Here is a 54,079-nt window from a genome sequence, read left to right on the forward strand (position 1 = left end):
AGCGGTGGCGGGGGAGGCGGCGCGGGGGTCAGGAGACCCAGGCGAGGATGAGGATCATCGTGGCGAGGAAGCCGGCGATGTAGTTCAGCGCGATGAACCGGCGCCAGGCGCGGTTCGTGCCGGCCGAGGTCTCGTCGGTGACGTTCCACCACGGCGCGGCGTTGACGATGTAGGGAAGCGCCAGCACGGCGGCGAGCGGTCCGGGCCAGGGGGTCAGCAGCATCGCGGCGCCGGCGATCGTCCAGAGCACGAGGGAGAGCCGGACGGTGGCCCTGGCGCCGATCACGGTCGCGATGGACGAGATGCCGCCCTCGCGATCGGGTCCGATGTCCTGCACGGCGCCGAAGGCATGGGCCGCCATGCCCCAGAGGAAGAAGGCGACGAGGACGAGGACGGTGGTCGTGGTGACGGGGGCTCCGGCGAGGGAGAGGCCCACGAGGGCGGGGCTGACGAAGTGGGTGCTCGAGGTCACGGAGTCCAGGAAGGGCCGCTCCTTGAAGCGCAGCACCGGTGCCGAGTAGGCGAGGACGGCGAAGACGCTGACGGCGAGCCACAGCCAGGATGCCGGAGTGCCGACCGCGAACAGGTAGACGAGGAAGGGCACGTTCGTGACCGCCGCTGCCCACAGCGTCGCACGGTGGATCCGCGGGGACAGCAGCGCGCCCTCGATCCCACCCTTGCGGGGGTTGGCCAGATCGGAGGCGTAGTCGAAGACGTCGTTGATGCCGTACATCGCGAGGTTGTACGGGATGAGGAAGTACAGCGTCCCGATCACGAACGTCGCGTCGATCTCCCTGGTGCTCAACAGGTAGGCGGCGGCGAAGGGGAAGGCGGTGTTGATCCAGCTGATCGGTCGGGAGGAGAGGACGACCTGGGCGATGTCGCGGCCGAGGCCCCCGGTGCGGGACGTCTGATCGGTCATGCCTGCTCCTCCGTCCGGGCGGCGGCGCGTGTCCGGGAGCGGCGCCCGCGGAGCGCGGTCCACAGCGCGGGGAGCAGCAGCACCCCGGCCAGCGGGTAGGCGAAGTCCTCGATCGGGGCGAGCCCGATGTGCAGGCCGGCGAGCGGGCCGGGCGCGTAGTGGAAGAGTCCGGTGGCGATCATGACGGTGTCGAACACGGCGGTCAGCACGAGGAGGGCGAGGGCGGTCAGCGCGAGGGCGCCGAGGTGCGGGATGCGGCGCGCGGCGACGCCGAGCGCGACCGCGGCGAGGACGGCGACGGCGAGGAACACGGCGGACAGCTGCAGGTAGGTCATCGCGCCGCTCCTTCCGCCTCGGAAGTGCCGCGGCGGCGCTCCAGGACGCGCACGGCGCCGCCGTAGAGCACCATCGTGCACACGACGAGGAAGACGAGGAAGATCGGCTCTTCGAGAGGGAGTTCGGGAGCCAGGACGATGCCCGTGGCGATCGCCGCCTCACCGCGGAAGAAGATCCCCGCCGCGATACCGGCCACATCCCACACGAGGAAGAAGGCGAGGCCGACGGCGGTGACGACGGCCGCCGCCACGGCATCGCGCCAGAAGAACAGGCGGAACCGCCAGTCCAGCAGCAGCATGCAGCCGAGGGAGACGAGCAGGGCGGCCAGGTAGATCGCGCCCATCATGCCCGCTCCGCGCTCGTCGGGCGTGGGGCCGGCTCCGGCAGCGGACCGGGGGAGTGGTCGCCCCGGATGCGCTTGAGCACGATCTCGGCGCTGATAAGGCACATCGGCACGCCCACACCGGGGGCGGTGGTCGCTCCGGCGTAGTACAGCCCCTGCACGCGCCGGGACGCGTTCTGCGCGCGGAACATCGCGCTCTGCGACAGGATGTGCGCGGGCCCGAGCATCCCGCCCCGCCAGGAGTGGTAGTCGTCGCGGAAGTCGGCCGGCCCCACGGTCTCCCGGACGACGATGCGCTCCCGCAGGTCGGGGATCCCCGCCCACGTCTCGATCAGGTCGATCGCGGCGTCCGCAGCCTTCTCGACAGCCGCGGAGCCGGCGCCGTCGCTTCCCCCGTGCCCGAGATCGACGTCGGCCGGCACCGGCACCAGCACGAAGAGGTTCTCGTACCCGTCCGGCGCGACCTCGGCGTCGGTGGCGCTGGGGCGGCAGACGTAGGTGGACGCCGGGCTGGGGACGGCAGGGGTGCGACCGAAGATCGCGTCGAAGTTCGCATCCCAGTCGTCGGTGAAGAAGAGCGAGTGATGGGGGAGCTCGGGCAGGGCGCCGCGGACGCCGAGCATCACGAGCACGCCGCCGGGCCCGCTCGTGCGCCGCGCCCACCAGGACTCCGGATAGGACTGCAGCGTCGGGGGCAGCAGCGCCGTCTCCGTGTGGTGCAGATCGGCGCCGGAGACCACGATGTCCGCGTCCTCCACGTGCTGGTGGCCGTCGCGGTCCGTCCAGCCGACCCCGGTCGCATGGGTCGCGCCGTCGGCATCCTGGGTGCGGATCCAGGTGACCTCCGCGCCGGTGACGATCCGGGCGCCGGCATCCTGGGCCAGCGCCGCCAATCGCTCGACGACGCGCCAGAAGCCGCCCTGCGGATACAGCACGCCCTGGTCGAGGTCGAGCGCGCTCATCAGGTGGTACATCGCCGGGGCCGTCCGGGGATCGGTGCCGAGGAAGACCGCGGGGTAGCCCAGGATCTGGCGCAGCACCGGGGTCCGGAAGCGGCGGGCGGCGAAGGCCTGGAGGCGCGTGCCGAGCAGCGAGAAGAGCCGAGGGAGCGCGCGCACCACCTCAGGCGCGGCCAGCGTCCTGGTCCGGGTGAACGGGTTGTAGAGGAAGTAGCTCCTTGCCATGGCGCCGGCGTCGTGGGCGGAGGTGAGGTAGGTGTCGAGCGCGGCGGCGGAGCCGGGTTCCATCGACTCGAACAGCGCCGAGACGGCGTCCCGTCCGGCGGGCACCGTCACCGGAGCGTCGCCGGACTCGGGGGAGCGGAAGACGCGGTACCCCGGGTCGAGCAGGGTCAGGTCGAGCTGCTCCTCGGTGCTCGTGCCCATCATCGCGAAGTAGTGGTCGAACACCTCGGGCATCAGGTACCACGAGGGGCCGGAGTCGAATCGGAAGCCGTCGCGCTCGATGGTGCCCGCCCGTCCGCCGACGCGGTCGTTCTTCTCCAGGACCACGACGTCGTGGCCGTCGCGCGCGAGCAGCCCGGCCGTGGCCAGGCCGGCCACGCCCGCGCCGATGATGACGATGCGGCTCATCGGTCCCGCTCCATGCTCGTGACGACGACGGCCCGCGCGGCGAGCAGCGCCTTGATCGGATCCGGCACGCGGACCCGCCGGCGGTACAGCTCCGCGGCCGGCGTCCGCGCGACCTTCCGGGTCAGGGCCGCGAAGAGGGCGAGGGCGCTGCGCACCGCGGCACGGGCGTCCTTCGGGAGCAGCGGGATCGCAGCTCTCGCGTCGGCGAGCTGACGGTGGACGGTGTCGACCCAGGCGTCGCGGTCGGCATCGGTGAGACGAGCTGAGCCGCCGAGGTAGCCGCGCTGCAGGCGGTCGGTGTCGTCGGCCAGATCGCGGAGGAAGTTCACGTTCTGGAACGCGGCTCCCAGCCGCCGAGCCCCGCGCTCGAGGATCTCGAGCTCGGCCGGCGTCCGCGTGGCGTCGCGGAGGAAGACCCGCAGGCACATGAGTCCCACGACCTCCGCCGACCCGTAGACGTACGCGGCATGCGCGTCGGCGTCGTAGGCCGTGAAGCCGGAGTCGCCGGCGATGTCGGCGCGCATCGAGTCGAAGAACGGCCGGGTGAGGTCCTCGCCGATCCCGCACTCTCGCGCCGTCCGCGCGAACGCGTGCAGGATGAGGTCGCTGCTGTAGCCGGTCCGCATCGACCGATGGGTCTCCGCGATGTACGAGTCCAGGGCGGCCGCCTGGGCGCCCGCGTCGAGCCCGGCCTCGGCGGCGACGCCGTCGACGATCTCGTCCGCGATGCGCACCATGGCGTAGATGTTCCGGACGTGCTGACGATGACGTCGCCCGAGGAGGCGGGTGGCCAGGCCGAACGATGTCGAATAGGTGCGGATCACGTCGGAGGTCGCGATCTCGGCGGTGCGGCTGAAGCGGCGCAGCGCCGCGTCGTCGCGATGCTCGGCGGGGGTCGCGGTCATCGGCTGCGGCCCTCGATCCGGTCGGCGAGCGCGAGGACCACGCGTCCTGCATCGGCGGAGAGCGTGCCCGCCTCCTCCGCTTCCGCGAGCACCGTCGAGACGGCGGCGAGCTGCTCCTCCACGAGACCGCGGACGAAGCCCTCCGCGCCGCATTCGCGGAGGCGGTCGCGCATCTCCGCCGCGTCCTCGACGCTCAGGTCGGTGGCTCCGAACCGCAGCTCGATGCTGGGCCAGTGGCTGGTCATCCGCGCGTAGGCGATGATCGCGGTCTCCTTGCCCTCGCGGAGGTCGGAATAGGGGTCCTTGCCATGCGTCTCCGGATCCCCGAACACGCACAGCAGGTCGTCCTGCAGCTGGTAGGCGAGGCCGAGGTGGCCGCCGATCTCGGTCAGCTGTTCCTCGGCTGCCGTCGACGCCCCCGACAGGATGGCCGCCGCGCGGAGGGGGAGGACGAACGAATAGGCGGCCGTCTTCGACGCGCTCGTGGCGAGGATGGTGCGGAGGTCGGCCGCGATGATGCCGTCGCTGAGGGCGACGTCCGAGTGCTCGCCGGCGACGGTCTCGAACACCGTCGTCTCGAGGAGGGCGAGGAGCCGCTCCCGTCGCGTGGCGGGGATGTCGGCGCGGGCGAACCCGAGCACGGCACTGGACAGGAGGAGGTCTCCGAGGAGGATGGCGCTCGACCGGCCCCAATGCAGCGCCGCCTCGCCACCGGCATCGGGGCGACGGGAGACGAGGGAGCCGATGAGGTTGGGGCGGCGGCGGCGCGTGAGGTCGCCGTCGATCACGTCGTCGTGCAGGAGGAACGCGAAGTGCAGGAGCTCGACATGAGCGGCCACGTCGATCGCCCGGGCGGTGTCCTCCGCCGTGAGGGGAGCCGTGGTGAGCGCGGACAGGAGGTCCATGAGCATCCGCGGACGCAGGAGCTTCCCGCCGAGAGCGTGCTCGGCCGCGGTGTGCCACAGCGCGGCGAACTCCGCCCCGTAGTGCTCGGCGGCGACCGCGCGCTCGGCGAAGCGTCGTCGCAGCACCGCCTCGATGCGGGTGCCGAGGTCTTCCTCTGTCACTGTGACGGCCATGGCTCAGACCTCTCCGTGTCGTCGGAGGAGCGGGAGCTGCTCCGCGAGCCAGGGGCTGAAGGCGAAGGGGGTGCGGATGACCGCGGCGAGCAGGTCGTCCACGTCGACCCATTCCCACTCCGCCACCTCGTCGGGATTCGCGGCGGGCTGCCCGTCGATCACGGCGACGTGCACCGGGCAGATCTCGTTCTCCACGATGCCGCTCGCGTCCACGGCGCGGTAGCGGTAGTCGGGGAGGGCGAGGCGGATCTCGGTCACCTGGATGCCCAGTTCGTCGGAGCCGCGCCGGCGCACCGCGTCGGTCATGTCCTCGCCGGGCTGCGGGTGCCCGCAGAAGCTGTTGGTCCAGACGCCGGGCCACGTGCGCTTGCCGAGGGCGCGACGGGTGACGAGCAGGCGTCCCTCCCGATCCTGCACGTAGCAGGAGAAGGCGAGGTGGAGGGGCGTGTCGGTCGTGTGGACTTCGCTCTTGGGCAGGATGCCGACGGCAGTCCCGTCTTCGGCGAGGAGTGTGACGTTGTCCATGGCGCCCTCTCGTCGTTTAGCTAACCTGGCGAAATATCAACTTAGCATGAAGCTGTTGGTGTGTAACATGATCGCATGCACTCCGAGCCCCGCACCACCCCGGTCGCCGAGGCGCCGGCGACCGCGGGGCCGGACGACCTGACCCATGGCGCGATCTACGACGTCGAGGCCAGCGATCCGCGCAGCACGCTCATCGACCGCTCCGGCGTCGCGCCGGAGGATCTGCGGCAGATCGCTCGCGTCATGGAGGCGCTCGGCGGATTGCGCGACGCCGAGCAGCGGCTGTCGCAGGCGTCGCGCCGGTACATGCAGCTGAACGAGACCGACATGCGGGCGCTGCACTATCTGATCGTGTGCGCGAATCGGTCGCTGGTGGCGACCCCCAGCGGGATCGCCCATCACCTCGGGGTCTCGACCGCAGCGACGACGAAGCTGCTCGACCGGCTCGAGAAGGGCGGGCACATCCGGCGCTCGCCGCATCCCACAGACCGACGGGCCCTCGCGATCACGATCACTCCGGAGACCAGGCACGCCGCGATGGAGACGGTCGGGCGGCAGCAGGCCAAGCGCTTCTACGCGGCCGCGCGGTTGTCGGCGGCGGAGCGCGATGTGGTGATCCGGTTCCTCCAGGACATGACGGAGGAGATCACCCTGCGTGACGAGCCGTGGGCCGCGCAGGGCGCACACGAAGATCCCGCCCGACCGTGAGGTGGGGCGGGACCGGATCAATGAGCGGCGCGGTACGCGTCCAGGATGGGGGCCGGAACTCGTCCCCGCTCCGAGAGCGTGTACCCGTTCTCCTTCGCCCATGCGCGGATCGCCGCGACCTCGGGGTTGCGTGAGGGCCGCTTCCGCGACGAGGAGGAGGACGAGGAGCGCCCTCCGCCGGTGGACGCACCGGATCCCGCCCGACGCCCTGCCGTGATGTACGGCTCGAGGGCCTGGCGCAATTCCTCGGCGTGCGCGGAATTCAGATCGATCTCGTAGGAGGTGCCGTTCAGCGAGAAATGCACGGTCTCGCCCTCTCCGACCTCCAGGACGGTGCCGTCGATATCGTCGACCAGCTGGTGCACAATTCGTCTCGCCATGACGGCGACTTTATCGCGGCGGCGGGAATGCGCACAACAAAAGCCGCTCCTTCATGGCGCCGTATGACGCGGTCGCGGAGAATGCCCGATTCAGGGAAGCAGACCCGCGCGACGTGCTTTGGTCACGGCGGCATGCCGCGTCGACGCGTCCAATTTCGACATCGCGGTGCCGAGATAGGCCTTGACGGTGCCTTCCCGCAGACCGAGATGCGCGGCGATCTCCGCATTCGTCGATCCGAGGGCGGCGCACGCGAGCACGTCGGTCTCGCGCGGGGAGAGGTGGATGACGGGAACGGGGCCGGTCGTCGTCGGGAGGTCGTCGCCGGCGAGGGTCAGCAGTCGGCGCTCGACCTGCGCCAGCCGCGCGCGGATGCCGGCGTCGTCGACGGTGGCGGCGATGCTGCGCAGCTCCGCGAAGCTCTCCCGCAACTCCTCGCGCTGGGCCGGCGCGACGGCGGCGGGCGACGGGGACGCGGCCCGCAGACGGCGCTGCACCTCGTCACGGATGCGCAGCTCATCGGCGACGGATTGGGCGACCTGCATCGCCGGTGCCGTCGTCACGCCGCCGATCCTCTCCTCGGCCCAGGCGCCGGCATAGAGCACGCCGCGGGGGCGGCCCTGGACGACGATCGGCAGGGCGAGCAGTGTCCGCAGGCCTTCGCCGAGCACGAAGACGTCGTAGTCGTGGGTGATCTGGCGGGAGGAGCCGTAGTCGCTCGTCATCCGCGGGCGCAGCTCCATCATGGCGCGGCCGCCGAGACCGCGCTCGGGGCGCACGCGGAGCCCGTCGAGAGCGCGGGTGCGGGCCCCGACGATGCTCGTGACACTCACGACGCCCTCTTCGATCAGCCCGCCGAACGCGACGGGGAAGCGCGTGCGCCGCGCGAGCTCGCGCACCGCGTTGGCGACGAGCTCGGCCTCGGATTCGACGGTGATCGGAGAGCTCACGAATACCTACTTTCGGGGGTGACGGCACCGTTCCCCGTTTCGTAGCGTCGACCCTACCACTCGGGCGGCGACAGCCGCGCGTGCAGCGGACATGTGGCAAGGAGGCCCCATGAGCGAACAGGTTCCGACCCCTCAGAACGGTGCGATCGATTATGTCGCCGTCGAGCAATCCCCTCGATTCCTGCGATTGAAACGGACGCAGCGGTCCTTCATCTTCCCCCTCGCCGCGTTCTTCCTCGTGTGGTATTTCGTCTACGTGCTGCTGGCGGCATTCGCCCGCGATTTCATGGCGCAGCGCGTCTGGGGGGATATCACCGTCGGGCTGCTCTTCGGGCTCGGTCAGTTCGTGACGACATTCGCCATCACGATGGCGTATGTCGCATTCGCTAATAGGAAGCTCGACCCCCTGGCGTCCGAGATCCGTGAAGAACTCGAGAAGGCGCAGGCGGACGCATGACCATCATCCGCACGGCCACCGAGGATGTCGCCCTCGACATCAACCCGGTGTTCAACATCTCGATCTTCCTCGCCTTCGTCGCGGTGACGTTGTTCATCGTGATCCGCGCCAGTCGGAACAACAAGACGGCCGCCGACTACTACGCGGCCGGTCGTTCCTTCACCGGGCCCCAGAACGGATTCGCGATCGCCGGCGACTACCTCTCCGCCGCGTCGTTCCTCGGCATCTGCGGCGCCATCGCGATCAACGGGTACGACGGATTCCTCTACTCCATCGGATTCCTCGTCGCCTGGCTGGTCGCGCTGCTGCTCGTGGCGGAGCTCATGCGCAACACCGGCAAATTCACGATGGCGGACGTGCTCTCGTTCCGCTTGAAGCAGCGTCCGGTGCGGATGGCGGCGGCGATCACCACGCTCGCGGTCTGCTTCTTCTACCTCCTCGCGCAGATGGCGGGGGCGGGCGGTCTCGTGTCCCTGCTGCTGGGGATCGACGGGCGCATCGGGCAGTCGGTCGTCATCGCCGTCGTCGGCATCCTCATGATCGTCTACGTGCTCATCGGCGGCATGAAGGGCACCACCTGGGTGCAGATCGTCAAGGCGGTGCTCCTCATCGGCGGTGCCCTGGCGATGACGATCTGGGTCCTCGCGATCAACGGCTTCAGCCTGAACACCCTCCTGGAGGCGGCGGTGGCCAACTCCGACAAGGGCGAGGCGGTGCTGGCGCCCGGTCTGCAGTACGGCGCCAACCCGTGGGACTTCCTGTCGCTGGGCATGGCCCTCGTGCTCGGCACCGCGGGACTGCCGCACGTGCTCATGCGCTTCTACACCGTGCCGACGGCCAAGGAGGCACGGCGGTCGGTGGTCTGGGCGATCTGGCTGATCGGCGGGTTCTACCTGCTGACCCTCGTGCTCGGGTACGGCGCGGGCGCCCTCGTCGGCGCCGACGTGATCGCCGCGGCACCCGGCGGGGTGAACTCGGCCGCCCCGCTGCTGGCGTTGAAGCTCGGCGGTCCGGTGCTCCTCGGGTTCATCTCCGCGGTGGCGTTCGCCACGATCCTCGCGGTCGTCGCCGGACTCACCATCACGGCGGCGGCGTCGTTCGCCCACGACATCTACGCGAACGTCATCCAGAAGGGGCGCAAGGACGCCTCGGGGAAGCCGGTCGAGCCCGATCCCAACGGCGAAGTCCGCGTGGCGCGTCGTACCGTGATCGTCATCGGCATCCTCGCGATCGTCGGCGGCATCGGGGCGCAGGGGCAGAACATCGCCTTCCTCGTGGCGCTCGCCTTCGCGGTGGCGGCGTCGGCCAACCTGCCGACGATCCTCTACTCGCTGTTCTGGCGCCGGTTCACGACGCGGGGCGCGGTGTGGAGCATGTACGGCGGGCTCGGTTCGGCGATCATCCTCATCATCCTGTCGCCCGTGTTCTCCGGCACGCCGACGTCGATGATCCCCGGGATCGACATCGCCGTCTGGCCGTTGAACAACCCGGGCATCGTGTCCATACCGCTCGGGTTCGCGCTCGGCTGGCTCGGGACCGTCACCAGCACGCGGCGCGAGTCTCCCGAGCTGGCGGCCGAGATGGAGGTGCGCTCGCTCACCGGCTTCGGCGCGGAGAAGGCCGTCGACCACTGACGCGACCTCCTCGGGTGCGGGCCCGGCGGCCTACTCGCCGGGCCCGCACCCCAGGAGCGGGGTTCATCGCGACTCGAGGTCCAGCAGGAAGCGCTTCCGCTCCGGATGGCCGCCGTAGTGCCCCGCGGAGCCGTCGGATCGCACGACCCGGTGCACGGGCACGATGATCGAGAACGGCGTGAGGCGGCACGCCGTCCCGACGGCGCGCGCCGCCCCCGGGTGGCCGGCCAGCACCGCGACCTCCCCGTAGCTCAGGGTCTGGCCCCAGGGGATGTCGCACACGGTGTGCAGCGCCGCCCGGTGGAAACCCTCCACGAGACGCCAGTCGAGACGCAGATGCTCGTCGAAGCGCACGGGGTCGCCGTCGAAGTACGCGTCCAGGAGCGGGACGAGCTCGTCGGCCGCGCCCGGGTCGGGCTCCGGGACGGCACCGAGCTGCCGCGAGACGCTTTCGAGCAGCCACGGCACCTGCGGGTCTGCGGACTCGGAGAGGTCGAAGCGCACGATGCCCTCGTCGGAGAAGACCGCGAGGGCGTCGCCGAAGGGCGTCGGAGCGAAGTCATAGCGGAAAGTCATGTCCCCATCCTGGCCGCCGAATCCGGGCGCAGAACGGCGCGAGACGGAGCGGTTCCGCGTTCGGTGGAGAACGGCAGCGCGCGGACACGAGGGGAGGAGTAGTCGGCGGAGCGCGGTGCCGGGCTGTTTTTCACCGGAAACCCGCCGTGGATACCGATCTCCGACGGTGTCGCGCCTAGGGTGTGAGTGTGTGGCGACGGGAAAGCAGGTCTGCGAACAGCACAGCGGTGGACAACGCTGTGTCCCTCGGTGACCTGCACGACTCGTCCACCGGAGTCGGGATCGCGCACGCCGCCGAGGCCGAGCGCACGCGCCTGCGGGCCGAAGCCGCCGATCTGGGCGGTCCTTCGCCGCTGAGCAGCTTCCGCGACGGGCCGGAATCCGGCATCGACATCTCCAAGGCGCACCCGGGCAGTCTCCCGCAGTTCATCACCGGCAAGTCGACGCTCCTCTCCAACCTCTTCCGCGACGAGGTGGGCCTGCGTACCGCGCGGCTGGCCGCCGAGCGCATCACGGCCAAGAACACCGAGCTGCGCACGGTCCGCGGCATCGAAGCCGTGCACCTCGCCGTCGGCGTCGCGCGGTGGCGCATCGGCGGGGCGACCTTCGCTGCCCCTGTCCTGCTGCGACCCCTCGCGATCCGCCGCCATCACACCGACTTCGAGCTCAAGCTGCAGGGGGCGTTCGAGGTGAATCCGGAGCTCGTCCGGGTCGCCCGCGAGCACTTCGGGCTGTCGCTCGACGCCTCAGCCCTCGCGGCGCTCGCCTACGACGGCGGCATCTTCAAGCCGCAGCCGGTGATCGACAGCCTGCGCGGTCTGACCCGATCGATCGAGACGTTCTCCGTCGAGCCTCGACTCGTCGTCTCCACCTTCGCCGATGTCGCTGGCGCCATGGCCCAGGACGGCGGCAGCCGCGACCACCCGGTCCTCAACGCCCTCGGCGGCCACGTCGGCGATCGCGAGCAGGTCACGGCACCGCGCGCCGTCCCGCACCACGTCGGTCCGGACGACCGCGCGCCCGCCTCGGACACGCTCCTCCTCGACGCGGATGCCGAGCAGGAGGCGGTGCTGGCCCGCATCACCGCCGGTCACTCCCTCACGGTGGCGACGCTGCCGGGCACCGGCGGTACGCAGACCGTCATCAACGCGCTGGGCGAGCTCGTCCGCGCCGGCAAGAAGGTGCTCGTCGTCTCGGCCCGCCGGTCGACGCTCGACGGCGTGCGCCACCGCCTCGCCGGCATCGGCCTCGACAGCCTCGCGGTGTCCCCGGCGAGCCTGCGCCGAGACCTCGTCCGTGCGATCGGCAGGAACGAGAAGGCGACCGCGCCCAAGGTGAGCGAGGTCGACGACGCGCTCGTGCGGCTGCGCACGGTGCTCCGCGACTATCGCGACGCTCTGACCGTTCCGATCCCCGGCCTCGACGCCTCCGTCCTGGACGCGACCAGGCACCTCACCCGTCTCGCGTCCCTGCCGGTCCCGCCGTCGACCACGGCCCGACTGAGCGTGGACGCCCTGCGCCGGCTCGCGCAGGATCGCACCGAGGCGGCCGCCGCACTGGCTCAGGCCGCACGACTCGGCGAGTTCCGCGTCGGACCGAACGATTCGCCCTGGTACGGCGTCACCTTCGGCAGCACCGAGGCCGCCCGCGCCGCCCACGAGCTCGCCGGGCGCCTCCATGCCGTCAGCGTGCCCGCCCTGCTGGAGCGCGGCTACGAGCTCATCGCGCAGACGCACATGCGACCGTTCTCGACGATCGACGAGCTCGGCGACTACCTCGAGCTGCTGCAGGGCATCCGCGACACCCTGGACCGGTTCAGCCCGACGGTGTTCGAGCGTCCGCTCGGGGAGCTCATCCAGGCGCACGGCTCCCGCCGGGACGCACCCGGGATGTCCGGAGCGAACCGTCGCCGCCTCCGCCGCCTCGCGAAGGAGTACGTCCGCCCCGGCGTGCACGTGACGGAGATGCACGAGGCGCTGCTGCGCATTCAGACCCAGCGCACCCAGTGGCAGCGCTACGTCGACGCGGGCGTCGCGCCGGAGATCCCGCTCGGCCTCGCCGACGTGTTCGCCTCCTGGCAGCGGGTGGAGGCTGAGCTGGCAGAGCTGGACGCGGCACTCGGCCGCCACGAACCGCTGTCCTCGCTGCCGGTCGCGCGACTCGTGCGCATGCTCGCGGGTCTCGCCGCGAAGTCCGACGTCTTCGAGAACCTCGTCGAGCGCGCGCAGCTGCGTGACAAGCTCGCCCTCCTCGGCCTGGAGCCGTTGCTGACCGAGCTCTCGGTTCGCCATGTCTCCGAAGCGCGGGTGGGGGACGAGCTCGAGTTCGCCTGGTGGCAGTCCCTCCTCGAGCGCGCGCTGCAGGACAACCGCGCGCTGCTCGGAGCGAACACCGCCGTGGTCGACCGCCTCGAGCGCGACTTCCGGCTGGTCGACGAGGCCCACGCGGCGATGGCGGGACCGCTGCTCGCCTGGCAGCTCGCGAACCAGTGGCGCATCGCCATCGTCGACGAGCCTGAGCAGTCGCAGAACCTGCGCCGCGCCCTGACGCAGTCCGCGACGACGGCCGCCGAGGTCGTCAGCGCCGCGCCGACCCTCGTCGACGTCCTGGCTCCGGTCTGGATCTCGTCGCCCTACCTCGTCCCGGAGATCCCGGACGCGGTGGAGTTCGACACCGTGCTCCTCGTCGACGCCGCGGCCATCAACCTCGCCGAGGCGGCCCCGGCGATCCGCCGTGCCCGGCAGGTCGTCGCCTTCGGAGACCCGGTCACGCAGCGGCCCTCTCCCTTCCGCATCGCGGTCGACCCCGCGGAGGACTGGGAGGAGGAGGTCCCGTTCGACGAGGTCTCCGTCTTCGAGCGGCTGTCCGAGCTGTTCCCCGTGATGACGCTGACCCGGAGCTACCGTGCCGGCGGCGAGGACATCGCGGAGCTCATCAACGACGCGTTCTACGGCGGCGAGATCGTCTCCCTTCCGTGGGCGGGGTCGTACCTGGGCCGGGGCAGCCTCACCGTCGACTACGTCGAAGGGGGCACCGGGACGCCCGATCCCGTGTCCGGCGCCGTCGAGAGCCCGGACGCCGAGGTCGCCCGCGTCGTCACGCTCGTCGTCGAGCACGCCGTGCACCGCCCGACGGAGTCGCTCATGGTGGTCACCGCCAGCACCCGTCACGCGGAGCGCGTGCGGGCCGCCGTGACCGCCGCCTTCGCCGGCCGCTCCGACGTCGCCGACTTCGTCGCCCGCGACACCGCGGAGCCGTTCGCCGTGCTCACGCTCGAGGAGTCCGTCGCCGAGAGCCGCGACCGCGTCATCTTCTCGCTCGGCTTCGGACTCACCAAGCACGGCCGCGTCCTCAGCGACTTCGGCGACCTGTCGACGCCGGACGGGGAGCGGCTGCTGACCGTCGGGATGACCCGGGCGCGGCGTTCCATGGTGATCGTCTCGTCCATCCGCCCCTCGGCCTTCGACGACGGGCGTCTCGAGCACGGCGCGGCCACGCTCATGTCGATCCTCGGCGGTCTCGCGGCGCGCGCCCGCGACGCGCGCCTGGAGGATCTGGCCGACCCGCTCACGCTCGCACTGGCCAGGGAGCTCCGGCGTCTCGGGGCCTCCGTCGACGTCGACTACCGAGGGCTCCTGCCGCTCGTGGCGCAGCACAACGGCAAGGCCGTCGTGATCGAGTCCGATCCCGAGTCCCGGGGGGAGTCGCTGCGCGAGACGCTCCGGCTGCGCCCGCATGTGCTCCGCCGCCTCGGCTGGCACTACGTCCGCGTGCACGCGTTCGACCTCTACAGTGACCCGCGCACCGTGGCGTCCCGGATCGCGACGGTGCTCGGCATCTCGGAGTCGGCCCTGCGCGCGGAGAACGACACGCAGCCCCTCGACCTCGGCGACCACCGGAATGACTGACGGCCGTGACGAGCCGCGTCAGCGGGTCGTCCGGGTGTCGGGCTCCCGGCGGGCGCGGCTGACGCCCGTCGAGGGCAGCGACCCGGCGCCGGAGGTCCCGGAGGGCCAGGCGCCGCGCCGGTCCGCCCCCGGCGATCGGAAGGGTCCCAACGACGACCAGCTCCTCCGCGACGTGCCTCCGCACTACTGAGGCGGCCGCACCCGGAACGAGAAAGACCCACGGCCCTCCGAGGAGAGCCGTGGGTCGTGAGCGCGGTGCGGTCAGACGCCGCGCGGACCCTGCTGGGTCTTGAGCAGATCGCGGATCTCGACGAGCAGCTCCGCCTCGGTCGCGGCGGCCGGCTCCTCCTCCGGCTCCTCGGCGGGCGTGCCCTTGCGTGCCTCGACGTGCGCCTTGAACGTGTTCATCGGCAGGACGAAGACGAAGTAGACCACGACCGCGACGGCGAAGAAGCTGATGATCGCCGAGATGAGGTCGCCGATCGGGAAGGTGACGGTCTCGCCGTAGATGTTGGTCACCGGGATGCCGAACTTCCCCGCCGCGTCCGCCTTGAGGAAGAGGGCGATGAGCGGCTCGATGACGCTCTTCACGACCGCGTTCACGACGGCCGTGAAGGCGGTGCCGATGACGACCGCGACGGCGAGATCGATGACGTTCCCGCGGAGCAGGAAGTCCTTGAAACCTTTGAGCATGGAAACCCCCAAGTCGACTGGGCCTCAGTTCGAGGCGGGAGTCGACGCAGCAGCCGGTTTGGCGCTCGTCGTCGAATCCGACTTCGATGATGCCGAAGCATCCTTCGAACCCCCGGATTTGGCGCGCGAGTCCGTGCGATAGAAGCCGGAGCCGTTGAAGGTCACGCCGATCGAGCCGTACTGCTTGCGCAGCGCGCCGCCGCACTCGGGGCAGACCGTGAGCGCGTCGTCGGAGAAGCTCTGGACGGCGTCGAACTGGTGCCCGCACGCGGTGCAGGCATAGGCGTAGGTGGGCATGGCGGTCCTTGCGGGTCAGCGTCGCCGAGGCGACAGATGCAGCGTCTGCGACGGGGTCACGATGCCGTCGACCGGCTGATCGTGCACCTCGCGCGGCAGTTCGTCGAGTACCTCGGAATCATAGATCACCGCGTACACCGGAGGGCACTTCTCCATGGAGCCTATGGTCTTGTCGAAGTAGCCGCGGCCCCAGCCCATGCGCATCCCCGAGCGGTCGACGGCGGCGGCGGGGACGATCATCAGATCGACGTCGTTCACCGCGATCGGCCCGAGCACCTCGCCGGTGGGCTCGGGCAGCCCGTACAGGCCTTCCGCGATCTCGTCGGTGTCGTCGGCGACCGCCCAGTCCAGCAGTCCGTCGGAGCGGGTGACCGGGAGGAGCACCCGGATCCCGCGGCGGACCGCGCGGGTGACGAACTCCCTGGTGCCCGGCTCCGTGGTGGTGGAGAGGAAGCAGGAGACGGAGCGGGCGCCGAGCTCGTCGACGAGGGCGTCCAGCCGTTCGCCGATCGCCGTGGCAGCGGCTTCGCGCTGGGGATCGGACAGCAGCTGACGCCGCTCGCGCAGCTCCGCGCGGAGGGCTCGCTTGGCGTGCTCGACGTCGTTAGCCATGGTCCGAGTCTAGGGCGGCCCCCACCGGTAGGCTGTGGGAATGGCTCACGAGAAGATCAAGGCTGTCATTCCCGCTGCCGGGCTGGGGACACGATTCCTGCCCGCGACGAAGGCGATGCCGAAGGAGATGCTCCCCGTCGTCGACAAGCCGGCGATCCAGTACGTCGTCGAGGAGGCGGCGAACGCCGGGATCGAGGACATCCTCGTGATCATCGGACGCAACAAGAACGCGATCTCCAACCACTTCGACTCCGTGCCGGAGCTCGAGGTGAAGCTCATGGAGAAGGGCGACACCGGTCGCCTGGAGCGCGTGATGAAGTCGAGCGACCTCGCCGACATCCACTTCGTCCGTCAGGGCGAGCCCAAGGGTCTCGGCCACGCCGTGCTCCGCGCTCGGACGCACGTCGGCGACAGCTCGTTCGCGGTGCTGCTCGGCGACGACCTCATCGATGAGCGCGACCCGCTGCTCACGGAGATGATCGCGGAGCACGAGCGCACCGGCGCCGCCGTCATCGCCCTCATGGAGGTCGACCCGGACAGCATCCACATGTACGGGGCCGCCGCCGTCGAGCCGATCGAGGGGTCGGACGCCGTTCGTGTCACGGGCCTCGTCGAGAAGCCCGCGAAGGAGGACGCCCCGTCCAACCTCGCGATCATCGGTCGCTACGTGCTCCCCGCGTCGGTCTTCGAGATCCTCGAGCGGACCGAGCCCGGCAAGGGCGGGGAGATCCAGCTCACCGATGCCCTGCAGGAGCTCGCGACGGCGGACGGCGGACCGGGCGTGGTCGGCGTGGTCTTCGGAGGCCGCCGCTACGACACCGGCGACCGCGTGGACTACATCAAGGCGATCGTGCAGCTCGCGGCCGACCGCGACGACCTGGGCTCGGAGCTGCGCCCCTGGCTCAAGGACTTCGCGGAGCGCCTCTAGGCGCCTCGCGGTCGTCGGAGGTGCGGCGTGGAGCTGTCGACGGGGATGCGGCACGGACCGGTCGAGCTGCGTCTGATCCGGACGAAGGACGCGCGGCCTCTGCAGCAGGAGCTGCTCGCGAACCGCGCGTGGCTGCAGCCGTGGGAGGCGACGATCCCGCACGGGGCGGTGTCCTTCGACATGCGGGTCAGCATCCGCCGGCTGCTCCAGCAGTACCGGGATGGCGGCGGCTACCCGTTCGTCATGGAGTACGACGGTGAGGTCGCCGGGCAGCTGAACGTCTGGGGCGTCGCTCGGGGCTCGCTGTGCTCGGCGACGATCGGCTACTGGGTGAGCGAGCGCTTCGCGGGGCGGGGGATCACCCCGACCGCGGTCGCGCTCGCGACCGACGCTTGCTTCACGGAGTACGGGCTGCATCGGATGGAGATCTGCATCCGGCCCGAGAACGCCGCGAGCCTTCGCGTGGTCCAGAAGCTCGGCTTCCGGTACGAGGGGCTGCGCCGGCGGTACATCCACATCGACGGGGACTGGCGCGACCACTACGCCTTCGCCCTCACGCAGGAGGAGGTTCCGCAGGGCGTGCTCGCCCGGTGGATCCACGGACAGGTGCCGCCGCACGCGGCGACGATCCCGCCGGCGGACCGCATCAGCCTCTGACATCGCCCGTTGCGGAAGGACACGCCGCGACACGCGCCCCGACTGCACGGCGCGGCCGGTCCGCCGCCGTTACCGTTGTCCTATGGACGGGCCGGTGCTGAGCGGGGGAGTGATCGTGCTCGTCGCCGTGCTCCTGTGGATGCTGTACCTGCTGCCCTCCTGGCGCGGGCGCTTCCAGTACAACGCGGCCGAGCGGAACGCCGTGCGGCTCAATCAGGCGCTGCGGATCCTCGCCGAGACGAGCGAGACGCCCAGCGAGGTGCACATGGAGCTCAACGCCCGCACCGTCGTCGCGCAGCAGAAGCTCGCGAAGCGGCTGCAGGCCCAGCGGGAAGCCGCGGAGCTCGAGGCCCTCCGCCAGGAACTCGCCGCCACGCGGGCCGACCCCGTGATCCGTCGCGCCCGTGCACGCCGACGCGTGCGCCTGACGGCGACCGGCGCGCTCGTCCTCGGCCTCGTCGCTGTCGGGTTCGGCATCTGGCAGCTCCTGGCCACCGGGGGAGCGGTGCTCCTCTGGAGCGGTGGGGTGGCAGCCCTCATCGCCACCATCGTCCTGCAGCGGATGGCCGCGGTCGCTGTGCGCGCTGCCCGTCGTCCGCAGCCCGCGGCCGTCGAGACCGTCGCGGAGAGGGTCGCTCCGGCCCTGCATGACCAGGGCCCCGCCACCTGGACCCCGCGCCCGCTCCCGGAGCCGATGGTGTCGGTCACGGGATCGCGCGCCCAGGCGGCTCGCGCCGAGATCGATGCGCAGGAGGAGCGCCGCAAGGCTGCTCGGGTCGCCGCGCTCCGCGCCCGCGCCGAGGAGATGGCGCCGGCAGCGCCCGTCAGCCTCCCGGCAGCGCCGGCGGCAGCGGCGGAATCCCCGTACGCCCGCATGGGCTTCGTCGACGACGCGGAGATCGAGGCGCACGTGCGCCAGCTCCTCCAGCGTCGGGCCGCCGGATGACCGTCGCGGTGAGCGCGGGTCTCCTTCGCTGACGCCTTCGTGCCGCTCCCGGCGAGCGGTTCCGGCCGTCTCGGCCGCACGGGCACACCGGAGACGCGCGCGAGTGTCGCTCCTCGCGTCCCGCCCGCTCGGGGCCGTAGAGTCGTGGGATGGGAACCATGCAGTACGGCTCCGGCAGCGAGATCCAGATCGAGGACCGCGCCCTGGCCCATCTGAAGGTCGCGATCGCGACCAAGCTTCGCCGGAACGAGAGCTTCACGCTCTCCTGGAAGCACCCCGACGGCGACGTGCCGGGACGTTCGACGATCTGGCTGCATCCGTCGATCCCGCTGCGCTTCACCTTCTCGGAGCCGGAGACGCCGGAGTTGAACGTCAAGTGGATCCAGGCTCTCATGGTCGAGGCGAGCTCGTCGGGAGGCATCAGCCTCGTGGACGAGGTCGTCGACGGTCCCGCCGACTGAGCGCCTCCGCTACTCGGCGGGGTACGCCTGCGCGGTGAGCTGCCGCGCGAGGTGCGCCGCGTTGCGGGTCGCGGTCGCGATCGCGGAGCTCACGGCCTCCGGAGTCTCATCGAGGTCCTTGTAGTCCACGGTCTGCATGGCCTCGCCGTTCCAGTACACCGACGTCTGGGCCGGGATCGTGTAGCCGATGTCGTTCAGCGCCTGGAAGAGGATCGCGGAGATGTGGTGCGCGCCGTCCTCGTTCCCGAGGACGCCGGCGATCGCGACCTTGTCGAAGAGGATCGGGCGGCCCTGCTCGTCCGTCTCGCTGAGCTCGGCGTCGAGGCGCTCCAGCACGCGCTGGGCGACGCTCGAGTGCTGTCCCATCCACGTCGGCGTGACGAACACGAGGATGTCGGCATCGAGGACGCGCTGACGCAGGGCCGGCCACTGGTCGCCGTCGCCCATGTCCTTCTTGACGCCGGGGCGGATGTCGAGGTCGACGGCACGGACGAGGTCACCCGTGACCCCGTGCTCGGCGAGGGCATCGAGCAGCTGACGCGCGAGCAGATCGGAGCTCGACGACGCGGGGGAGGGCTTGAGGGTGCAGGAGATCGCGAGGGCGGTGAGGGAGGTGTCCATGCTCCGACTCCATCAGAGATGCGGGCGGCGGCACAGGGCCTTTCCGGGTCCGGGCTATCCTGGTAGAGCACCGACGACAGGAGATCCCGTGATCCTCAGCTTCCTCTTCTTCATGATCATGTTCCTCGGAGGCTTCTGGCTGCTGGGGATCGCCCACGAGATGCCGGACACGCTCGCCGCGCTCACCTTCGTCGGCGGCATCCTGCTCGTCTCGCTGGCTCTCGGGTTCGCGATGCGCCAGCGCGGTTCGGCCACGCGTCGCTCCAAGAACTGGACCGGCAGCCCGACCGAGTGACCGCCGCGGGGCGGTGCCCCGCGCTCACCGTCGCCGGGCGAGCCTCGCTTCGAGGTTCGCCCGCACAGCAGGCCACTCCGGCTCGATGATGGAGTACTCCACGCTGTCGCGGAGTGCGCCGTTGCGGTAGCGGCTCATGGCCCGCATCACACCGTCCTGCTTCGCGCCCAGTCGTTCGATCGCGGCGCGGGACTGGAAGTTCACCCACTGGGTCGTCAGCCCGACCCGGAAGACCCCCAGCGTCTCGAAGGCGTGGCGGAGGAGCAGCAGCTTCGACTCCGCGTTGGTGCCCGTGCCATGAGCGGACGGCCGGTTCCAGGTGTATCCGATGTGCAGTCGGGGGACGTCGGCGACGATGTCGTAGAACGACGTCAGTCCCAGCACGCGTCCGGCGGCGTCGAAGGCCGTGAAGGGCACCATCTCGCCGGTAGCGACGAGGTTCAGGCGCCGGTCGACCTCGGCCGCGACGCCGTCGGGCGCCGGAACCGAGGTGTACCAGGCGGTCTTCCACAGGTCGCCTTCGGAGACCGCTTCGACGAGGCCGTCGACGTGCGACCGGTCGAGAGGGCGGAGCTCGACGAGCTCGCCGGTGAGAGTGACGGGGGCGGGGGTGACGTGGAAGGCCATGGTGTCATTCAACCAGCGTCGGCCGCTGTGCCCGGCCCTCAGGCGGGGATGGCCAGGTGCTCGCGGCGCAGCACCCGCTGGAACGCGAGGACGATCTCGATCGTGACGTCGAGCTCGAAGGCCAGGCTGGCCAGATGTGTGCCGCGGAGCTGCTCCGCCGCTGCGTACGCCGCCGGCGTGATCAGGCGTCGCGCGGCCCACTCATCGGCCTGCCGCTCCTGTCGAGCCCGAAGGGCTGCCTGCCACGTGGGCTGATGACCGAGGTGAGCGTGACCGAGCTCATGGGCGAGCACGCTGCGGGCGGTGCGCCTGCTCATCCCCGGGGCGAGCCGGATCGTGCGTGTGACGGGCTGGAAGCCCCCGGGGGTGAGACCTGCGCGTTCGATCACGCGGAGACCGAATTCGTCGGCCAGACGGAGAAGCTGCTGCATGGGCCTCCGTCCGGTCGGTGTCGTCTACTCGTAGAGGTCGTCGGTGTCCGTCTCGCGGGTGGATCCGGATTCGAAGGCGACCTCGCGGGCATTATCGCGTGGGGTGGCGACATCGGTGCGGCGCCGGAGGGGAGTGACGATCGCCGACATGCCGTCGGCGGCCAGACGCTCCTCGGCGCGGGCCACGAGGACGTGCGGCTCGACGCCGAGCGTGGCGCACACCGCGTAGACCACCGGCACGGGAATGGCGCGCTTGCCCGTGACGTAGTTGTCGAGGGCGCTCCGGGCGATGCCCACATCGCGTGCCATGGCGGCGATGCTGCTGCGTGCCGCCGCGATCTCCGCCCGCATCTGACGGCCGACCGCCTCGTTGAACTGCTCGGCTGGTGTCTTCATCCGGCTCACCTTAGCAGCGCACCGAGAGCAGGATGCCGTCATATTGGTAGCTGAGGGCCCTCTCGGTGTCCGTGCGTGGCGGTACCGTAGGCGCATGGGGACAGAATTGCGTCATCTGATGGCATCGGCCGTGGAGGCCGCTCGCTTGCACGCCGGAGTGTCGTTCATCGAGCTCTCGGAGCAGACAGGGATCGCGCCGGCCGCGCTGGCCGACCTCCTCGAGGAGCGCGCGGACTTCACGATGGAGGATGTGGCGGGGATCGCGGCGGTGCTCGAGGTCCCCGTCACGCGGCTGCTGCCCTGCGCGCCCTGAGACGATGCCCGCCCGCGCCTCGGATGGGGCGAGGCGATGAAGTAGCGTGGGCGCATGAAGACCGTACCCTTCGGATCGACGACCGCTCCGGCCCTGATCGCCGGGATGATGCGCATCGACAGCCTCGACGACGAGCAGATCCGCGGCCTGTATGCGACCGCACGGGATGCCGGGATCGACTTCTTCGACCACGCGGACATCTACGGCGGGGAGATGCACCACTGCGAAGCGCGATTCGCGGACGCTCTCCGGCTCAGCACCACGGAGCGGGACGAGATCGTGCTGCAGACCAAGTGCGGCATCGTGCCGGCGCAGGGCATGTTCGACTTCTCCTACGACCACATCGTCGGGCAGGTCGAGGGCTCGCTCGCGGCCCTCCGCACCGACCGCATCGACGTCCTCCTGCTGCACCGGCCGGACGCCCTCGTCGAGCCGGACGAGGTGGCTCGCGCCTTCGATCACCTCGAGTCCTCGGGCAAGGTGCGCGCGTTCGGGGTGTCGAATCACACCCCGTCGCAGATCGAGCTGCTGAAGACCGCGGTGCGGCAGCCCCTGGTCGCGAACCAGCTCCAGCTGTCCCTCACGCATGCGCCGATCATCGCGCAGCCGGTGGCGGCGAACATGGCGGGCCATGACCAGAGCATCGGGCGCGACGGCGGCGGCATCGTGGACTACTGCCGGATCCACGGCATCACCGTGCAGGCCTGGTCTCCGTACCAGAGCGGCTTCGGCGGCGGCGTCTTCCTCGGGCACCCGGACTACCCCGAGCTCAACGCCGTGATCGAGCGCCTGGCGGGAGTCCATGGAGTGACACCGACCGCGATCGCCACCGCCTGGATCACCCGGCACCCCGCCGGGATGCAGGTCGTGCTCGGCACTACGACACCGCACCGCGTGCAGGAGGCAGCGGCCGGAGTGGACGTCGTGCTCACCCGCCCGGAGTGGTACGAGCTCTTCCGTGCCGCCGGACACCTGCTGCCGTGAACCCTCGGCTCCCGTCCGTGCGTCGTCTACCCTGAACCCATGCCGTTCCTGTTCTCGCTCCTGGTCATCGCGCTGATGATCGGTGCGCTGATCGACATCATCACGCGCGACGACTCGCAGGTGAAGCACCTGCCCAAGATGGTCTGGATCATCATCGTGATCCTGCTGCCGTTGATCGGCAGCGCGCTGTGGTTCGCGCTCGGCCGGGAGTACGGGGAGGGTGGCGTTCCGCTCCCGCGGATGCGGCGTGCCGAGCGCCCCGCGGCCCCGACGACGACGGTCGCACGCCCCGCGCCGCCGGTCGACGTCCGGTCCACCGAGCAGCAGATCGCGGACCTCGACCGGGAGATCGAGGAGTGGCGGCTGCGCGAGGAGATCGAGAAGCGGCGTCGGGAACGGGGAGACGACGCTCTTCCGTCGTCCTAGCCGCCGAGCGGTGCGGCCTGCCAGGATGCCGTCATGAGCATCCTCGTGAACGTCGACAACTTCGCCCTCGCCGAGACCCACCGCATGATGCGCGACCTCCAGAAGGAGGCCGGGGGTGTGGACCGGTTCCTGCACAACCGGGCTCCGGCCGCGATCGACCGGCAGACCGTGATCCGGCTGAACCGCGACACGCTGTACAGCTTCGCGGTCCTCGACATCAGCGAGGGCGCGACGTTCAGCATCCCGGAGCACGGCGACCGTTACCTCTCGGCGATGGTCGTCAACGAGCACCACTATGTGGATGCGATCTTCCACGAGGCGGGCGAGCACACGCTGACGGAGGCGCAGTTCGGGACGCCGTACGTCGTGCTGGCCGTGCGCATCCTCGTGGACCCCGCGGACCCGGCGGATGTGGCGGAGGTGGGGGCGCTGCAGGACCGCATCGCGCTGCACAGCGGGTCGGCCACGCCCTTCGCGATGCCGGACTACGACACCGTCAGCCTCGATGAGACCCGCCAGGCGCTGCTCGCGTTGGCCCGGAACCTGCGGGGTTTCGACCGCATGTTCGGCAGCGAGGACGAGGTCGACCCGGTGCGGCACCTCATCGGCACGGCGGCGGGCTGGGGAGGGCTTCCCTCATCCGAGGCGAGCTACATCGGCGTCGATCCGCGTCTGCCGGTGGGCCGCTACGAGCTCACGGTCGACGAGGTCCCCGTCGACGGCTTCTGGTCGATCTCGGTGTACAACGCCGACGGCTTCTTCGAGCCGAACGATCGCGAGGCCTACACGATCAACGACATCACCGGCGTCCGCAACGACGACGGCACGATCACCGTCCGCTTCGGCGACCATCCGGAGGGCGTGCCGAACGTGCTCCCGATCACGGAGGGCTGGAACTACCTCGTCCGCCTCTACCGCCCCCGCCCCGAGGTGCTCGACGGCAGCTGGACGTTCCCGACGCTCCGGGAATCGGCTTGACCCTGACGCCGCGTGAGGCCCGATCGTGGAGTCATGACTGATCACTACAACGCTTTCGAGATGAGCCCGGTGCCGGCGCCGGGCCCCGACGCGGTCGCACCGGAGCTGTTCCGGGGCATCTACGGGATGCCCGCCTTCGTCACCATCCCTACGACGGACCTCGCCGCCTCGGTCGAGTTCTGGACGCGGGGCCTGGGCTTCTTCGAGCTCTTCGGGGTGCCGGGGCGGATCGTCCACCTCCGGCGGTGGGTCTTCCAGGATGTGCTGCTCGTGCCGGGCGAGACCGCACAGGAGACAGCACCCGGCCTGCGGGTCAGCTTCGCGTGCGTGCTCGGCCAGATCGAGCCGCTCGTGGCGGCCTGCCGGGCGTGGGGTCCCGGCACGGTCGGGGATCCGATCGACACGCCCTGGAACACCCGGGATGTGGAGATCGTGACCCCCGAGAACGTGCGCGTCGTCTTCACGGCGGCGAAGCCCTACGAGCCGGGGAGCGTCGAGGCGGCCACCCTCGCGGAGATGGGCATCCGTCCGCCCGCGGAAACGGCGGAGATCGGAGGAGGAGTGGATGCCGGATGACAGCGGCGCCGCGGACCTGACCGTCGGTCGGGCCGCGGCGCTCGCCGGGGTGACGGTGCGGACGCTGCATCACTGGGACGACATCGGTCTAGCCCGTCCGTCCGCGCGTTCGGCGGCCGGATACCGGGTGTACACGGACGTCGATCAGGAGCGCCTGCGGCGCATCGTCGTCTATCGCGAACTCGGTCTCGGCCTCGAGGCGATCCGCCGGCTGCTGGACGATCCGGCCACGGACATCCTCACCGCGCTGCGCGCGCAGCAGGAGCAGCTCGCGACCCGGATCGCACGCCTGACCGATCTGCAGGCTGAACTGGAGCGGATGGTGACCTCCCACGAGCGCGGCCTGATGCTGAGCGCGGGCGAGCAGCGCGCGGTGTTCGGGCCCGATTGGGACCCGTCCTGGCCTCTCGACGCGCGCCGCCGCTGGGGCGACACGGTGCAGTGGCAGCAGTACGCGGAGCGATCCGCCGCGCGCGATGCGGGGGAATGGCAGGCGGTCGCGGACGCGATGCGGGAGTTCGAGTCCGCCCTCGCGACGGCCATGGATGCCGGTGTGGCTCCCGGGACGGCGGACGCCGATGCGCTCGTCGAGCGACACCGTGCGGTGTTCTCGGCATACTTCCCGTTGAGCAGGGAGATGCAGGTCGTGCTCGGTCGGCTGTTCGTCTCCGACCCCGGCTACGCGGCGCACTACGACGGCATCCGCGCGGGGCTGGCGGAGTGGTTCCGCCGCAGCATCGAGGCCGAGGCCCGGCGTCATGGCATCGATCCGGAGTCAGCGGTCTGGCGGTGACCCCTCTGCGCCCGCCGGGTCAGGCCGCGTGCGTCCGGGGATTCGCGTCCGTGACGGCGAACGAGGCATGGACGGCCTCCTCGAGCTCCGGGTAGCGGAAGGTGAAGCCGGCGGCGGTGAGCTTCTCGGGGAGGACCCAGCGGCTCTTGAGCACGAGCTCGGTCTCGGTGCGGATGCCGATGGCGCCGAGCTCGAGCATCCAGCGCGGCATCGGCGGGCCGACCTTCGCCCCCAGCACGCGGCGCACGGTGGCCATGAAGGCGGCGTTGTCGACGGGGTGCGGCGAGGCGGCGTTGACCGGCCCGTCCAGAGCGGGGGTCTCTTCGAGGAACTCGATGATGCGCGCCACATCCTCGATGTGGATCCAGCTGAAGCGCTGCCGTCCGCGACGGGCGCCGGGGAGGTGTGCGGTGCCGGCGGCGCGGCGCGCGGGACCGACCGGCCAGAACCCGTCGTACTGGGGACCGCCGAGGCCCAGCCGTGCGAGCGTGCGGAGCGGTTCCAGCACACCGCCGTCGCCGAGGACGATGGCGGTGCGGAGGGCCACACGGCGGGTGCCGGGGAGCGCGTCGGCGAAGAGGGCGCGCTCCCACGCCTTGGCGACCTCGACCGAGAAGCCGGTGCCGATCTCGCCGGAGGACTCCGTCATCGGCCGGTCCTCGGCGTGCCGGTAGATCGTCGCCGTCGAGGAGTTGATCCACAGCGGGGGCGGGGTGGCCGCGCGGGAGATGGCGCGGCTCAGGGCCGCGGTCGTGTCCAGGCGGGAGCGGAAGATCTCGGCACGGTTGCGCGGCGTGTAGCGGCAGTTCACGCTCGTGCCCGCGAGGCCGATCACGAGCGAGGCCCCGTTGACAGCGGCGTCGATGCCGTCCTGATCCCTCCAGGTCAGGTCGCTCCCGGAGCGGGAGATCGTGACGACCTCGCGCCCGGCATCCCGCAGCCGCGCCGTGAGGAATCGCCCCATGAACCCTGTGGCCCCGCCGATGACCGCCCGGTCCGTGCTCATGCGCTGTCGTCCTTCCGATCGGGTTCGAGGGCGTAGTCGAAGTCGCCCCGGTACTCGTAGAGGCGGCCGAGGAGCGGGGCGTCGACCGTCAGGCGCACCCGCTGGCGACCGGTCTCGTCGTCCCAGCGCTCGACGAGCCGGACCACGGGAGCCACGATCCGCGGGATGCGGAGCCGGAAGCGCCCGAGGCGGATGCCCACCGCGCGACTGGTCAGGTGCAGGGCACCCGCGCGGGGTTCCGCATCGAAGCAGGCCATGATGAGGCCGGGCTCGCCGATCTCGTCGACGATGCGGCCGTGCCGCGTCGGGGCGACGGCGTCGCGCATGACCCACGGCCCGCTCGTGAACCGGAAGGTGCGCTCGGCGATCGCGCGGGAGGCGATGGTCCGGTTCTCGATGCGGAAGGGCACGTCGCGCTCCCAGCGGGCGGCGATCACCCCGCGCCGCTCGAGGCGGCGGAGGAGCGGCCAGAGCGCGCGGCGCGGCGTGCCGACGCGCTGGAACGTGCCGTCGCCGACGCCGACCATCCCGTCCGGGACCGCCTGGAAGTAAGTCCGGAGTCGGGGGTGAAGCTCGGCGAGGCGCTCGCCGAGGGCCCTCGCGTACGGGGACTGCGGCACGGGCGTCACGGTTCGAGCCTAGCCCTCGGGGACCCCGCCCCGGCCCGCGCCGTCCGCCGGGCGGAGCAGACGGTCGAGGAGGGCGAGGGCCTCGTGCTGCGGAGCCGTGTCGTCCAGCAGCCACTGCGTCTGCAGGCCGTCCGAGGCCGCGACGACGAGGGCGGCGACCGCGAGAGGATCGACGTCGGCCCGGATGCGCCCGTCCGTCTGCTGCTCGCGGACCGTCTCGGCGATGTCGGCCCGCAGGCGGGCGAAGCGCTCGGTCGCGAAGGCGCGGGCGGCGGGATGGCCCTCCTCCAGCGCGCTGGCGACGAGCGTGGAGTACAGCTGCACCAGACCGGGGACCTCGCGGTTGGCCCTGGCTGACCGGATCATCCCCTCGACGGGGTTCGCGGGTTCCGGCTCGGTCTTGCGTCCCGGGGCGTTGCTCTCGACGTAGACCGCGACGAGCAGCTCCTCCAGCGACCCGAAGTAGTGGGTGAGGGCGGCATGCGTCACCCCCACCTCCTTCGCGATCGCCCGCAGACTCGTGCGGTCGGCGCCGCGGGCCGCGAACACCTCGATCGCGCGGTCCAGGATCTCCTGGCGGCGGGTGATGCCCTTGGCGTACGTCCCACGGGGACGCGGGCGTCCGGAGTCGTCGGAGGGGGCGGCGGGCATGTCCCGAGTCTATCGACAAGAAACTTCCACCTGGAGGTATTCGGTGCTAGCGTGCGTGCAGGGCGCCCAACGCCCGCCTGTCACCGACGACCGAGGAGCACGACCGATGACGATCCAGACCTCTCTGCAGCTGTTCACGATCCGCGAGCAGCTGGAGGCCGACCTCGAGGGCACGCTCGCCGCGGTGGCGGCGCGCGGGTTCACCGCGGTCGAGCCCTACGACTTCGTGCGCCGGGCGGACGACATGGCCGCCGCCGTGTCGGCCGCGGGACTGACCGCCCCGTCCGGGCATGCGTTCCTCGCGACCCCGACCTTCGTGCGCCCGGACGGCTCCGGCACCACGGCTCCCGTCCCTCCGCCCGCGGAGGTCTTCGCGGCCGCGAAGACGCTCGGCATGGACACGGTGATCGATCCCTACACCGAGCCGGCGCGCTGGGAATCGGTCGACCAGATCGTCGAGACCGCCCGGCTGCTCAACGAGGCGGCGGAGATCGGCGCGGAGGCCGGTGTCCGAGTCGGCTACCACAACCACGCGCATGAGCTGGAGGCGGTGTTCGACGGGGTGACCGGGCTGGAGATCCTCGCGGGGCACCTCGACGAGCGCGTCGTGCTGGAGGTCGACCTGTACTGGGTCGCCCGGGGCGGCGTCGACCCGGTGGCCCTCGTGGAGCGTCTCGGCGAGCGCGTGATCGCGGTGCACGCGAAGGACGGCACCCTCGACCCCGCGCTGCTGGACGCGTACCCGCCGGCCGATCAGGTGCCCGCGGGCGACGGGGCCGTGCCGCTCCGGGAGGCCATCGCCGCCGCGCCCGCGCTCGAACTCGCCATCGTGGAGTTCGACCACTACGACGGTGACCTGTTCGACGCCATCGAGCGCAGCCGGGTCTTCCTCGACGCCGAGGCCGCGCGCTGATGGTGCGCGGGGGTGGCGTCGTCGGCGTCGGCCTCATCGGCGCCGGAAACATCAGCGATCAATACCTGCAGAACCTCACGCGCTTCCCGGACGTGGTGGTGCGGGCGATCGGCGACCTCGTCGAGGAGCGGGCGCGCGCGCAGGCCGCGGCGTACGGGGTGCCGCGGGCCGGGGGTGTGGAGGTCGTGCTCGACGATCCCGACATCGACATCGTCGTGAACCTCACGATCCCGGCCGCGCACGTCGCCGTCTCGGAGGCGATCGTCGCCGCCGGGAAGCACGTGTGGACCGAGAAGCCGCTCGGCGTGGACCGCGAGGAGGCGCGACGCCTGCTGGAGACGGCCGCAGCGGCCGGACTCCGTGTCGGCGTCGCGCCCGACACCGTCCTCGGCCCCGGCGTGCAGACCGCGAAGCGCGCGATCGCCCGCGGCGACATCGGGCGTCCGCTGTTCGGTCAGACGACCTTCCAGTGGCAGGGACCGGAGATCTTCCACCCGAACCCCGCGTTCCTCTACGCGAAGGGGGCGGGGCCGCTCCTCGACATGGGGCCGTACTACGTCTCGACCCTGGTCCACGTCTTCGGGCCGGTGGCCGCCGTGGCCGCCCTCGGGCTGCAGGGGTCGCCGACCCGCCGCGTGCAGGTCGGCGACCGCGCCGGGGAGGAGTTCCCGGTCGAGATCCCGTCCACGCTCAGCGTCCTGATGGACTTCGAAGGCGGCGGTCAGGCGCAGAGCCTCTACAGCACGGACTCGCCGCTGGTGCGGCAGGGCATCGTGGAGATCACGGGAACCGAGGGCACCCTCGTCATCCCCGACCCGAACACGTTCGGCGGGCCGATCACGATCACCCGGCCGCTGTCCCGGCACTTCGTGCCACCGGAGCCGGTGGTGCAGGAGGTCGTCGATGTCGCGCCGGAGGGGGTGCTCGCGGGGCGCGGGCTCGGGCTGCTCGACATGGTGCGCGCGATCGCGGAGGACCGACCGCACGTCGCCACCGGCGACTTCGGGTACCACGTGCTCGACACGCTCCTCTCGATCGAGGAGGCCGCAGCGCGGCGCACGTTCGTGGAGGTCGCGAGCACGCTGGATCAGGTGGGCGCGCTGCCCGCCGACTTCGATCCCTTCGCGGCGACGTAGCGGTCCACGTTCGCGGGGGAGAGCACCTCGCGGGCGACCATGATCGCCGCCCCCAGCACCGCGGCGCGGTCGCCCGCCTGCGACTGCACGATCGCGAGGTGCTGGGTGGCGAGCGGGATCGAGCGGCGGTAGACGACCTCGCGGACGCCGGCGAGCAGGTGCTCTCCCGCGCGGGCGATGCTGCCCCCGAGCACGATGATCGACGGGTTGAGCAGGTTCACGACCGTCGCGAGCACTTCGCCGACATCGCGACCCGCCTGGCGGGTGGCCTCGATGGCCGCCGCATTGCCGGCGCGGACGAGGTCGACGACGTCGGAGGCGTTGTGCACGTCGTGGCCTTCGGCGCGCAGCGCGACGGCGAGGGCCGAACCGCTCGCGAGGGCCTCGAGATCCCGTTCGTCGCCCGGCTCCCGCCCCGAGCCGGCGCTCATCGGCACCTGGACGTGACCCATGTCGCCCGCCGACCCCTGGGCGCCGCGCTGCAGCTGACCACCGGCGATGATGCCGGCGCCGATGCCGGTCGAGACCTTCACGAACACGAGGTCGTCCACCCGTGGCCAGCTCGTGGCCTGCTCGCCGAGCGCGAGGATGTTCACGTCGTTGTCGACGAGGACCGGGACGTCGAACGTGCGCTGCACGTAGCCGGGGACGTCGAAGCGGTCCCAGCCCGGCATGATCGGCGGGTTGGTCGGGCGCCCCGTGGAGTGCTCGACGGGGCCGGGGACGCCGATGCCGACGCCCACGAGGGGCAGGCCGTCGGCGGTCGCGGCGAGCAGGGCCGTCCCCTCCGCGAGGATCGCGTCGAGGAGGGCCTCCGGTCCGTCGCCGATGTCGATCGCGCGGGTGCGCGCGTCGAGGATCACGCCGGCGAGGTCGGCCACGGCGACGGTCGCGTGCGTGGCTCCGAGGTCGACGGCGAGGACGAGTCCGGCGCGCGGGTTGAACGCCACGCGGGCGGGAGGGCGGCCGCCGGTCGACACCGCTTCACCGGCGGGGCGGAGCAGGTCGGCGGCCAGCAGCGCGTCGACCCGGGAGGCGACGGTGGAGCGGGCGAGGCCGGTGAGGGCGGCGAGCTCCGCCTTGGTGCGCGCGTGTCCGTCGCGGAGGATCTGGAAGATCTCGCCGGTCCCGGGGGAGGGCGTCGCGAGCGGCCTCAGCACGTCAACCATGGCGTCAGTAAAGCACAGCACTTCTCGCAGTCGGCTGTGCGACTTCAGATTTGTTACAAACAACTTTTGACGAAGGACTAGCAAAAGTCCTCACCGCTGTGTCAGACTCGCCGCCATGACAACGGATGTCACTGACACCGGCCTCGGGACGATCCGAACCGGGATCCTCGGCGGGGGCTTCATGGCCCGTGTGCACCGCACGGCCGCCCGAGACGCGGGCGGCGCGCTGCGCGCCGTCGCCACCCGGTCCGCCCAAGGCGCGAGGGATGCCGCGCAGCTGCTCGGCGCCGCGCGCGCCGAGCACGACGCGGAGGCGCTGCTCGACGCCGACGACATCGACGTCGTCCACATCTGCACCCCGAACGCCACGCATGCCGACCTCGCCCTGCGCGCGCTGCGGGCGGGCAAGCATGTCGTGTGCGAGAAGCCCCTCGCCACGACCGCCGCCGACGCCGCCGCGCTCGCCGCGGAAGCCGCCGAGAGCGGGCTCGTCGCGGCCGTCCCCTTCGTGTACCGCTACCACCCCATGGTGCGGGAGGCCAGGGCGCGCATCGCCCGCGGCGAGGCCGGGGAGCTGCTCACGCTGGACTGCTCGTACCTGCAGGACTGGATGCTGCGGCCCACCGACGACGACTGGCGGGTGCGCTCCTCGTCCGGCGGCGCCTCCCGCGCCTTCGCCGACATCGGCTCGCATCTGTGCGACCTCCTCGAGTTCGTCACGGGCGACCGGATCCGCGCCCTGAGCGCCCGGACCCGCCGGGTCTTCGCCGAGCGGGCCGGACAGGCCGTCGACACGGAGGACATCGTCGCCGTGCTCGTCGAGACCTCGGCGGGGGCGCTCGGCACGCTGCTCATCTCGCAGATGGCGGCGGGCCGCAAGAACGCCCTCACCCTGGAGCTGCACGGGACGCGGCAGAGTCTGCGGTTCGAGCAGGAACGGCCGGAGGAGCTCTGGGTCGGCATGCGCGAGGAGTCGCGGCTGCTGCTGCGCGATCCCGCCACGGCCGACCCGGAGTCCGCCCGTCTGCAGCGTGTCCCGGCCGGGCATGCCATGGGGTATCAGGACGCCTTCAACGGCTTCGTCGCCGACGTCTACGCCGCGATCGCGGGCGACGTCCCCGATGGACTGCCGACGTTCGCCGACGGCCACCGCGCGGCCGTGCTGACCGAGGCCGTGCTCGATTCCGCTGCCCACGAGGGCCGCTGGACGGAGGTGCCGGCATGACCGCGACGACGACGCAGCCGGTGCTGCGGGTGGCCGGGATCCGCAAGGCGTTCTTCGGCGTGGAGGTGCTGAAGGGCATCGACTTCGACGTGCGGCCCGGGGAGGTGCACGGCCTCGTCGGCGAGAACGGCGCGGGCAAGTCCACCCTCATGAAGATCATCGCGGGCGTGCAGCCGGCCGACGAGGGGACGGTCACGTACCGCGGCGCGGAAGTGCGCCACGCGCACCCGCGGCAGGCGATGGACGCCGGCATCGTCACGGTGTTCCAGGAGTTCACCCTGCTCCCGGAGCGCACGGTCGCGCAGAACGTCTACCTCGGCCGGGAGCCGCGGCGCGCGGGGCTCATCGACGTCCGGGCCATGAACGTGCGTACCGGGGAGCTGCTGAGCGACCTCGGCGTCTCCTTCATCGATCCGCAGTCCCGGGTGGGCTCGCTGACGGTGGCCGAGCAGCAGATCGTCGAGATCGTGAAGGCGCTGTCGTTCGACGCGCAGGTGATCTCGATGGACGAGCCGACCGCCGCCCTCAGCGACCGCGAGGTGGAGCTGCTGTACGCGATCATCCGCCGGCTCACGTCCCGAGGGGTCGCCGTCATCTACGTCTCGCACCGGCTGAAGGAGATCTTCGACCTCTGCGACCGGATCACGATCCTCAAGGACGGCGCCCTGGTCTCCACGGACGAGACCGCGGCGCTGACCACCGACGAGCTCGTGCGCCGGATGGTGGGGCGGTCGATCCAGTCGTACTTCCCTGACCCGGTGGCCGGCACCGCGGTCGGCGCGCCCCGACTCGAGCTCGACGGCTGCGGGAACGCCTACGTGGACGGGGTGTCGCTGACGCTCCGTGCGGGGGAGATCGTCGGGGTGGCCGGGCTCCAGGGGTCGGGGCGCACCGAGCTGGTGGAGGGCGTGTTCGGCATCCAGGCCTTCACCCGCGGCGCCGTGCGGATCGACGGGAAGCCGGTGCGGATCGGCGGACCACGCGCGGCCGTGCGCGCCGGGCTCGCCCTCGTCTCCGAGGACCGCAAGGCGCAGGGGCTCGCGCTCGGGCAGTCGATCCTCGACAACGCCCTGCTCGTGGTGCGGAACGTGTTCGCGGGACGCACCGCGGCGTCGCGCCGGGAGGTGCCGGGGGTGCTCCGCACGCTGGAGGTGTCGTCGCGCGGCCTCGACCAGGAGGTGCGCTTCCTGTCCGGCGGCAACCAGCAGAAGGTGGTGCTGGCGAAGTGGCTGCTCACCCAGCCGCAGATCGTGCTCTTCGACGAGCCGACGCGGGGGATCGACGTGGGCGCCAAGTACGCCGTCTACCAGCTCATGCGCGAGCTGGCGGCACAGGGGAAGGCCGTGCTCATGGTCTCGAGCGAGCTGCCGGAGGTCATCGGCATGAGCGACCGCATCCTCGTCATGCATGACGGCGAACTCGTCGCCGAGCTGCCGGCCGGTGCGGCCGAGCACGAGATCCTCGCGGCGGCCACCGGCGCCGACCGCGGTCCTTCGACGAACGGGGGTGCGCGATGAGCCGCCGCACCGGAGCCCGTCTCCGCATCGACTCGACCGTCATCGTGCTCGGCATCCTGCTGCTCGCGCTCGTGGTCGGCGCAATCCTCGTCGCCACGGTCGGTCGCAACTTCCTCAGCCCGGGGAACATCCGCGACATCCTGACCGGGATGAGCGTGCTCGGCCTCGTGGCCATCGGGCAGACGCTCGTGGTGCTCGGGGCCTCGCTCGACCTGTCGGTCACCTATGTCATCAGCCTGTCGAGCCTGCTCGCGGCGACGATGATGGCCGGGAACGCGGGGAACATCCCGCTCGCCGTGATCGTGACGCTCCTCGTGTGCGCGGGGATCGGGCTCGTGAACGGGCTCATCGTGACCGTGCTCAAGGTCAACGGCTTCATCGCGACGCTCGGCGTCGGGCTGATCCTCCAGGGCATCCTCAACACGAACTTCGAAGGCTCGGCGGGCGAGGTCCCGTGGGCGTTCCAGCTCATCGGCGCGACCGGCGTCGGACCGATCCCGGTGTCCACGCTCATCATGATCGCGCTCGCCGTGCTGGTCTGGGTGCTGCTGAACCGCACCCGTACGGGCGCCCATCTCTACGCCGTCGGCGGCGACCCCGAGATCGCGCGGCTCAGCGGCGTGCGCACCCGCCTCCCGCTGATCTGGGCGCACGTGCTGTGCTCCGTGTTCGCGGGCCTCGCTGGACTCCTGCTCGCCAGCCGTCTCGGCGTCGGCAGCCCGACGGTCGGTCAGCAGGGTGGCTACGCGCTGCTCTCCATCGCCGCGGTCGTGCTCGGCGGCACCCTGCTCCTCGGCGGACGCGGCTCGATCTGGGGCACCATCGGCGGCGTCGCCATCCTCGCCGTCGTCGACAACGTCATGAGCGTGCTGCAGGTGAATCCCTTCCTCAAGGACGTGGTGCGCGGCATCGTCATCGTCGCCGCGGTCGCCGTCTACAGCCGGCGGGCCATCGTGCGGCGTCGTCCCCGCTTCGGCGCCGGCGGCACGCGCACCGGGGGAGACGACGCCGCGAAGGCGGCCGAAGCCGACATGGCGGTCGCGGCCGCCGAGCTCGCGGATCCGACCACCGAGGTCGCCGCCGTCGACAGCGCCGGGGATACCGCCTCCGTGCGGGAAGGAGGACGCTCATGAACGCGCTGCGCACGCTCGTCAGCCCCCGCGGGGCGGTCTTCCTGCTGCTCGTGATCCTGCTCGTCGCGGTCGCCGTGCTCAACCCGAGCTTCGCCGAGCCCGGGCAGTTCATGCGGTACCTGCAGCGCGTCGCCCCCATCGCGATCGTCGCGATCGGGCAGTACTTCGTGATCATCGCGGGGGAGTTCGACCTCTCCCAGGGATCGCTCATCACGGCCCAGGTCATCATCGCCGGCAACCTCGTCGGCCAGGACGACGCCCGCACCCTCCCTGTCCTGCTGCTCATGATCGTGTTCGGCGTGGTCGTCGGGCTCGTGAACGGCGTCCTCACGACGCTGCTCAAGGTGCCGTCGTTCATCGTGACGCTGGGCATGATGCTCGCCCTGCTCGGCGGCGTGATGTGGTGGACGGGCGGCGCGGCCACGGGGAACCCGGCCGACAGCTTCCGGGAGATCGGCCGCGGCGGGATCCGCGACCTCCCCGTGCTGGAGTTCCTGCCCTGGGCCGTCCTCCTGCTCGCCGCCTGGCTCGCCCTCGGCATCGTCATCACCAAGCGCCCGCTGGGCAAGACCCTCATCGCGATCGGCGACAACGCCCGCGCCGTGGACTACGCCGGTGCCCGCCGGGCCTGGGTCACGACCCGCGCGTTCGTGCTGTCCTCCCTCTCGGCCACCCTCTCCGCCGTCCTGCTCGTCGGGTACGCGGGGGTGCACCCGTCCGTCGGCCGCGGCTACGAGTTCACCGCGATCACCGCGGTGGTGCTCGGCGGCGTCGTGCTCGGCGGAGGACGAGGGTGGATCGTCGGCGCCGTGGCCGGAGCCTTCGCGCTGGAGGCGCTGTTCCTGCTCCTGAACATCGCGGGCGTGCCCTCCACGCTCCGCGACGCCGTGCAGGGCGTCATCATCATCGCGGCCGTCGCCTATGCGGGGGTCGCCTTCCGAGCCCGCCGCCGGCGCGGTCCGCAGCCGACGGACGTCCCGACCGCGGGGACCGAGAACGCCGAGAACCGCACCACCGCATCAAGCCCTACAACCAGAGGAGATTAGCAATGCGACGATCGATGAAGATCGCCACCGCAGGGGTGGCCCTCTTCGGCCTCATCGCGCTCGCCGGGTGCACGACCGACCCGTCCGTGGCGCCGGCGGAGTCGGAGAACCCCGAGGAGTCGGCCGAGACCACCGAGTGGTTCGACCAGGAGCTCTTCGACAAGCAGGACGAGGAGCGCGGCGTCGACCCCCAGGGTCCCGCCGACCAGCCCTACCTGCAGCACATCAACGCCGAGATGGTCGACACGTCGGAGTTCGCCAGCACCGGCGCCAAGAAGGCCTGCTTCGCGAACGCCTCGATCTCGAACCCGTGGCGGCAGACGGGCTGGATCACGATGAACGAGCAGCTGAAGGTGCTGCAGGAGTCGGGCGCGATCAGCGAGATGGAGACCCGCGACGCGCAGGACTCCGACGACACCCAGATCGCCGACATCGACTACTTCATCTCCGAGGGGAACTGCGACGTCTTCCTCATCTCGCCGAACAGCACGGCGGCGATGACCCCCGCGGTCGAGCGGGCGTGCGAGACGGGCAAGCCGGTGGTCGTGTTCGACCGCGGCGTGAACACCGACTGCCCCGTCACGTTCATCCACCCGATCGGCGGCTTCGCCTGGGGCATCGACACCGCGGAGTTCCTCATCGACAACCTGGAAGAGGGCGACAAGGTCGTGGCTCTCCGGATCCTCCCCGGCGTCGACGTGCTGGAGCACCGCTGGGCCGGAGCCGAGAAGCTGTTCGAGGAGGCCGGGATCGAGGCCGTCGACCACTTCACCGGTGCCGACCCCGCCGAGATCAAGAGCATCATCAGCGACGAGCTCGCCAAGGGTGACGTGCAGGGCATCTGGATGGACGCGGGTGACGGTGCCGTCGCCGCCATCGAGGCCTTCGAGGACGCCGGAGCCGACTACCCGGTGATGACCGGCGAGGACGAGATGAGCTTCCTGCGCAAGTGGAAGGACACGGGTCTCACCGGCCTCGCTCCGGTGTACTCGAACTTCCAGTGGCGCACCCCGCTGCTCGCGGCGCAGATGATCTTCGCGGGTGAAGAGGTGCCGAAGGAGTGGGTGCTCCCGCAGAAGCCGATCACCGAGGCCGAGCTGGACGACTACCTCGCGGCGAACGAGGGGATGCCCGACGGCCACTACGCCAAGTTCGGCGGCGAGGACCTCCCCGGCTACCCGACGGTCTGGCAGGAGCGTCAGATCCCGTAACCCCGTGTGCTCCCGCCCTTCCGCTCGGCCCGCGCCGAGTGGGAGGGTGGGAGCACCCGTACGATCACAAGGACAACGATGCCCCGCACGATCGCCGTCAACACCTGGGTCTGGACGTCTCCGCTGACGGACGACACCCTGGAGCCGCTCGCCCGCACGGCGGCGCGGATGGGCTACGACGCCCTGGAGCTGCCGCTGGAGAGCGTCGGCGACTGGGATCCGCTCCGGGCCCGCACCGTGCTGGACGGCCTCGGCATGGGCGCGGTCGTGGTCGGCGCGATGGGTCCTGGTCGCTCGCTGCTCGCGCGCGCCGGAGACGTCGCCGCGACGCAGGACTACCTCCGTGCGTGCCTGGACGCCGCGGCCGTGCTCGGGGCCTCGATCGTAGCCGGACCCTTCTACGCGCCGACCGGCGTCACCTGGCGCATGGACGAGGCGGAACGGGCGGAGGTCGTCGGCGAGCTCCGGGAGAACCTCGCTCCGCTCGCCAGGGAGGCCGCGGCGATCGGCGTGACGCTGGCCGTCGAGCCGCTCAACCGCTACGAGACCAGCGTGCTGAACACCGTGGCGCAGAGTCTCGACGCGCTGGCGCCGCTGCTCGGTGCCGGGGTGGGGCTGGCCCTCGACACCTACCACCTCAACATCGAGGAGAAGCGGCCGGCCGACGCGGTCCGCGCGGCCGGCGCCGCCATCGCGCACGTGCAGGTGTGCGGCAGCGACCGCGGTGCCGTGGGCGACGACCACACCGACTGGCCGGAGATGCTCCGCGCGCTCGACGACGCCGGCTACCGCGGCGCCCTGGGACTGGAGAGCTTCACGGGGGAGAACGCGACGATCGCCGTCGCCGCCTCCGTGTGGAGACCGCTCGCCGCCAGTCAGGACGACCTCGCCGCCCGCAGCATCGCCCACCTGCGCGCCCTCGGTGCCTGAACCCCGCCCGCCGCACGAAGCCCCGCGATACGAAGGAGTATCCATGAGCAGTCACCCGGTCACCCTGTTCACCGGCCAGTGGGCCGACCTCCCGTTCGAGGAGGTGGCCCGCCTCGCCGCGGAGTGGGGCTACGACGGGCTGGAGATCGCTGCGTCCGGCGACCACCTCGACCTTCGTCGGGCGGCGGAGGACGACGCCTACGTCGCCTCCCGGCGCGAGATCCTCGACCGGCACGGCCTGCAGGTGTTCGCGATCTCCAACCACTTGGCCGGGCAGGCGGTGTGCGACGACCCCATCGACTTCCGCCACGAGGGCATCCTGCGCCCGTACGTCTGGGGCGACGGCGAGGCCGAGGGCGTCCGGCAGCGGGCGGCGGAGGACATGAAGCGGGCGGCCCGGGTGGCCAGGAGGCTCGGCGTCGACACCGTCGTCGGCTTCACGGGGTCGTCGATCTGGCCCTATGTCGCGATGTTCCCGCCGGTGCCGGAGGCGGTGATCGCCCAGGGCTTCCAGGACTTCGCTGACCGGTGGAATCCGATCCTCGACGTGTTCGACGGGGAGGGCGTGCGCTTCGCCCACGAGGTCCACCCCGGGGAGATCGCCTATGACTACTGGTCGAGCGACCGTGCCCTCGACGCGATCGACCACCGCGATGCGTTCGGCTTCAACTGGGACCCCTCGCACATGATGTGGCAGAACATCGACCCCGTCGGCTTCATCGTCGACTTCGCCGACCGGATCTACCACGTCGACTGCAAGGACACCCGTCTGCGGCCGCGGAACGGCCGTGCCGGGGTGCTCGGCTCGCACCTGCCGTGGGGCGACCCCCGGCGCGGCTGGGACTTCGTCTCCACCGGCCACGGCGACGTGCCGTGGGAGGACGCCTTCCGTGCGCTCGACGCGATCGGCTATGACGGCCCGATCTCGATCGAGTGGGAGGACGCCGGCATGGACCGCCTGCACGGCGCGCCCGAGGCGCTCGGATTCGTGCGCTCCCTGCTGTGGCCGCCGCCCGCGGCCGCCTTCGACGCCGCGTTCCGCCACCAGTGACGGGCCCGGTGTCCCCGGGCCGTGCTCAGGGCTCCCGCAGGCGGACCAGGCGCTCGTGCCCGGTCTCCTCGAGCTCGGCGATGTCGTCGCGCGACTTGAGGAAGTCGGAGAACGACCGGTAGCCGAGGGCCTTCTCGCTGAAGGACGGGTCCATGCGGCGCATGTGCGTCTTGACCGCGGAGCTGTGCAGCCATTCGTCGGCGTCCGCCTTGTCGTGGCCGAGACGCAGCGCGCGCTCCAGGAGCCGTGTGGCCTCGCCCTGGTCGTCGATCTTCTCCTCGACCTTGGGCTCCTCGGCGGCGGTCTTCGTCTTGGCCTTCGCGCGCGACTTCGACGCCGTCTTGGGCTTCGGGGCGCCCGTGTCCGCGGTGACCGGCGCGGACGGCTCCGCCGGAACCTCGACCGCAGGGGCGACGGCGGGCTGTGCCGCCTTCGTCGGACGCGCCACGCCGGGGAGCGAGTCGTAGGACTCGAACTCGTCGCAGGCCGCAGCGAGGGACTTCGCCGTGGACCCGGCGACGCCCACGCCGATCACGTACCGGCCGAGGCGCTTGCAGCGCTGGGCGAGCGGGACGTAGTCGCTGTCGCCCGCCACGATGACGACGTGGGTCAGGTCCGGCAGGCGGAACATGTCCTCGACCGCGTCGACCGCCAGCCGGATGTCCGCGCCGTTCTTCGCGTACGCCGCGGCCGGGAAGAGCTGCACGAGATCCACCGCGCGCGCCACGAGCTGCGAGCGGTACTCGGCGTTGACCGGCGACGACCAGTCCGCATACGCCCTCGTCAGCACGAGCGTGCCGAAGGACGCCGCGTAGTCGATGATGGCGCCGACCTCGATCATCGCCCGGTTCAGCCGCTCGGCGACCTCGGGGTCGTTCGGGTGCTCCGTGATGCGCTGGCGATCCTTGCCGTAGGAGTTGCGGCCGTGGACGCGGTCGTACCAGGAGATGACGATGTTGTCGAAGTCCAGGTACACCGCCACGCGGGCGTCGGTCGTCTCAGCCACGGTCGTCCTCCTCACCGGGGTACCGGACGCCGATCTGCGCGCGGATCTCGTCGAGGGCCCCCATGATGGCGACGCTCTCCGCGATGGGGAGGATGTCGCCCTCGAGGAGACCGTCGCGGACCAGACGCTCGGCCGCGAGCGCCTGGTACTGCATACCGCGGCCCTCGACCTCCGAGACGTACTCCTCCTGCACGGTGCCGTCCGGCCGCACGACGCGGAAGGAGGTGGGGGTGTACCAGACCCGATCGATGTCGATGCGGGCCTCGGTGCCGACGATGCTCGCGGCGTTGGGGCCGGCACCGCGCGAGGAGGAGAGGCTCGTGGAGACCGCCCCGCTCTCGTGGATCATGACGGTGGCGACCTCGGAATCGGCCCCGGTCTCGACCAGACGCCCCACGGCGCGGATGGTGGTCGGTGCCCCGAGGATGTCCCAGATGAAGGAGATCGGGTAGATGCCGAGGTCGAGCAGTGCGCCGCCGCCGAGCTCGAGCGCATTCAGACGGTGGGCGGGGTCGGTGGGCAGCTGCTGCGTGTGGTCGGCGCTCACGGCGCGGATCTCACCCAGGGCGCCGTCGGCGAGGAGCTCGCGGATGCGGACCATGTGCGGTAGGTAGCGCGTCCACATCGCCTCCATCACGAGCAGCCCGCGCTCGGCGGCGAGCCGCTGGAGGTCTTCGGCCTGGGCACGGTTGAGGGTGAACGCCTTCTCCACGAGCACGTGCTTGCCGTGTTCCAGGGCGAGCCGGGCGTTCTCGTGGTGCATCGGATGCGGCGTGGAGACGTAGATGATGTCGACGTCGGGATCGGAGACCAGCGCCTCGTACGACGGATGCGCGTGCGCGATGTCGAAGCGTGCGGCGAAGGCGTCGGCCGACTCCTGCGAGCGCGAGCCCACCGCGACGAGGTCGAGGCCGGCCGTGCGCAGATCGGATGCGAAGGCGCCGGCGATGCCGCCGGTCGCGAGGATTCCCCAACGAAGTCCAGTCATCCTCTCAGCGTAGAGGGTGGCGCATGTGACCGTCTGTGACATCCGGTGACCTCCGGCTTCCTCCCCGTGGCCCGGGTGGCGGACGCGCTCCTACCGTGTCGGCATGACGGAACCCCTCGTGATCGGCGCCATGGTGCGCACCCTCGGCGCCTACCCCTCCGGGTGGCGGTACCCCGGAGCCCACCGCGACCCCGCGGGCGACGCTGACATCCTCCGCCGCATCGCGCGGGAGGGGGAGGACGCGGGCCTGGACTACCTCTTCTTCGGCGACTGGCTCGCGACCGGACCCGACCTGGAGTTCCGCGATCCCTACCTGCTGGCCCGCATCGATCCGCTGAGCGCGGTGCTGTTCCTCGCCGGGGTGACCTCCCGGATCGGACTCATCGCGACGGTCAACACCACCTATGCCGACCCGTACGCCACGGCGCGGGCCCTGGCCTCCCTCGACGTCCTCACCGACGGCCGGGCGGGGATCAACCTCGTCACCGGCGCCGAGCCGCGCGCCGCAGGGAACCACGGTCGCGAGGCCCACGCCGACACCGAGACGCGCTACGACCGGGCGGAGGAGTTCGTCGTCGCCCTGCGCCGGCTCTGGGACTCCTGGGACGAGGACGCCTGGATCGCGGATGCCGAGCGCGGCGTGCTCATCGACCCCCGGGGGCTGCGCGCCGCCGACGTCCAGGGCGCACACGTGCGGGTCGCCGGCCCGCTCAACGTCGCCCGCCCGCCGCAGGGGCGCATCCCGATCGTGCACGCCGGGACCTCGCCGCGGTCGCGGGCGCTCGCGGCGACCGCCGCCGACCTCGCCCTCATCGCCGCCCCCACCCTCGCCGACGCCGTGGCCACGCGGCGGCTGCTGCGGGAGATCGCGGCGGAGGCGGGCCGTCCCGCGGAGGAGCTGAAGGTCATCGCCCCGGTGCTCCCCGTCGTCGCGGAGTCCGACGCCGCCGCCCACCGGATCGTCCGGCGGCTGCTGGAGCTCGTCCCGCTCGCGGAGGGCGGGCAGCGGGAACGCGTCGGGTTCCCGGCGAACCGCACTGTGGAGGCTCTGGCCGACGCGCTGGAGGTGGCCGCCGACGACCCGCTGCGGGCCGCAGCCTTCGACACTCCGGTGACGGTCGCCGAGGCCGCACGCCTGGGGGAGCGGGGCGCCGCGCTCGTCGAACGGCTCGCGGGGATCGCCGGACTCCGGGTCGGGACGCCGGACGCCCCGACCTGGCGGCATCTCGTCGCCGCACACGCCGTCCCTGCGGCCTTCGTCGTCGGCGACGCCGGCACGATCGCCGACCACTTCGCGCACTGGCGCGACGAGGGCGCCGCCGACGGCTTCAACGTCCTCTCGGCGTTCCAGCCCGGGCAGTTCGAGGCCTTCACCCGCCTCGCAGCCCCCGAGCTCCGTCGTCGCGGTCTTCTCCGGACCCCGGAGGAGACCGGCCAGGGGGTCCGCGCGGAGACGCTGCGCGACCGCCTCCGTGTGACGTCGCGTGTCGGCGCGTGACCACGCGTGTCGTCTCGCGACACCCGGAGTCCGCGGCCTCGCCGCTGCACCCCGCCGCTTCCTACCGTGAACACCACCCGCACTGCACCCGCACCCGACATCCTGCCTTCCGAACCCGAGGAGTCCTCCGCATGAACCGCCGCCTCATCCGCACCGCCGCCGTCGCGGTCCCGCTCGTCCTGGCCGGCAGCCTCGCCGCCTGCGCCAGCTCGCCCGCCCCGGGGAACACCCCGGCCGCGGCGGGGGACCCCGTCTCCGGCGGCACGCTCACCTACCTCGAGCACCAGGCCTACACGAACCTGTATCCGCCGCAGGCCGGCTTCTACCCGAACGGCGGCATCGTCAACAACATCGCCGCCCGGCTCACCTGGCAGAACCCGGAGACGCTCGAGATCGAGCCCTGGATCGCCGCGGAGTGGACCGTGAACGACGACGCCACGGAGTACACCTTCGACCTCAACCCGGACGTGACGTTCTCGGACGGCACGCCCGTGGACGCCGCCGCCGTGGCGAAGAACTTCGACACCTACGGGCTGGGCGACGCCGAGCGCGGGCTCACCGTCTCCGAGGCCATCAACAACTACGCCGGCAGCGAGGTGGTCGACGAGGACACCGTGACGTTCCGCTTCAGCGCGCCGTCGCCCGGATTCCTGCAGGCGACGTCGACAATCAACTCGGGACTGCTGTCCCCGGAGACCCTGGACGGCACGATCGAGGACTTCGGCGCGGGCAACGCGGAGAACATCATCGGCTCCGGCCCCTTCACCGTCACGGACGAGAAGCTCGGTACCGAGTACACCCTCACCGCCCGCGATGACTACGCCTGGGGCCCGGACAGCGCCGAGAACGACGGCCGTCCGTACCTCGACGCCGTGCACGTGCTGGTCACCCCCGAGGACTCCGTCCGCATCGGGTCGCTGCTCGCGGGCCAGGCCGACTACGTCCGCTACGTCCAGGCGTTCGACGAGGACCGCGTGGAGGGCGCCGGATTCACGCTGTACGCCCCGCAGACCCGCGGCGTGAACAACTCGATCGCCCTCCGCCCGGAGAACCCGCTGCTGTCCGACATCCGCGTGCGTCAGGCGATCATCGCCGCGGTCGACGCGCAGGAGGTCGTCGACACCCTGTTCACCGAGAACTACCCGGTGGCCACGTCGGTGCTGTCCTCGCAGGCCGCGGGATACAAGGACGAATCCGCGCACTACGCCCACGATCCGGAGAAGGCGGAGGCGCTGCTCGACGAGGCGGGCTGGGAGCCCGGCGCCGACGGCATCAGGGAGAAGGACGGCGAGCGGCTGTCGATCACGGTCTACGAGGCCAAGCCGCAGCCCCTGTCGAAGCAGACCCTGGAGCTCGTGGCGCAGCAGCTCGCGGCGGTCGGCGTGGAGCTCACCGTCAAGCCCGGCGATGCGGGCAGCTACGCGGAGGACACCCGTGATCCGCTGAAGACGGGGTTCTACCACTCGATGGTCGGCCGTGCGGACCTCGACGTGATCAAGAGCCAGTACTTCACGAAGAACCGCGACGTGCTCATCTCTCAGGACGCGACGCTCGACGAGCTGCTGCTGGCCGTCGCCTCCGAGCCGGATGCCGAGAAGCGGGTGGCCGCCTCGCAGGCCGTGCAGGACTACATCGCGGAGCAGGCGTACGTGATCCCGCTCTTCGAGGAGCCGCAGGTCTACGGTGCGGCCACGTACGTGCACGGCGTCGCGTTCGAGTCGGTCGGCCGCCCCACGTTCTCCGGCGTGTGGCTCGCGGAGCACTGAGGACCACGGTGACCCCATGACCTTCGTCCTCCGACGGGCCGGGCAGGCCGCGATCGTGCTGATCGCGGCCTTCACGGCCACGTTCTTCCTGCTGCAGCTGCTGCCGGGAGACGCGATCCTCATCAAGTTCTCCGACCCGAGCCTGGGGCTCTCGCCGGAGCAGCTCGACGACATCCGCGCGACCTACGGCGCCGACGTGCCGTGGGGGGAGCAGTACCTGCACGCGGGTCTCGGCTTCCTGGCGGGTGACTTCGGGTACTCGACCCAGTACGGCACCCCGGTGCGGACGATGCTGGCCGAGGCGCTGCCCGCCACGCTGCTGCTCGCGGCGCTCGGACTCCTGGTCGCTGTCGTGCTCGCGGTGCTGATCGCGGCGCTCTCCGCGCTCGCCCCCTTCGCGTGGCTGCGGGACGGCCTGCGGCAGGTGCCGGGACTGTTCGTCGCGGTGCCGGTGTTCTGGCTCGGCATCCTCCTCATCCAGGTGTTCTCGTTCGGGCTCGGCTGGGTGCCGATCGTGGGAGCCGACCCCGTCAGCGGCCTGATCCTCCCCGTCCTCACGCTCGCCGTGCCGATCTCGGCGCCCCTCGCCCAGGTGCTGGTCCGCTCCATCGACCGGGTGCAGGCGCAGCCGTTCGTGACGGTGGTGCGGGCGAAGGGCGCGCCGCCGGCGTGGGTGCTTACGCGCTCGGTCGCGCGCAACGCCGCCGTCCCGACGCTCACCATCGCGGGGGTGCTGTTCGGAGAGCTCGTCGGAGGAGCGGTGGTGACCGAGACGGTCTTCGGCCGCACCGGCATCGGACGCCTCACGGAGCAGGCGGTCGCGAACCAGGACATCCCGGTGCTGCAGGGGGTGGTGCTGCTGTCGGCCCTGGGGTTCGTGGTGATCAGCTTCGCCGTCGACCTCGCCACGCCCCTGATCGATCCGCGGCAGCGGCGATCGGCGCGCGCCGCCCGGTCCCGCCCCGTCCGTCCCGCCCAGGAGGTGCCCGCATGACCGCTCCCGTGATCGCGGAGACCACCGTCGAGACGCCCGGTGCCCCGCCCGCGCCGTCCGCCCCGGCTCCCGTCTCGGCCTCCCGTCCGCGACGACGCTTCCGCGCCTGGGGGCTGTATCTGGCGTTCGCGGTCGTCGCCGTGGCGGTGCTGTGGGCGGTGATCCCCGGAGTCTTCGCGCCGGGCGACCCGCTGACCGGCGTACCCGCCGACAAGCTCCTGCCCCCGAGCGCCGCGCACTGGTTCGGGACCGACGCGCTCGGCCGCGATCTGTTCGGCCGGGTCGTCCACGGCGCGGTGCACTCGCTGTCGGGTGCGCTGATCGCGGTGACGGTCGGCCTCGCGCTCGGCACGCTCCTCGGAGCCGTCGCCGGCGCGACCGGCGGCGTCGTGGACGACGTGCTGATGCGGATCGTCGACGTGCTGCTGGCCATCCCGGGGCTGCTGCTGTCGCTCTCCGTCATCATCCTGCTCGGCTTCGGCACCGTCAACGCGGCGATCGCCGTGGGACTCGGCAGCGTCGCAGCCTTCGCCCGGCTCATGCGCGCCGAGGTGGCGCGGGTGCGGCGCACCGAGTACGTCGAGGCGGCCTTCGGCAGCGGCGGCACCTTCGTCGCCGTGCTGCGCCGGCATGTGCTCCCGAACGCCCTCACCCCGATCGTCGCGCTCGCCGCCTTGCAGTTCGGCACGGCCATCCTCGCCATCTCCACCCTCGGCTTCCTCGGCTACGGGGCCCCGCCGCCCACCCCCGAGTGGGGGCTGCTGATCGCCGAGGGACGCAACTACATCGCGACCGCCTGGTGGCTCACGGCGCTGCCCGGCCTCGTGGTGGTCGCCGTCGTGCTCAGCGCCAACCGCGTCAGCCACCGGCTCGGAAGGAGCACCCGATGACCGCGCCAACACCCGTCCTCACCGCGACGGACCTGCGGGTCTCGTACGCCGCCCGCGAGGTCGTGCGCGGCCTCTCGTTCGCCATCGCCGAGGGGGAGACGCTCGCCTTGGTCGGCGAGTCGGGTTCCGGCAAGTCCACCACGGCGCACGCCCTCCTCGGCCTGCTGCCGGAGGGCGGACGGGTCGAGGGCGGTCGCGTCCGGCTCGGCGACCTCGACATCTCCGGATGGTCGGATCGGGCGTTCCGCGGCATCCGCGGGTCGGAGATCGGGCTGGTGCCGCAGGATCCGACGACGTCGCTCGACCCGGTGCGCCCCGTCGGCGTGCAGGTCGCCGAGGTGCTGCGCCTGCACGGTCATCGCGACCGTCGTTCCCGCAACGCCCGCGTGCTCGAGCTGCTCGACCGCGTCGGGCTGGACGACCCCGATCTGCGCGCCCGACAGTATCCGCACGAGCTCTCCGGCGGCATGCGGCAGCGCGTCCTCATCGCGGCCGCGATCGCCCTCCGCCCTCGGCTGCTCATCGCGGACGAGCCCACCAGTGCCCTCGACGCCACGGTGCAGCGCCGCGTGCTGGACCTGCTGGACGAGCTGCAGCGCGAGGACGGCACGAGCATCCTGCTCGTGACGCACGACCTCGGCGTCGCCGCGGACCGGGCGGCGCGGATCGCGGTGCTGAAGGACGGCCGGATCGTGGAGCAGGGGCCGAGTGCGCAGGTGCTCGCCGATCCGGAAGACCCGTACACGCGGCAGCTGCTCGCCGACGCGCCGGCCTTCACGACCGGCTTCCGACGCCCGGACGCGCCGCCGTTCCTCCGGGATGCCGCGGCGGTTGCCGCCGAGAAGCCGTGGGAGATCGTGGCCGCGGGCCTCGTGAAGGAGTTCCGGGTCTCGGGACGCGAACGCTTCCGGGCGGTCGACGACGTCTCCTTCCGGGTGCGGCGCGGGACGACCCATGCGCTGGTCGGCGAGTCCGGATCGGGCAAGTCCACGACCGCGCGCCTGGTCACGCGCTTCCTCCGTCCGGACGCCGGGACCGTGGAGCTCGCAGGGGAGGACGCGACGGCCGTCGAGGGGGCGCGACTGCGTGCGCTGCGCCGGCGGATCCAGCTCGTGTACCAGAACCCCTTCGCCTCCCTCGACCCACGGCAGCAGATCGCCGACATCGTGGCCGAGCCGCTGCACAACTTCCGCATCGGGACCCGCTCCGAGCGTCGGGATCGGGCGGTCGCGCTGCTCGAACGCGTGGCGCTGCCGGCGGATGCGGCACGCCGCACCCCGAGCGAGCTGTCCGGCGGGCAGCGCCAGCGGGTCGCGATCGCGCGGGCGCTCGCCGTCGACCCGGAGATCCTCGTGCTCGACGAGGCGGTGTCGGCGCTCGACGTGACGGTGCAGGCGCGCATCCTCGAACTGCTCTCCGCACTCCAGGCCGAGCTCGGACTCACCTACCTCTTCATCTCGCACGACCTCGCCGTGGTGCGCCGCATCAGCCACACCGTCTCCGTCATGCACCGCGGTCGCGTGGTGGAGGACGGGCCGACCGAAGAGCTGTTCCACGACCCGCAGCACGAGAACACCCGGGAGCTGCTGGCCGCGGTCCCCGGACGAACGGAGATCCTCGCATGAGCACCACCCCTCGTCCCACCGTCGCGTTCTTCACGCGGCTCCTCGACGACGCGTCCCCGGCCGACCGCTACCGCCTCGCCCTGGCGCAGATCCGGCACGCCGAGGAGCACGGCGTGGGGAGGGCGTGGGTGGCGCAGCACCACTTCCGGGCGGCGGAAGGCGGGCTGCCCTCGCCGCTCGTCTTCCTCGCGCACGCGGCGGCACGCACCTCGCGGATCCGCCTCGGCACCGGGATCATCACCCTGCCCCTCGAAGACCCGGTCCGCGTGGCCGAGGACGCCGTGGTGGCCAACCTGCTCGCCGACGGGCGGATCGACCTCGGGCTCGGCAGCGGCGGTACCCCGTCATCCTTCGCGCCCTTCGGGGAGGACGTGCGCGACAAGGTGCCCACCTACGACCGCAAGCTCAGTCTCCTGCTCGACGCTCTCGCCGGCCGGGACATCGGTGCGGGGAACACGCTGTATCCGGACGCGGGGTCGCTGGCCGCGCGCATCTGGCAGGCGACGTTCTCGGCCCCCGGCGGTCATCGGGCGGGCGTCCACGGTCACGGACTGCTGCTGTCCCGCACGCAGCCCCGCCCCCACGACCGGCTGCACGCGCCGCTGTCCGCGCTGCAGGACCCCATCATCGACGCGTACCTCGACGCGCTGCCCGCCGAGGCGACCCCGCGCATCACCGCTTCCCGCACCGTGTTCGTGGCGGACGACCGCGCCGAGGCGCTCCGGTTCGCCGAGGTCGGGTTGCGGCGGGCGGCCGAGGGCTTCCGTCGGCAGGGCCAGACCATCCCCGGAAACGACCTCGACGACCTCATCGCCGCTCTCGACACGCATCTCGGCACGCCCGAGGAGGTCGCCGCCTCGCTCGCCGCCGACACCACGCTGCACCGCGCGACCGAGGTGGCATTCCAGGTGCACTCGGTCGACGCGCCGCACGCCCACGTCCTGCGCTCGATCGAGCTGTTCGCGACCGAGGTCGCACCGGCCCTCGGCTACGCGTTGACCCCGCCGGATCCCGAGAGCACCCGCACTGCCGAGAACACCCCCACCGTGAAGGAGAACGCATGACCGCCGACATCGTCGACCAGCTGACGGGGGTGACGCCGGAGCTGGAGGCGCTGCGTCGTCGCCGCCCCGTGACCAGGGAGCAGCTCCAGGCGAGCTTCGACGCGCTGTTCCACCCGGTCTCCGCGGAGCACGTCTCGCTCGCCGAGCGCGCGCTCATCGCGGCGTTCGCGACCGCTCTCGCCGGTGCCGACGACCCCACGGCGGAGTTCTACGCCGGAAAGGCCCGCGAGATCGACCCGGAGCGCGCCGCGATCGTCGCCCGAGAGGCCGAGGCCGCCGCGACCACCGGACCGTTCGGCGCCTACACCGAACGCGGGCTGGAGGCCGAGAGCACCGACGGCGCGCGGTACGTGCCGGACGAGGCGGCGTCGGCTGCCCTGGGGGAGCGCCTCGCGGCGGCTCTCGCGCACACGCACCTGCTGGTGTTCCGCCCGCGCGAGGCATCCGGCGCCGACCTCGGCCGCCTGCACGACGCCGGCTGGTCGACGGACGGCATCGTCACGCTGTCGCAGCTCGTGTCGTTCCTCGCCTTCCAGCAGCGGGTCGTCACCGGCCTGCGGGTGCTCCAGGACGCCGGGCTCACCGCCACCGCCACAGCCACCGACACCGCCGCCGACACCGACACCGACGAGGAGGCCGCATGACCGCCGCCGACACCGTGCTCCGGCACGACGACGCCCCCTACCCCGACGCCTTCACCCGCGCCGAGGTCGGCTGGACGCCGCACCTCGCGCCGCTGGCGGAGGAGGATCTCACCCCGCGACACCTCGATGGCCTCGTTGACGCCGCCCGCGCGAAGAACGAGTACTTCCGGCTGCTCGCGCGCGACCCCGAGGTGCTCCGCGCACGCACCCTCGTCGACAAGGACATCTTCTACAACACCGCGGAGGGGCTCCCGCGCGCGGAGCGGGAGCTCGCGGCCACCGCCGCCTCCCGCCGCAACGGCTGCGTCTTCTGCGCGTCGGTGCACTCCCGGTTCGCGGCGCATCACGGCAAGCGGCCGGACGACGTCGACGCGCTCCTCGCCGAGGGCGTGGACGCGGACCTCGGGGAGCGCTGGAACGCGATCGTCGCCGCCGCGGTCGCGCTGACCGACACGCCCCGCGCGTTCGGAGCCGCGCACATCGCGCGCCTCCGTGCGGCCGGACTGGACGACCTCGAGATCGCGGACGTCGTGCACGGCGCGGCCTTCTTCAACTGGGCGAACCGGCTGATGCTCTCGCTCGGCCGCCCTGTCGCTCCCGCCTGATCTCTCAGGGGACGAGGATGATCTTCCCCGTGGCGGCGCCGGTCTCCATGAGCTCATGGGCCCGCGCCGCCTCGGCGAGGGGCAGCTCCGGGCCGAGCTCGATGGTGAAGTCGCCCGCGGCCAGGAGGTCCACGGTCTTCTGCAGCGCTTCTGCGCGCCACTCCAGCTCCTGCGGCGTGAGCGGCTCGGGGGAGCCGCCGGAGAACGCCCGGATGCCGAAGTCGGCGGCGTCGGGGCCACGGACGATGGTCGCGATGCGGTCGCGGTCGGCGACCAGGGCGAGGGAGGTCTCGATCGCCTCGTCGGTGCCTGCGCAGTCCAGGACGACGGTCACGGGGGAGGGGGCTGCGGCGCGGACGCGGTCGAGCAGGCCGTCGCCGTAGGCCACGGGGATCGCGCCGAGCTCGCGGAGTTGGTCGTGCCGGGTGGGGCTCGCGGTGGCGATCACGGTCGCGCCCCAGGCGACCGCGAACTGCACGGCGGCCTGGCCGACCGCACCCGAGCCCGCGTGCACGAGGAGCACGTCGTCGGCCGTCACGGCGAGCGAGCGGAGGGACTGATAGGCGGTGCCGGCCGGGATGCCGATCGCCGCCCCCTCGGCCGCGGTGACGGCGTCCGGGAGCTTCACGAGCTTGTCGGCCTCGACCGCGAGGGCGGAGGCGTAGGTCCCGAGCGTGTCGCGGATCGCGACGCGGTCGCCGACCTCGAACCCGTCGACGCCCTCGCCCAGCACCTCGATCACTCCCGCGCCGTCGAACCCGACCGGACGCGGCTCGGTGATCGGCGCGGAGGGGCGCTTGCCGCCGCGGAGCTTGGCGTCGATGGGGTTGGCACCGGCCGCCTCGATGCGCACCAGCGCCTCGCCGCGGACGGGCACGGGGTCAGGTACCTCCATCAGGTGGAGGACAGCGGGGGATCCGAACTCGGTGTAGACGATCGCGCGGGCCATGCCCTCAGGCTACCCGGCGGGGGTCACTTCCCCGCGAGCGCCTTGGTGATCCGCTGCGGCGACACCGGCTGCGCGGTGCCGAGACGCTGGGCGAAGACGCTGACCCGATACTCCTCCAGCAGCCAGCGCACCTCGACGATCGCGGGCGGAGCGTCGGGCGCGAGGGGGATCGTGCCGCCGGCGTCCGCGAACAGCACCGCCATCCGCTCGAACTCCGTCATCCGCCCGCGGTCCTTACCCGGCTCGTTCGCGAGGGTCTTCAGCCGGTCGATCATGCCGTCGAGGTACCGGGGGAAGTGGGCGAGCCGGTCGACCCCCGCCGCCGCGACGAAGCCGGGATGCAGCAGTCCGGAGAGCTGGGTGCGGATGTCGTTCAGCGGGCCGAGCAGCGCCAGCGCGTTCTGCGCCTTGATGCCGCGCTCCACCTCCCGCGCCTTCGTGAGGATGCGGGCGACGAGGGAGACGCAGGCGAAGAGCTCGTCGACGAGCACGGCCGAGACGGCGTCGCGCACGCGGGCGAACTCGGCCTCGGTGCGCACGACGCCGCGGTCGCGGCCGTCGGCGCCTCCGGTCGACGCGTCGATCACTCGACGGGCGACGGCGGCCCGGCAGTCCTCGATGAGCGCGGCCGCCGACGGGTACGGCGAGGCGGCGAGTGCGAGCTTCTCCTGGCTGGTGAGGTGCTGCTGCACGTACGACGACGGCGACGGCACCGCGAGCAGGACGAGACGGAGCACGCCGTCGCGCGTGGCGGCGGCCGCGGCGTCGGGAGTCGCCTCGACCCGCACCGACACGCTCGTGCCGGCATCGACGATCGCCGGATACCCCCGGACGACTCCGCCCGCGACCTTGGTGTCGATGACCGCCGGGAGGTCGCCGAACGTCCACGCCGTCAGCCCGGTCTGCTCGACCGAAGCGGCGGCCACGCGCTCCGCCCCGCGCGGTCCCGGTGCCTCCGCACGCCCGGGGCGCGCGATGGAGCGAGCGACGCTGCTGCGCGCGCGGTCGGCGAGCTGAGCCTGCAGCGCCCGGAGATCGCGCCCCGAACCGACCACGCGTCCCCGCTCGTCCACGGCGCGGAAGTTCATGCGCAGATGGGCCGGCACCCGTTCGTCGTCGAAGTCGGCGGCCGTGACCACCTGGTTCGCGAGCGGCTGCACGAGCCGCGCGAGCGCCTCCTTGAGGGTGCGCGGGGGGAGACCGCCGTGCACCTCCGGACCCTCGTCGGCCAGCGCCGCCCCGAACTTCTCCGCCCAGTCGGCGGCGGGGACGACGTGGCGCCGGATGGCCTTGGGCAGCGCACGCAGCAGTCCGGTGACGAGCTCGGCGCGCAGCCCGGGCACCTGCCAGTCGAAGCCGCGGTCCTCGATCTGGGCGAGCAGCGGCAGAGGCAGCACGACGCTCACGCCGTCGTCCGGTGCGCCCGGCTCGAACCGGTACGCGAGGCCGAGCACCTGGTCGCCCTGCGTCCACCGGATCGGGAACTCGCGCTGGTCGGCGCGGTCCTCGTCGTCGATGAGGTCGCTCTCGCGCATCACGAGCAGCTTCGGCGTCGCGGTCAGCGCCTCGCGCCACCACTTCTCGAACGAGCGCACGTCGAACACGTCAGCGGGGATGCGCTCGTCGTAGAAGCGGAAGACGGCCTCGTCGCCGGCCAGGATGTCGCGACGCCGCTCGCGCTCCTCGAGCTTCTCCAGACGACGGCGGAGCTCGGCGTTGCTGCGCCAGAACGCACTGACCCGCTTGTCGATGCGGGACGGGTCCCATTCGCCCTCGACGAGCGCATGGCGGACGAAGAGCTCGCGCGAGGCGGCCCGGTCGATGCGGGCGAACTGCACGCGCCGGCGCGGGATGATCTCGACCCCGAACAGCGTGACCTTCTCGAACGCCACGGCGGCTCCGGCGTCCTTGGACCAGTGCGGCTCGGTGACCTGGCGCTTCGCGAGGTCGCCGGCGAGGGGCTCGGCCCAGGCGGGGTCGATCGCGGCGACGGTGCGGGCGAAGGTGCGGGAGGTCTCCACGATCTCGGCGGCCATGACCGCCCTGGGGCTCTTCTTGCGCAGCCCCGACCCCGGGAAGATCGAGAACCGGATGCCCCGCGCGCCCCGGTACTCCGTGATCCGGCGGCGGGCGTCCTTGGCGGGAGAGTGGGCTTTCCCCGCGGGGGCGGTGCGCTCGTCGAGGACGCCGATCTGCGACAGCAGGCCGGAGAGCAGCGCGCGGTGGATGGCATCCGGATCGGCCGCGCCGCTCGGCTCCGTCCCGCGGTCGGGGCTCTTGACGAGCGTCCGGAGCTGGCGGTGCACGTCGAACCACTCGCGGACCCGCACGTAGTTGAGATGCTCGCTGCGGCACAGCCGGCGGAACGCGCTGGAGCCGAGCTCGCGCTGCTGTTCGCGCAGGTGGTTCCAGAGGTTCAGGAGGGTGAGGAAGTCGCTCGTCGGATCCACGAAGCGCGCGTGCAGCCGGTCCGCCTCCTCGCGGCGGTCCTCCGGTCGCTCGCGCACGTCCTGGATGGACAGCCCCGCCACGATCGCGAGCACGTCCCGCAGCACCGACGGGGTCCCTGAGCCTGTCGAAGGGCCCGAGCCTGTCGAAGGGCCTGAGCCCCGCTGGGTCCCTGAGCCTGTCGAAGGGCCTGACCCCCGCTGGGTCCCTGAGCCTGTCGAAGGGCCCGCCTCGATGAGCATGCGCGCGAACCGCGGGTCCATCGGCATCCGGGCGATGTCGCGCCCGATGCGGGTGAGTCGGGGACCGTCGTCCGGCCCCTGCGCCGGCCGGAGGGCGCCGAGCTCGGTGAGCAGGTCGAACGCCGCCTTCACGCCCCGGGAGTCGGGCGGGGTGAGGAAGGGGAACGCGGTGATGTCGCCGAAGCCCAGCGCGAGCATCTGCAGGATGACGGAGGCGAGGGAGGTGCGCAGGATCTCGGGTTCGGTGAACTCGGGACGCCGCGCGTAGTCCTCCTCGGAGTACAGGCGGATGGCGATGCCGTCACTCGTACGGCCGGCGCGCCCGGAGCGCTGATTCGCCGAGGCCTGAGAGATGGCCTCGATGGGCAGCCGCTGCACCTTCGAGCGGTTGCTGTA

Annotated in this window: 58 protein-coding genes (1 of these 58 cut by a window edge); 33 read left to right on the forward strand and 25 right to left on the reverse strand. The window is 71.7% G+C overall.

The features are described from left to right. Nucleotides 1-28 precede the first annotated feature (28 nt). The 7 genes from BV453_RS07780 to idi are packed head-to-tail and all read right to left on the reverse strand — an operon-like array spanning nt 29 to nt 5,702. Nucleotides 29-922 carry a prenyltransferase gene (locus BV453_RS07780; protein WP_249521308.1) on the reverse strand — a complete coding sequence of 298 codons (894 nt, stop codon included), beginning with the start codon at nt 920-922 and terminating at the stop codon, nt 29-31. After that, complete coding sequence (locus BV453_RS07785) at nt 919-1,257, reverse strand: lycopene cyclase domain-containing protein (protein ID WP_025105541.1); 339 nt, start codon at nt 1,255-1,257, stop codon at nt 919-921. The genes BV453_RS07780 and BV453_RS07785 overlap by 4 nt, the downstream gene beginning before the upstream one ends. Then, nucleotides 1,254-1,601 (reverse strand): lycopene cyclase domain-containing protein, encoded by a 348-nt coding sequence (locus BV453_RS07790; protein WP_025105542.1) that lies wholly within the window; start codon nt 1,599-1,601, stop codon nt 1,254-1,256. Before BV453_RS07790 ends, BV453_RS07785 begins: the two co-directional genes overlap by 4 nt. Next, nucleotides 1,601-3,193, reverse strand: a complete 1,593-nt coding sequence (gene crtI / locus BV453_RS07795; protein WP_249521309.1) for a phytoene desaturase family protein — start codon at nt 3,191-3,193, stop codon at nt 1,601-1,603. The genes BV453_RS07790 and crtI overlap by 1 nt, the downstream gene beginning before the upstream one ends. Then, complete coding sequence (locus BV453_RS07800; protein WP_025105544.1) at nt 3,190-4,098, reverse strand: squalene/phytoene synthase family protein; 909 nt, start codon at nt 4,096-4,098, stop codon at nt 3,190-3,192. The genes crtI and BV453_RS07800 overlap by 4 nt, the downstream gene beginning before the upstream one ends. After that, nucleotides 4,095-5,177: a polyprenyl synthetase family protein gene (locus BV453_RS07805; RefSeq protein ID WP_025105545.1), complete on the reverse strand. Its 1,083-nt coding sequence runs from the start codon at nt 5,175-5,177 to the stop codon at nt 4,095-4,097. Before BV453_RS07805 ends, BV453_RS07800 begins: the two co-directional genes overlap by 4 nt. A 3-nt stretch (nt 5,178-5,180) precedes the next feature. Further along, nucleotides 5,181-5,702 (reverse strand): isopentenyl-diphosphate Delta-isomerase, encoded by a 522-nt coding sequence (gene idi / locus BV453_RS07810; RefSeq protein WP_025105546.1) that lies wholly within the window; start codon nt 5,700-5,702, stop codon nt 5,181-5,183. 75 nt (nt 5,703-5,777) lie between these two features. Between idi and BV453_RS07815 the strand changes: the two genes are divergently transcribed. Further along, nucleotides 5,778-6,410, forward strand: coding sequence for a MarR family winged helix-turn-helix transcriptional regulator (locus BV453_RS07815; protein WP_025105547.1), 633 nt, complete (start codon nt 5,778-5,780; stop codon nt 6,408-6,410). A gap of 17 nt (nt 6,411-6,427) precedes the next feature. On the opposite strand, the gene BV453_RS07820 is transcribed toward BV453_RS07815, so the two are convergent. After that, nucleotides 6,428-6,790, reverse strand: coding sequence for an Lsr2 family protein (locus BV453_RS07820; protein WP_025105548.1), 363 nt, complete (start codon nt 6,788-6,790; stop codon nt 6,428-6,430). Between the two features lie 90 nt (nt 6,791-6,880). Continuing rightward, nucleotides 6,881-7,738, reverse strand: a complete 858-nt coding sequence (locus BV453_RS07825) for a LuxR C-terminal-related transcriptional regulator (protein WP_025105549.1) — start codon at nt 7,736-7,738, stop codon at nt 6,881-6,883. Between the two features lie 109 nt (nt 7,739-7,847). Here BV453_RS07825 and BV453_RS07830 point away from each other — a divergent pair, with 109 nt between their 5' ends. Further along, nucleotides 7,848-8,195 carry a DUF485 domain-containing protein gene (locus BV453_RS07830; RefSeq protein ID WP_060921784.1) on the forward strand — a complete coding sequence of 116 codons (348 nt, stop codon included), beginning with the start codon at nt 7,848-7,850 and terminating at the stop codon, nt 8,193-8,195. Beyond that, nucleotides 8,192-9,829, forward strand: coding sequence for a cation acetate symporter (locus tag BV453_RS07835; protein ID WP_025105551.1), 1,638 nt, complete (start codon nt 8,192-8,194; stop codon nt 9,827-9,829). The genes BV453_RS07830 and BV453_RS07835 overlap by 4 nt, the downstream gene beginning before the upstream one ends. Nucleotides 9,830-9,892: 63 nt before the next feature. On the opposite strand, the gene BV453_RS07840 is transcribed toward BV453_RS07835, so the two are convergent. Continuing rightward, complete coding sequence (locus BV453_RS07840; protein ID WP_085606174.1) at nt 9,893-10,405, reverse strand: methylated-DNA--[protein]-cysteine S-methyltransferase; 513 nt, start codon at nt 10,403-10,405, stop codon at nt 9,893-9,895. A gap of 227 nt (nt 10,406-10,632) precedes the next feature. On the opposite strand from BV453_RS07840, the gene BV453_RS07845 reads away from it, so the two are divergent. Both BV453_RS07845 and BV453_RS07850 read left to right on the forward strand, forming a co-directional pair. Continuing rightward, on the forward strand, nt 10,633-14,313 hold the full coding sequence (locus BV453_RS07845) for an AAA family ATPase (RefSeq protein WP_249521310.1): 3,681 nt from the start codon (nt 10,633-10,635) through the stop codon (nt 14,311-14,313). After that, entirely contained in the window at nt 14,306-14,503 is a 198-nt protein-coding gene (locus tag BV453_RS07850; RefSeq protein WP_249521311.1) for a hypothetical protein, read from the forward strand. The genes BV453_RS07845 and BV453_RS07850 overlap by 8 nt, the downstream gene beginning before the upstream one ends. 71 nt (nt 14,504-14,574) lie before the next feature. Here the strand turns inward: BV453_RS07850 and mscL are convergent, their stop codons facing one another. The 3 genes from mscL to BV453_RS07865 are packed head-to-tail and all read right to left on the reverse strand — an operon-like array spanning nt 14,575 to nt 15,915. Next, a complete protein-coding gene (gene mscL / locus BV453_RS07855) occupies nt 14,575-15,006 on the reverse strand; it encodes a large conductance mechanosensitive channel protein MscL (RefSeq protein WP_102209011.1) in 432 nt (143 codons plus the stop codon). Between the two features lie 24 nt (nt 15,007-15,030). Beyond that, the gene (locus tag BV453_RS07860; RefSeq protein WP_025105556.1) at nt 15,031-15,303 is read right to left on the reverse strand and encodes an FmdB family zinc ribbon protein; all 273 of its coding nucleotides are present in this window, start codon (nt 15,301-15,303) and stop codon (nt 15,031-15,033) included. A gap of 15 nt (nt 15,304-15,318) precedes the next feature. After that, complete coding sequence (locus BV453_RS07865) at nt 15,319-15,915, reverse strand: 5-formyltetrahydrofolate cyclo-ligase (RefSeq protein ID WP_025105557.1); 597 nt, start codon at nt 15,913-15,915, stop codon at nt 15,319-15,321. Nucleotides 15,916-15,955: 40 nt separating this feature from the next. Here BV453_RS07865 and galU point away from each other — a divergent pair, with 40 nt between their 5' ends. From galU to BV453_RS07885, 4 genes are all read left to right on the forward strand, one after another. Next, on the forward strand, nt 15,956-16,843 hold the full coding sequence (galU, locus tag BV453_RS07870) for a UTP--glucose-1-phosphate uridylyltransferase GalU (RefSeq protein WP_060921777.1): 888 nt from the start codon (nt 15,956-15,958) through the stop codon (nt 16,841-16,843). 45 nt (nt 16,844-16,888) lie between these two features. Next, the gene (locus tag BV453_RS07875) at nt 16,889-17,500 is read left to right on the forward strand and encodes a GNAT family N-acetyltransferase (protein WP_060921801.1); all 612 of its coding nucleotides are present in this window, start codon (nt 16,889-16,891) and stop codon (nt 17,498-17,500) included. Nucleotides 17,501-17,582: 82 nt separating this feature from the next. After that, nucleotides 17,583-18,446 carry a hypothetical protein gene (locus BV453_RS07880; RefSeq protein ID WP_249521312.1) on the forward strand — a complete coding sequence of 288 codons (864 nt, stop codon included), beginning with the start codon at nt 17,583-17,585 and terminating at the stop codon, nt 18,444-18,446. Between the two features lie 149 nt (nt 18,447-18,595). Further along, nucleotides 18,596-18,907 carry a hypothetical protein gene (locus BV453_RS07885; RefSeq protein WP_025105561.1) on the forward strand — a complete coding sequence of 104 codons (312 nt, stop codon included), beginning with the start codon at nt 18,596-18,598 and terminating at the stop codon, nt 18,905-18,907. A gap of 9 nt (nt 18,908-18,916) precedes the next feature. Here the strand turns inward: BV453_RS07885 and BV453_RS07890 are convergent, their stop codons facing one another. Next, on the reverse strand, nt 18,917-19,528 hold the full coding sequence (locus BV453_RS07890) for a flavodoxin family protein (RefSeq protein ID WP_249521313.1): 612 nt from the start codon (nt 19,526-19,528) through the stop codon (nt 18,917-18,919). A gap of 88 nt (nt 19,529-19,616) precedes the next feature. On the opposite strand from BV453_RS07890, the gene BV453_RS07895 reads away from it, so the two are divergent. Then, entirely contained in the window at nt 19,617-19,823 is a 207-nt protein-coding gene (locus BV453_RS07895; RefSeq protein ID WP_025105563.1) for a hypothetical protein, read from the forward strand. 24 nt (nt 19,824-19,847) lie between these two features. Here BV453_RS07895 and BV453_RS07900 read toward each other — a convergent pair whose 3' ends face one another. Genes BV453_RS07900 through BV453_RS07910 form a run of 3 tightly spaced genes read right to left on the reverse strand, consistent with a single transcriptional unit; the run spans nt 19,848 to nt 21,277 of the window. Then, complete coding sequence (locus BV453_RS07900; protein WP_249521314.1) at nt 19,848-20,450, reverse strand: GNAT family N-acetyltransferase; 603 nt, start codon at nt 20,448-20,450, stop codon at nt 19,848-19,850. Between the two features lie 38 nt (nt 20,451-20,488). After that, nucleotides 20,489-20,881 carry an ImmA/IrrE family metallo-endopeptidase gene (locus tag BV453_RS07905; protein WP_025105565.1) on the reverse strand — a complete coding sequence of 131 codons (393 nt, stop codon included), beginning with the start codon at nt 20,879-20,881 and terminating at the stop codon, nt 20,489-20,491. A gap of 24 nt (nt 20,882-20,905) precedes the next feature. Beyond that, on the reverse strand, nt 20,906-21,277 hold the full coding sequence (locus BV453_RS07910; RefSeq protein ID WP_231729480.1) for a helix-turn-helix domain-containing protein: 372 nt from the start codon (nt 21,275-21,277) through the stop codon (nt 20,906-20,908). A 94-nt stretch (nt 21,278-21,371) separates the two neighbouring features. Between BV453_RS07910 and BV453_RS07915 the strand changes: the two genes are divergently transcribed. Genes BV453_RS07915 through BV453_RS07940 form a run of 6 tightly spaced genes read left to right on the forward strand, consistent with a single transcriptional unit; the run spans nt 21,372 to nt 25,347 of the window. Then, entirely contained in the window at nt 21,372-21,590 is a 219-nt protein-coding gene (locus tag BV453_RS07915; RefSeq protein ID WP_238695601.1) for a helix-turn-helix transcriptional regulator, read from the forward strand. A gap of 54 nt (nt 21,591-21,644) precedes the next feature. After that, complete coding sequence (locus BV453_RS07920; RefSeq protein WP_025105567.1) at nt 21,645-22,574, forward strand: aldo/keto reductase family oxidoreductase; 930 nt, start codon at nt 21,645-21,647, stop codon at nt 22,572-22,574. 39 nt (nt 22,575-22,613) lie between these two features. Next, entirely contained in the window at nt 22,614-23,000 is a 387-nt protein-coding gene (locus BV453_RS07925; RefSeq protein ID WP_025105568.1) for a PLDc N-terminal domain-containing protein, read from the forward strand. 33 nt (nt 23,001-23,033) lie between these two features. Continuing rightward, nucleotides 23,034-23,978, forward strand: coding sequence for a DUF1214 domain-containing protein (locus BV453_RS07930; RefSeq protein WP_085606162.1), 945 nt, complete (start codon nt 23,034-23,036; stop codon nt 23,976-23,978). A 33-nt stretch (nt 23,979-24,011) separates the two neighbouring features. Continuing rightward, the gene (locus tag BV453_RS07935; protein ID WP_249521315.1) at nt 24,012-24,554 is read left to right on the forward strand and encodes a VOC family protein; all 543 of its coding nucleotides are present in this window, start codon (nt 24,012-24,014) and stop codon (nt 24,552-24,554) included. Next, complete coding sequence (locus BV453_RS07940; protein WP_025105571.1) at nt 24,544-25,347, forward strand: MerR family transcriptional regulator; 804 nt, start codon at nt 24,544-24,546, stop codon at nt 25,345-25,347. The genes BV453_RS07935 and BV453_RS07940 overlap by 11 nt, the downstream gene beginning before the upstream one ends. Before the next feature lie 19 nt (nt 25,348-25,366). Here BV453_RS07940 and BV453_RS07945 read toward each other — a convergent pair whose 3' ends face one another. From BV453_RS07945 to BV453_RS07955, 3 genes are read right to left on the reverse strand one after another with little or no spacing between them, the layout of a single operon-like run. Next, the gene (locus tag BV453_RS07945; protein ID WP_249521316.1) at nt 25,367-26,353 is read right to left on the reverse strand and encodes an epimerase; all 987 of its coding nucleotides are present in this window, start codon (nt 26,351-26,353) and stop codon (nt 25,367-25,369) included. Further along, entirely contained in the window at nt 26,350-26,982 is a 633-nt protein-coding gene (locus BV453_RS07950; RefSeq protein WP_249521317.1) for a DUF4166 domain-containing protein, read from the reverse strand. Before BV453_RS07950 ends, BV453_RS07945 begins: the two co-directional genes overlap by 4 nt. A gap of 9 nt (nt 26,983-26,991) precedes the next feature. Next, nucleotides 26,992-27,633: a TetR/AcrR family transcriptional regulator gene (locus BV453_RS07955; protein WP_249521318.1), complete on the reverse strand. Its 642-nt coding sequence runs from the start codon at nt 27,631-27,633 to the stop codon at nt 26,992-26,994. A gap of 106 nt (nt 27,634-27,739) precedes the next feature. On the opposite strand from BV453_RS07955, the gene BV453_RS07960 reads away from it, so the two are divergent. Both BV453_RS07960 and BV453_RS07965 read left to right on the forward strand, forming a co-directional pair. After that, nucleotides 27,740-28,546 (forward strand): sugar phosphate isomerase/epimerase, encoded by an 807-nt coding sequence (locus BV453_RS07960; RefSeq protein WP_085606152.1) that lies wholly within the window; start codon nt 27,740-27,742, stop codon nt 28,544-28,546. Next, nucleotides 28,546-29,682 carry a Gfo/Idh/MocA family protein gene (locus BV453_RS07965; protein WP_249521319.1) on the forward strand — a complete coding sequence of 379 codons (1,137 nt, stop codon included), beginning with the start codon at nt 28,546-28,548 and terminating at the stop codon, nt 29,680-29,682. The genes BV453_RS07960 and BV453_RS07965 overlap by 1 nt, the downstream gene beginning before the upstream one ends. Here BV453_RS07965 and BV453_RS07970 read toward each other — a convergent pair. Beyond that, nucleotides 29,634-30,851, reverse strand: a complete 1,218-nt coding sequence (locus tag BV453_RS07970; protein ID WP_249521320.1) for an ROK family protein — start codon at nt 30,849-30,851, stop codon at nt 29,634-29,636. The genes BV453_RS07965 and BV453_RS07970 overlap by 49 nt on opposite strands. Nucleotides 30,852-30,966: 115 nt before the next feature. Between BV453_RS07970 and BV453_RS07975 the strand changes: the two genes are divergently transcribed. From BV453_RS07975 to BV453_RS08005, 7 genes are all read left to right on the forward strand, one after another. Beyond that, complete coding sequence (locus BV453_RS07975) at nt 30,967-32,076, forward strand: Gfo/Idh/MocA family protein (protein WP_025105578.1); 1,110 nt, start codon at nt 30,967-30,969, stop codon at nt 32,074-32,076. After that, on the forward strand, nt 32,073-33,593 hold the full coding sequence (locus BV453_RS07980; RefSeq protein WP_249521321.1) for a sugar ABC transporter ATP-binding protein: 1,521 nt from the start codon (nt 32,073-32,075) through the stop codon (nt 33,591-33,593). Before BV453_RS07975 ends, BV453_RS07980 begins: the two co-directional genes overlap by 4 nt. Beyond that, complete coding sequence (locus BV453_RS07985; RefSeq protein ID WP_025105580.1) at nt 33,590-34,726, forward strand: ABC transporter permease; 1,137 nt, start codon at nt 33,590-33,592, stop codon at nt 34,724-34,726. Before BV453_RS07980 ends, BV453_RS07985 begins: the two co-directional genes overlap by 4 nt. Further along, nucleotides 34,723-35,772 (forward strand): ABC transporter permease, encoded by a 1,050-nt coding sequence (locus BV453_RS07990; protein ID WP_025105581.1) that lies wholly within the window; start codon nt 34,723-34,725, stop codon nt 35,770-35,772. Before BV453_RS07985 ends, BV453_RS07990 begins: the two co-directional genes overlap by 4 nt. Before the next feature lie 14 nt (nt 35,773-35,786). Continuing rightward, the gene (locus BV453_RS07995; protein WP_371259839.1) at nt 35,787-36,983 is read left to right on the forward strand and encodes a substrate-binding domain-containing protein; all 1,197 of its coding nucleotides are present in this window, start codon (nt 35,787-35,789) and stop codon (nt 36,981-36,983) included. A gap of 78 nt (nt 36,984-37,061) precedes the next feature. Next, nucleotides 37,062-37,913 (forward strand): sugar phosphate isomerase/epimerase, encoded by an 852-nt coding sequence (locus BV453_RS08000; protein WP_085606150.1) that lies wholly within the window; start codon nt 37,062-37,064, stop codon nt 37,911-37,913. Between the two features lie 43 nt (nt 37,914-37,956). Continuing rightward, a complete protein-coding gene (locus tag BV453_RS08005; RefSeq protein ID WP_249521322.1) occupies nt 37,957-38,964 on the forward strand; it encodes a sugar phosphate isomerase/epimerase in 1,008 nt (335 codons plus the stop codon). A gap of 25 nt (nt 38,965-38,989) precedes the next feature. Here BV453_RS08005 and BV453_RS08010 read toward each other — a convergent pair whose 3' ends face one another. Beyond that, complete coding sequence (locus BV453_RS08010) at nt 38,990-39,970, reverse strand: NYN domain-containing protein (RefSeq protein ID WP_085606146.1); 981 nt, start codon at nt 39,968-39,970, stop codon at nt 38,990-38,992. Next, complete coding sequence (locus tag BV453_RS08015; protein ID WP_085606144.1) at nt 39,963-40,958, reverse strand: Gfo/Idh/MocA family protein; 996 nt, start codon at nt 40,956-40,958, stop codon at nt 39,963-39,965. The genes BV453_RS08010 and BV453_RS08015 overlap by 8 nt, the downstream gene beginning before the upstream one ends. Before the next feature lie 103 nt (nt 40,959-41,061). On the opposite strand from BV453_RS08015, the gene BV453_RS08020 reads away from it, so the two are divergent. From BV453_RS08020 to BV453_RS08055, 8 genes are all read left to right on the forward strand, one after another. After that, on the forward strand, nt 41,062-42,456 hold the full coding sequence (locus tag BV453_RS08020; RefSeq protein WP_249521323.1) for an NtaA/DmoA family FMN-dependent monooxygenase: 1,395 nt from the start codon (nt 41,062-41,064) through the stop codon (nt 42,454-42,456). Nucleotides 42,457-42,587: 131 nt separating this feature from the next. Further along, a complete protein-coding gene (locus BV453_RS08025) occupies nt 42,588-44,222 on the forward strand; it encodes a TIGR04028 family ABC transporter substrate-binding protein (RefSeq protein WP_085606140.1) in 1,635 nt (544 codons plus the stop codon). Between the two features lie 16 nt (nt 44,223-44,238). Then, a complete protein-coding gene (locus BV453_RS08030; RefSeq protein WP_085606138.1) occupies nt 44,239-45,216 on the forward strand; it encodes an ABC transporter permease in 978 nt (325 codons plus the stop codon). Then, nucleotides 45,213-46,106: an ABC transporter permease gene (locus tag BV453_RS08035; RefSeq protein WP_249521324.1), complete on the forward strand. Its 894-nt coding sequence runs from the start codon at nt 45,213-45,215 to the stop codon at nt 46,104-46,106. Before BV453_RS08030 ends, BV453_RS08035 begins: the two co-directional genes overlap by 4 nt. Then, a complete protein-coding gene (locus tag BV453_RS08040; protein WP_025105591.1) occupies nt 46,103-47,731 on the forward strand; it encodes an ABC transporter ATP-binding protein in 1,629 nt (542 codons plus the stop codon). Before BV453_RS08035 ends, BV453_RS08040 begins: the two co-directional genes overlap by 4 nt. Further along, complete coding sequence (locus tag BV453_RS08045; protein WP_025105592.1) at nt 47,728-48,795, forward strand: putative FMN-dependent luciferase-like monooxygenase; 1,068 nt, start codon at nt 47,728-47,730, stop codon at nt 48,793-48,795. Before BV453_RS08040 ends, BV453_RS08045 begins: the two co-directional genes overlap by 4 nt. Continuing rightward, nucleotides 48,792-49,439: a CMD domain protein gene (locus BV453_RS08050; protein WP_249521325.1), complete on the forward strand. Its 648-nt coding sequence runs from the start codon at nt 48,792-48,794 to the stop codon at nt 49,437-49,439. Before BV453_RS08045 ends, BV453_RS08050 begins: the two co-directional genes overlap by 4 nt. Then, the gene (locus BV453_RS08055; protein ID WP_249521326.1) at nt 49,436-50,044 is read left to right on the forward strand and encodes an alkylhydroperoxidase domain protein; all 609 of its coding nucleotides are present in this window, start codon (nt 49,436-49,438) and stop codon (nt 50,042-50,044) included. Before BV453_RS08050 ends, BV453_RS08055 begins: the two co-directional genes overlap by 4 nt. A 4-nt stretch (nt 50,045-50,048) precedes the next feature. On the opposite strand, the gene BV453_RS08060 is transcribed toward BV453_RS08055, so the two are convergent. Together BV453_RS08060 and hrpA are read right to left on the reverse strand one after the other, a co-directional pair. Further along, nucleotides 50,049-50,993 (reverse strand): NADP-dependent oxidoreductase, encoded by a 945-nt coding sequence (locus BV453_RS08060; protein WP_249521327.1) that lies wholly within the window; start codon nt 50,991-50,993, stop codon nt 50,049-50,051. A gap of 23 nt (nt 50,994-51,016) precedes the next feature. Then, nucleotides 51,017-54,079: the 3' portion of an ATP-dependent RNA helicase HrpA gene (hrpA, locus tag BV453_RS08065; protein ID WP_249521328.1), read on the reverse strand. The gene runs 966 nt beyond the window's last position; 3,063 of the gene's 4,029 nt are visible here — the last part of the coding sequence; its start codon lies off the right edge, out of view — the gene reads right to left on this strand; the stop codon is at nt 51,017-51,019.

Source organism: Microbacterium sp. ER1, assembly GCF_023383675.1.
Lineage (GTDB): Bacteria > Actinomycetota > Actinomycetes > Actinomycetales > Microbacteriaceae > Microbacterium.

Bases quoted from the DNA above. Each gene is read 5' to 3' on its own strand.
- BV453_RS07955 (WP_249521318.1), bottom strand. From the start codon at position 27,633: ATGCCCGCCGCCCCCTCCGACGACTCCGGACGCCCGCGTCCCCGTGGG.
- BV453_RS07830 (WP_060921784.1), top strand. From the start codon at position 7,848: ATGAGCGAACAGGTTCCGACCCCTCAGAACGGTGCGATCGATTATGTC.
- BV453_RS07840 (WP_085606174.1), bottom strand. From the start codon at position 10,405: ATGACTTTCCGCTATGACTTCGCTCCGACGCCCTTCGGCGACGCCCTC.
- BV453_RS07875 (WP_060921801.1), top strand. From the start codon at position 16,889: ATGCGGCACGGACCGGTCGAGCTGCGTCTGATCCGGACGAAGGACGCG.
- BV453_RS07800 (WP_025105544.1), bottom strand. From the start codon at position 4,098: ATGACCGCGACCCCCGCCGAGCATCGCGACGACGCGGCGCTGCGCCGC.
- BV453_RS08015 (WP_085606144.1), bottom strand. From the start codon at position 40,958: ATGACTGGACTTCGTTGGGGAATCCTCGCGACCGGCGGCATCGCCGGC.
- BV453_RS07965 (WP_249521319.1), top strand. From the start codon at position 28,546: ATGGTGCGCGGGGGTGGCGTCGTCGGCGTCGGCCTCATCGGCGCCGGA.
- BV453_RS08030 (WP_085606138.1), top strand. From the start codon at position 44,239: ATGACCTTCGTCCTCCGACGGGCCGGGCAGGCCGCGATCGTGCTGATC.
- BV453_RS07910 (WP_231729480.1), bottom strand. From the start codon at position 21,277: ATGAAGACACCAGCCGAGCAGTTCAACGAGGCGGTCGGCCGTCAGATG.
- BV453_RS07925 (WP_025105568.1), top strand. From the start codon at position 22,614: ATGCCGTTCCTGTTCTCGCTCCTGGTCATCGCGCTGATGATCGGTGCG.
- BV453_RS07935 (WP_249521315.1), top strand. From the start codon at position 24,012: ATGACTGATCACTACAACGCTTTCGAGATGAGCCCGGTGCCGGCGCCG.
- BV453_RS07980 (WP_249521321.1), top strand. From the start codon at position 32,073: ATGACCGCGACGACGACGCAGCCGGTGCTGCGGGTGGCCGGGATCCGC.
- BV453_RS07860 (WP_025105556.1), bottom strand. From the start codon at position 15,303: ATGCCCACCTACGCCTATGCCTGCACCGCGTGCGGGCACCAGTTCGAC.
- BV453_RS07975 (WP_025105578.1), top strand. From the start codon at position 30,967: ATGACAACGGATGTCACTGACACCGGCCTCGGGACGATCCGAACCGGG.
- BV453_RS07945 (WP_249521316.1), bottom strand. From the start codon at position 26,353: ATGAGCACGGACCGGGCGGTCATCGGCGGGGCCACAGGGTTCATGGGG.
- BV453_RS08020 (WP_249521323.1), top strand. From the start codon at position 41,062: ATGACGGAACCCCTCGTGATCGGCGCCATGGTGCGCACCCTCGGCGCC.
- BV453_RS07990 (WP_025105581.1), top strand. From the start codon at position 34,723: ATGAACGCGCTGCGCACGCTCGTCAGCCCCCGCGGGGCGGTCTTCCTG.
- BV453_RS07785 (WP_025105541.1), bottom strand. From the start codon at position 1,257: ATGACCTACCTGCAGCTGTCCGCCGTGTTCCTCGCCGTCGCCGTCCTC.
- BV453_RS07900 (WP_249521314.1), bottom strand. From the start codon at position 20,450: ATGGCCTTCCACGTCACCCCCGCCCCCGTCACTCTCACCGGCGAGCTC.
- BV453_RS08060 (WP_249521327.1), bottom strand. From the start codon at position 50,993: ATGGCCCGCGCGATCGTCTACACCGAGTTCGGATCCCCCGCTGTCCTC.
- BV453_RS07820 (WP_025105548.1), bottom strand. From the start codon at position 6,790: ATGGCGAGACGAATTGTGCACCAGCTGGTCGACGATATCGACGGCACC.
- BV453_RS08005 (WP_249521322.1), top strand. From the start codon at position 37,957: ATGAGCAGTCACCCGGTCACCCTGTTCACCGGCCAGTGGGCCGACCTC.
- BV453_RS07790 (WP_025105542.1), bottom strand. From the start codon at position 1,601: ATGGGCGCGATCTACCTGGCCGCCCTGCTCGTCTCCCTCGGCTGCATG.
- galU (WP_060921777.1), top strand. From the start codon at position 15,956: ATGGCTCACGAGAAGATCAAGGCTGTCATTCCCGCTGCCGGGCTGGGG.
- BV453_RS07815 (WP_025105547.1), top strand. From the start codon at position 5,778: ATGCACTCCGAGCCCCGCACCACCCCGGTCGCCGAGGCGCCGGCGACC.
- mscL (WP_102209011.1), bottom strand. From the start codon at position 15,006: ATGCTCAAAGGTTTCAAGGACTTCCTGCTCCGCGGGAACGTCATCGAT.
- BV453_RS07865 (WP_025105557.1), bottom strand. From the start codon at position 15,915: ATGGCTAACGACGTCGAGCACGCCAAGCGAGCCCTCCGCGCGGAGCTG.
- BV453_RS07885 (WP_025105561.1), top strand. From the start codon at position 18,596: ATGGGAACCATGCAGTACGGCTCCGGCAGCGAGATCCAGATCGAGGAC.
- BV453_RS07960 (WP_085606152.1), top strand. From the start codon at position 27,740: ATGACGATCCAGACCTCTCTGCAGCTGTTCACGATCCGCGAGCAGCTG.
- BV453_RS08045 (WP_025105592.1), top strand. From the start codon at position 47,728: ATGAGCACCACCCCTCGTCCCACCGTCGCGTTCTTCACGCGGCTCCTC.
- BV453_RS07880 (WP_249521312.1), top strand. From the start codon at position 17,583: ATGGACGGGCCGGTGCTGAGCGGGGGAGTGATCGTGCTCGTCGCCGTG.
- BV453_RS08055 (WP_249521326.1), top strand. From the start codon at position 49,436: ATGACCGCCGCCGACACCGTGCTCCGGCACGACGACGCCCCCTACCCC.
- BV453_RS08040 (WP_025105591.1), top strand. From the start codon at position 46,103: ATGACCGCGCCAACACCCGTCCTCACCGCGACGGACCTGCGGGTCTCG.
- BV453_RS08000 (WP_085606150.1), top strand. From the start codon at position 37,062: ATGCCCCGCACGATCGCCGTCAACACCTGGGTCTGGACGTCTCCGCTG.
- BV453_RS08025 (WP_085606140.1), top strand. From the start codon at position 42,588: ATGAACCGCCGCCTCATCCGCACCGCCGCCGTCGCGGTCCCGCTCGTC.
- BV453_RS07930 (WP_085606162.1), top strand. From the start codon at position 23,034: ATGAGCATCCTCGTGAACGTCGACAACTTCGCCCTCGCCGAGACCCAC.
- BV453_RS07915 (WP_238695601.1), top strand. From the start codon at position 21,372: ATGGGGACAGAATTGCGTCATCTGATGGCATCGGCCGTGGAGGCCGCT.
- BV453_RS07780 (WP_249521308.1), bottom strand. From the start codon at position 922: ATGACCGATCAGACGTCCCGCACCGGGGGCCTCGGCCGCGACATCGCC.
- BV453_RS08050 (WP_249521325.1), top strand. From the start codon at position 48,792: ATGACCGCCGACATCGTCGACCAGCTGACGGGGGTGACGCCGGAGCTG.
- BV453_RS07905 (WP_025105565.1), bottom strand. From the start codon at position 20,881: ATGCAGCAGCTTCTCCGTCTGGCCGACGAATTCGGTCTCCGCGTGATC.
- BV453_RS07805 (WP_025105545.1), bottom strand. From the start codon at position 5,177: ATGGCCGTCACAGTGACAGAGGAAGACCTCGGCACCCGCATCGAGGCG.
- crtI (WP_249521309.1), bottom strand. From the start codon at position 3,193: ATGAGCCGCATCGTCATCATCGGCGCGGGCGTGGCCGGCCTGGCCACG.
- idi (WP_025105546.1), bottom strand. From the start codon at position 5,702: ATGGACAACGTCACACTCCTCGCCGAAGACGGGACTGCCGTCGGCATC.
- BV453_RS07835 (WP_025105551.1), top strand. From the start codon at position 8,192: ATGACCATCATCCGCACGGCCACCGAGGATGTCGCCCTCGACATCAAC.
- BV453_RS07995 (WP_371259839.1), top strand. From the start codon at position 35,787: ATGAAGATCGCCACCGCAGGGGTGGCCCTCTTCGGCCTCATCGCGCTC.
- BV453_RS07890 (WP_249521313.1), bottom strand. From the start codon at position 19,528: ATGGACACCTCCCTCACCGCCCTCGCGATCTCCTGCACCCTCAAGCCC.
- BV453_RS07985 (WP_025105580.1), top strand. From the start codon at position 33,590: ATGAGCCGCCGCACCGGAGCCCGTCTCCGCATCGACTCGACCGTCATC.
- BV453_RS08035 (WP_249521324.1), top strand. From the start codon at position 45,213: ATGACCGCTCCCGTGATCGCGGAGACCACCGTCGAGACGCCCGGTGCC.
- BV453_RS07850 (WP_249521311.1), top strand. From the start codon at position 14,306: ATGACTGACGGCCGTGACGAGCCGCGTCAGCGGGTCGTCCGGGTGTCG.
- BV453_RS07940 (WP_025105571.1), top strand. From the start codon at position 24,544: ATGCCGGATGACAGCGGCGCCGCGGACCTGACCGTCGGTCGGGCCGCG.
- BV453_RS07970 (WP_249521320.1), bottom strand. From the start codon at position 30,851: ATGGTTGACGTGCTGAGGCCGCTCGCGACGCCCTCCCCCGGGACCGGC.
- BV453_RS07920 (WP_025105567.1), top strand. From the start codon at position 21,645: ATGAAGACCGTACCCTTCGGATCGACGACCGCTCCGGCCCTGATCGCC.